The 43,873-nt window shown below is 37.0% G+C and carries 39 protein-coding genes, 1 pseudogene and 1 other annotated feature; of the genes and pseudogenes, 24 read left to right on the top strand and 16 right to left on the bottom strand.

The window, feature by feature from the left end; all coding sequences use genetic code 11:
• Positions 1–45 precede the first annotated feature (45 nt).
• From HMPREF2607_RS01180 to HMPREF2607_RS01170, 3 genes are all read right to left on the bottom strand, one after another.
• Positions 46–2,640: a YfhO family protein gene (locus HMPREF2607_RS01180; RefSeq protein WP_021144766.1), complete on the bottom strand. Its 2,595-nt coding sequence runs from the start codon at positions 2,638–2,640 to the stop codon at positions 46–48.
• Between the two features lie 49 nt (positions 2,641–2,689).
• Positions 2,690–4,312: an ABC-F family ATP-binding cassette domain-containing protein gene (locus HMPREF2607_RS01175; protein WP_014635203.1), complete on the bottom strand. Its 1,623-nt coding sequence runs from the start codon at positions 4,310–4,312 to the stop codon at positions 2,690–2,692.
• Positions 4,313–4,378: 66 nt separating this feature from the next.
• Positions 4,379–5,251, bottom strand: coding sequence for a YitT family protein (locus HMPREF2607_RS01170; RefSeq protein ID WP_013991342.1), 873 nt, complete (start codon positions 5,249–5,251; stop codon positions 4,379–4,381).
• A 144-nt stretch (positions 5,252–5,395) separates the two neighbouring features.
• Positions 5,396–5,635: a binding site (T-box leader), on the top strand.
• Positions 5,636–5,679: 44 nt separating this feature from the next.
• Here HMPREF2607_RS01170 and trpS point away from each other — a divergent pair.
• The gene (trpS, locus tag HMPREF2607_RS01165; protein ID WP_002883969.1) at positions 5,680–6,702 is read left to right on the top strand and encodes a tryptophan--tRNA ligase; all 1,023 of its coding nucleotides are present in this window, start codon (positions 5,680–5,682) and stop codon (positions 6,700–6,702) included.
• 178 nt (positions 6,703–6,880) lie between these two features.
• Entirely contained in the window at positions 6,881–8,362 is a 1,482-nt protein-coding gene (guaB, locus tag HMPREF2607_RS01160; RefSeq protein WP_021144763.1) for an IMP dehydrogenase, read from the top strand.
• Between the two features lie 181 nt (positions 8,363–8,543).
• Here the strand turns inward: guaB and recF are convergent, their stop codons facing one another.
• On the bottom strand, positions 8,544–9,644 hold the full coding sequence (gene recF / locus HMPREF2607_RS01155; RefSeq protein ID WP_070475429.1) for a DNA replication/repair protein RecF: 1,101 nt from the start codon (positions 9,642–9,644) through the stop codon (positions 8,544–8,546).
• Between the two features lie 2 nt (positions 9,645–9,646).
• Positions 9,647–10,024 (bottom strand): S4 domain-containing protein YaaA, encoded by a 378-nt coding sequence (yaaA, locus tag HMPREF2607_RS01150; protein ID WP_002892188.1) that lies wholly within the window; start codon positions 10,022–10,024, stop codon positions 9,647–9,649.
• Between the two features lie 77 nt (positions 10,025–10,101).
• On the opposite strand from yaaA, the gene yfmF reads away from it, so the two are divergent.
• The 18 genes from yfmF to rpsD all read left to right on the top strand — a co-directional run bounded on the left by yfmF (position 10,102) and on the right by rpsD (position 29,173).
• Positions 10,102–11,352 (top strand): EF-P 5-aminopentanol modification-associated protein YfmF, encoded by a 1,251-nt coding sequence (gene yfmF, locus HMPREF2607_RS01145; protein ID WP_070475428.1) that lies wholly within the window; start codon positions 10,102–10,104, stop codon positions 11,350–11,352.
• A gap of 1 nt (position 11,353) precedes the next feature.
• Complete coding sequence (gene yfmH, locus HMPREF2607_RS01140; protein ID WP_070475426.1) at positions 11,354–12,631, top strand: EF-P 5-aminopentanol modification-associated protein YfmH; 1,278 nt, start codon at positions 11,354–11,356, stop codon at positions 12,629–12,631.
• Positions 12,632–12,689: 58 nt separating this feature from the next.
• Positions 12,690–13,547, top strand: a complete 858-nt coding sequence (locus tag HMPREF2607_RS01135) for a helix-turn-helix domain-containing protein (protein ID WP_070475424.1) — start codon at positions 12,690–12,692, stop codon at positions 13,545–13,547.
• Positions 13,548–13,559: 12 nt separating this feature from the next.
• Positions 13,560–14,102, top strand: a complete 543-nt coding sequence (gene pgsA, locus HMPREF2607_RS01130; protein WP_070475423.1) for a CDP-diacylglycerol--glycerol-3-phosphate 3-phosphatidyltransferase — start codon at positions 13,560–13,562, stop codon at positions 14,100–14,102.
• A gap of 12 nt (positions 14,103–14,114) precedes the next feature.
• Positions 14,115–14,945, top strand: a complete 831-nt coding sequence (locus HMPREF2607_RS01125; protein WP_002892176.1) for an energy-coupling factor ABC transporter ATP-binding protein — start codon at positions 14,115–14,117, stop codon at positions 14,943–14,945.
• A complete protein-coding gene (locus tag HMPREF2607_RS01120; RefSeq protein WP_070475421.1) occupies positions 14,921–15,763 on the top strand; it encodes an energy-coupling factor transporter ATPase in 843 nt (280 codons plus the stop codon). Before HMPREF2607_RS01125 ends, HMPREF2607_RS01120 begins: the two co-directional genes overlap by 25 nt.
• A complete protein-coding gene (locus tag HMPREF2607_RS01115) occupies positions 15,756–16,550 on the top strand; it encodes an energy-coupling factor transporter transmembrane component T family protein (protein ID WP_048790840.1) in 795 nt (264 codons plus the stop codon). Before HMPREF2607_RS01120 ends, HMPREF2607_RS01115 begins: the two co-directional genes overlap by 8 nt.
• Positions 16,551–16,850: 300 nt before the next feature.
• On the top strand, positions 16,851–17,423 hold the full coding sequence (locus HMPREF2607_RS01110; RefSeq protein ID WP_021144752.1) for an aggregation-promoting factor: 573 nt from the start codon (positions 16,851–16,853) through the stop codon (positions 17,421–17,423).
• Between the two features lie 183 nt (positions 17,424–17,606).
• Entirely contained in the window at positions 17,607–18,305 is a 699-nt protein-coding gene (locus HMPREF2607_RS01105) for a transglycosylase SLT domain-containing protein (protein ID WP_021144751.1), read from the top strand.
• Positions 18,306–18,440: 135 nt separating this feature from the next.
• Entirely contained in the window at positions 18,441–20,150 is a 1,710-nt protein-coding gene (locus tag HMPREF2607_RS01100; protein WP_070475419.1) for a glycosyltransferase family protein, read from the top strand.
• Positions 20,151–20,294: 144 nt separating this feature from the next.
• Positions 20,295–21,416, top strand: coding sequence for a tRNA 2-thiouridine(34) synthase MnmA (gene mnmA, locus HMPREF2607_RS01095; protein ID WP_070475416.1), 1,122 nt, complete (start codon positions 20,295–20,297; stop codon positions 21,414–21,416).
• A 19-nt stretch (positions 21,417–21,435) separates the two neighbouring features.
• Positions 21,436–22,050, top strand: coding sequence for a MarC family protein (locus HMPREF2607_RS01090; protein ID WP_002887106.1), 615 nt, complete (start codon positions 21,436–21,438; stop codon positions 22,048–22,050).
• A gap of 177 nt (positions 22,051–22,227) precedes the next feature.
• Positions 22,228–24,129: a tRNA uridine-5-carboxymethylaminomethyl(34) synthesis enzyme MnmG gene (gene mnmG / locus HMPREF2607_RS01085; protein WP_070475414.1), complete on the top strand. Its 1,902-nt coding sequence runs from the start codon at positions 22,228–22,230 to the stop codon at positions 24,127–24,129.
• A 73-nt stretch (positions 24,130–24,202) separates the two neighbouring features.
• Complete coding sequence (locus tag HMPREF2607_RS01080; RefSeq protein ID WP_013991330.1) at positions 24,203–26,167, top strand: DHH family phosphoesterase; 1,965 nt, start codon at positions 24,203–24,205, stop codon at positions 26,165–26,167.
• A 1-nt stretch (position 26,168) separates the two neighbouring features.
• Positions 26,169–26,627, top strand: a complete 459-nt coding sequence (gene rplI, locus HMPREF2607_RS01075; protein ID WP_002885729.1) for a 50S ribosomal protein L9 — start codon at positions 26,169–26,171, stop codon at positions 26,625–26,627.
• A gap of 43 nt (positions 26,628–26,670) precedes the next feature.
• A complete protein-coding gene (dnaB, locus tag HMPREF2607_RS01070) occupies positions 26,671–28,032 on the top strand; it encodes a replicative DNA helicase (protein WP_002885809.1) in 1,362 nt (453 codons plus the stop codon).
• A 29-nt stretch (positions 28,033–28,061) separates the two neighbouring features.
• A complete protein-coding gene (locus HMPREF2607_RS01065) occupies positions 28,062–28,364 on the top strand; it encodes a Veg family protein (protein ID WP_002885699.1) in 303 nt (100 codons plus the stop codon).
• Positions 28,365–28,561: 197 nt separating this feature from the next.
• The gene (gene rpsD, locus HMPREF2607_RS01060) at positions 28,562–29,173 is read left to right on the top strand and encodes a 30S ribosomal protein S4 (protein WP_002885833.1); all 612 of its coding nucleotides are present in this window, start codon (positions 28,562–28,564) and stop codon (positions 29,171–29,173) included.
• A gap of 213 nt (positions 29,174–29,386) precedes the next feature.
• Here rpsD and HMPREF2607_RS01055 read toward each other — a convergent pair whose 3' ends face one another.
• Complete coding sequence (locus tag HMPREF2607_RS01055) at positions 29,387–29,575, bottom strand: hypothetical protein (RefSeq protein WP_014635190.1); 189 nt, start codon at positions 29,573–29,575, stop codon at positions 29,387–29,389.
• A gap of 115 nt (positions 29,576–29,690) precedes the next feature.
• On the opposite strand from HMPREF2607_RS01055, the gene HMPREF2607_RS01050 reads away from it, so the two are divergent.
• On the top strand, positions 29,691–30,053 hold the full coding sequence (locus HMPREF2607_RS01050) for a DUF1304 domain-containing protein (RefSeq protein WP_014635189.1): 363 nt from the start codon (positions 29,691–29,693) through the stop codon (positions 30,051–30,053).
• A gap of 76 nt (positions 30,054–30,129) precedes the next feature.
• Here HMPREF2607_RS01050 and HMPREF2607_RS01045 read toward each other — a convergent pair whose 3' ends face one another.
• On the bottom strand, positions 30,130–30,669 hold the full coding sequence (locus HMPREF2607_RS01045; protein ID WP_014635188.1) for a TetR/AcrR family transcriptional regulator: 540 nt from the start codon (positions 30,667–30,669) through the stop codon (positions 30,130–30,132).
• 128 nt (positions 30,670–30,797) lie between these two features.
• Between HMPREF2607_RS01045 and HMPREF2607_RS01040 the strand changes: the two genes are divergently transcribed.
• The gene (locus HMPREF2607_RS01040) at positions 30,798–33,167 is read left to right on the top strand and encodes a YhgE/Pip domain-containing protein (protein ID WP_070475412.1); all 2,370 of its coding nucleotides are present in this window, start codon (positions 30,798–30,800) and stop codon (positions 33,165–33,167) included.
• A gap of 37 nt (positions 33,168–33,204) precedes the next feature.
• Here HMPREF2607_RS01040 and HMPREF2607_RS01035 read toward each other — a convergent pair whose 3' ends face one another.
• From HMPREF2607_RS01035 to HMPREF2607_RS01025, 3 genes are read right to left on the bottom strand one after another with little or no spacing between them, the layout of a single operon-like run.
• Positions 33,205–34,050 (bottom strand): DUF4097 family beta strand repeat-containing protein, encoded by an 846-nt coding sequence (locus HMPREF2607_RS01035; protein ID WP_083278646.1) that lies wholly within the window; start codon positions 34,048–34,050, stop codon positions 33,205–33,207.
• On the bottom strand, positions 34,047–34,631 hold the full coding sequence (locus HMPREF2607_RS01030) for a DUF1700 domain-containing protein (RefSeq protein ID WP_014635185.1): 585 nt from the start codon (positions 34,629–34,631) through the stop codon (positions 34,047–34,049). Before HMPREF2607_RS01030 ends, HMPREF2607_RS01035 begins: the two co-directional genes overlap by 4 nt.
• The gene (locus tag HMPREF2607_RS01025) at positions 34,618–34,944 is read right to left on the bottom strand and encodes a PadR family transcriptional regulator (RefSeq protein WP_014632494.1); all 327 of its coding nucleotides are present in this window, start codon (positions 34,942–34,944) and stop codon (positions 34,618–34,620) included. Before HMPREF2607_RS01025 ends, HMPREF2607_RS01030 begins: the two co-directional genes overlap by 14 nt.
• 162 nt (positions 34,945–35,106) lie before the next feature.
• On the opposite strand from HMPREF2607_RS01025, the gene HMPREF2607_RS01020 reads away from it, so the two are divergent.
• Positions 35,107–35,715, top strand: a complete 609-nt coding sequence (locus HMPREF2607_RS01020) for an NUDIX hydrolase (RefSeq protein ID WP_070475408.1) — start codon at positions 35,107–35,109, stop codon at positions 35,713–35,715.
• A gap of 711 nt (positions 35,716–36,426) precedes the next feature.
• Here the strand turns inward: HMPREF2607_RS01020 and HMPREF2607_RS01010 are convergent.
• From HMPREF2607_RS01010 to HMPREF2607_RS10590, 3 genes are all read right to left on the bottom strand, one after another.
• A complete protein-coding gene (locus HMPREF2607_RS01010; protein WP_022496161.1) occupies positions 36,427–37,218 on the bottom strand; it encodes a hypothetical protein in 792 nt (263 codons plus the stop codon).
• Position 37,219: 1 nt separating this feature from the next.
• Complete coding sequence (locus tag HMPREF2607_RS10595) at positions 37,220–37,720, bottom strand: hypothetical protein (RefSeq protein ID WP_261674258.1); 501 nt, start codon at positions 37,718–37,720, stop codon at positions 37,220–37,222.
• 179 nt (positions 37,721–37,899) lie between these two features.
• The gene (locus HMPREF2607_RS10590; protein ID WP_261674257.1) at positions 37,900–38,151 is read right to left on the bottom strand and encodes a hypothetical protein; all 252 of its coding nucleotides are present in this window, start codon (positions 38,149–38,151) and stop codon (positions 37,900–37,902) included.
• 328 nt (positions 38,152–38,479) lie between these two features.
• On the opposite strand from HMPREF2607_RS10590, the pseudogene HMPREF2607_RS01000 reads away from it, so the two are divergent.
• A pseudogene (locus HMPREF2607_RS01000) lies at positions 38,480–38,671 on the top strand (DNA polymerase); the annotation flags it as partial.
• Between the two features lie 112 nt (positions 38,672–38,783).
• On the opposite strand, the gene HMPREF2607_RS00995 reads toward HMPREF2607_RS01000, so the two are convergent.
• The 3 genes from HMPREF2607_RS00995 to HMPREF2607_RS00985 form a co-directional block, all read right to left on the bottom strand.
• Positions 38,784–40,724 carry a hypothetical protein gene (locus HMPREF2607_RS00995; RefSeq protein ID WP_070475404.1) on the bottom strand — a complete coding sequence of 647 codons (1,941 nt, stop codon included), beginning with the start codon at positions 40,722–40,724 and terminating at the stop codon, positions 38,784–38,786.
• A complete protein-coding gene (locus HMPREF2607_RS00990; protein ID WP_037599185.1) occupies positions 40,721–42,946 on the bottom strand; it encodes a glycosyltransferase family 2 protein in 2,226 nt (741 codons plus the stop codon). Before HMPREF2607_RS00990 ends, HMPREF2607_RS00995 begins: the two co-directional genes overlap by 4 nt.
• Positions 42,936–43,873, bottom strand: a 938-nt coding sequence (locus HMPREF2607_RS00985) for a bifunctional glycosyltransferase family 2/GtrA family protein (protein ID WP_148130140.1), incomplete at its 5' end; no start/stop codon positions are given. The genes HMPREF2607_RS00990 and HMPREF2607_RS00985, both read right to left, overlap by 11 nt.

Raw genomic sequence — 43,873 nt, 5'->3', positions numbered from 1 at the left:
AATAGGTCTGGAACAATTGTTCCAGACCTATTTAATTTAAGATAATCAGCGTTTTTGAATAACGGTTATTTTTCTGATGAAATAAGCGTAGCAACAAAATATGATACTTGCCAATAGACTAATCACTAAACCTGTCTTAAGACCATAGGGAATGAAGGTTAGAACAACTTTACCTTTCCCACTAGGGACATCAACTTTCATGAACCCCTTTTGGGCTCGTTGAATCTTAACTTTTTTATGGTTTATAGTCGCTGTCCACCCCTTATCGTATGGAATGGTGAAGAATAGTGAGGCATTCGTTTTACTACTATAATCAACGAACACTTTATTATTTGACGTCGTAACCTTGCTATCACGTTCATTAATAGTATCCATAGCTATCTGATAGTTGTGAGTATCAAGGGCATAAAAACTAGGATTATCAAAAGATATTGCTTTATTGCCAGGAAAACTAAGTTTGATGGTAACCATTGATTCTGTTTCAAAGTAGCCAAGATCGAAGAAATCGAAGGTATTGTCAGTAACTTGATTCCTTGTCACACCATTTACAGTAATTGACAGAGAGTGGTTATTGTCATCGGACCAAGAAATATTAGGAACACTAACATAGAGTTGACTATGTGGTGGAGCGATGACTCGATAGGTGATTGTTACAAAATCTTTATTCGAGTTACTAACGTTTTTAGCCACGCGCTGATTCAAAGACTTAGCATCTTGATCAAAAAGTTGAGATGGAGCTCGTTTAAAATAGGTTAAGTTAAGTCCAGATAGAGCATTTAGCAAGCTAGTTTGATTGTCAAGCGTATTGACAGTGAAGTCAATATTCTTGTAAATGCCATCAGTTAAGATAGCAAGCTGACTTGCATTATTATTTTGATAAAGCCCCATTGTTTTCTCAGAAGTTACGTGATTAAAACCATACTTATTAAGGTCAAAGTTCGATAAATTATATTTTATTCCGAAGAGACTATCAGCGATAATGGTGTTATTTTGGTAACGTAGGTTTAAATTAGTCCCTTCAGATTTGAAGCCTAACCTATCGAGTGTTGAGCTTGAAGCAGTATTTCGAATGGATGAAAACTGAGAAATACCATTATAGTTAAATTTCATACTGTCGTTACCAGTTTGAGCCTCTAACCTTTCAGTACGGTAAAAAGTCTTATTCGCTTGCTTAGTATCTGAAACTAGTTTTGTAATGGCAGACATATTTCGTAGGTAGCCTTCACGAGTTGGGAATACCCACTCATTTCCCAGAGCTCCAACAACATAGTAAGTACTTAATGCAAGCTCAAAAATGCAGAACAAGAAGGTGAAACAGCGAAAAACACTCCCAGGAATTTGCTGTCTAAAATAGCTAATAAATAGAATGGCATAGGCTAGAAGAAATGCTAGGCTTAATAGCCAGGAGACTGATTCAATGAAGCTATAGTGAGATTGGAAAATCCAAGTTAGTAAGTAAGCGGTACTCAATCCTAAGAAAGATATGAGGAGTCTTTTAAAAGAAAAGTTTTTAATTCGGTTGAGTGTTTCTCCTGCCAAAAGAACAGTTAGGAGAGATAGGAGCCAAGAATAGCGATGGAGAAACATGTTGGGTGCATGCATTCCTTGCCAAAACAAATCAAGAGGCTGTAAGTAGAAGCTAGCGATAAAGAAAGCTACTAATAGGAGATAACCTATACGTAATGATAGCTTGACTTCCCTACTAATAAAGAAAAGTAGAAAAAGAATCAAAGGTAAGATTCCCACATAGATCATAGGTATTGACCCAAATTTAGTAGTATCGTAAACTCCAACGAGATTTTTCGCAAAGAAGTCAAAATAATAGGTGGACTCTGTCAACAAACTTGACGCACCTGTAAACTTTTCACCATGTGTGGTCAAGTCAAGTAGTGTAGGCAGTAACATGACAGCACTACTTAAACCAGCAAGTATAGAAACAATTCCAAAGTCTATGAAATGAAGAATCTTACTCTTCCATCCCTTGATAGTTATCAATTGTACTATGGTGTAAAGGGTTAGGAAAATAGCCATCATATAACCAAAATAGTAATTTTGGATAAAAAGACAGGTTAGGCTAAAAAAGTATAAGCCCCGTTTATTGAATCTTAGTAAGAGGTGTAAACCTAATATGATTAGAGGTGCTAGAATAAAGGCATCTAGCCAGGTATTAATTTCTAACTGACTGGTAGCGAAGCTCATCAAAGAAAATCCTGTAGAAAGACATAGGATGAAACTTCTTGACACTTTTGTAAAGAGCCGCTTAAAACTAAAAGCTCCTGATAACCCAATAAGCCCGAATTTAAGGAGTGTTATATAATAAAAAGCATCGGCCATTTGGTTGACAGTAAAGAAATAGTAAAGTGGAGACAAGAAGGAACCTAGGTAATAGCTTGTTAGAGCATAGAAATTAAGCCCTAGACCACTTGTAAAGGTGTAAAAGAGGCTCCCATTTCCATGAAGTATATTCCGAAGTCCAGTTGCAAAAATCACATACTGATGAAAACCATCACTTGTTAAAATAGTCCGCTCACTACCAGGATAGATTTTTTGGCTATACAGCACCCCTATCATGATTAGTACGGGCAAGAAAAAAGCAGCCAGATAAAATAATAAAGTCGTATGGTATTTTTTATTTGTCATAATGATACTAAGACAGGTTGGGATATCCCAACCTGCATCTTTTTATAGTTTAATCAGCCCATAGTGCTTTGACTTTAGCTTGCACTTCTTCATTTTCAAGGAACTCATCATAAGTTTCATCAATACGGTCAATAACCCCATTTTTAGAAACAACTACGATGTGGTTCGCTATTGTTTGAATAAATTCATGGTCATGACTGGCAAAGATAACAGACTCTTTGAAGTCACGGACGCCATCATTCAGACTGGAGATTGATTCCAAATCCAAGTGATTAGTAGGATCATCCAGAAGAAGGACGTTAGATTTCAAAAGCATGAGTTTAGAAAGCATGACACGTACCTTTTCTCCCCCTGAGAGAACACTAACAGATTTATTAACCTCATCCCCTGAGAAGAGCATACGCCCAAGGAATCCACGCAAGAAAGTATCATCATCTTCACCTTTTTCGGCAAATTGACGAAGCCATTCGAGAATTGATTCACCGGATGCAAAGTCTTTAGAATTGTCTTTTGGAAGGTAAGACCGGCTAGTAGTAACACCCCATTTGATTGTACCTTCGTAGTCAATATCACCGGCAAGAGCACGAATTAATGCAGTTGTTTGAATATCGTTTTGACCGATGATGGCAGTCTTATCTCCTGGTCGCAAGATGAAACTAATGTTGTCAAGAATAGTCTCACCATCCATCTTAACAGTGAGATTTTCAACTGTTAGAAGGTCATTACCGATTTCACGCTCTGCTTTGAAATTGATAAATGGGTATTTACGACTTGATGGGACGATTTCTTCTAGCTCAATTTTATCAAGCATTTTCTTACGAGAAGTCGCTTGTTTAGATTTTGAAGCGTTGGCAGAGAAACGAGCAACGAATTCTTGAAGTTCCTTAATTTTTTCTTCTGCTTTGGCATTACGGTCAGCCTGCAAGCGTGCAGCCAATTCTGAAGATTGTTTCCAGAAGTCATAGTTACCGACATAGAGTTTGATTTTACCAAAGTCAAGGTCGGCCATATGCGTACACACCTTATTCAAGAAGTGACGGTCATGGGATACGACAATGACCGTATTTTCAAAATCAATCAAGAAATCTTCAAGCCAAGAGATTGACTGGATATCAAGACCATTGGTAGGTTCGTCAAGAAGAAGTACATCTGGTTTACCAAAGAGTGCTTTTGCAAGGAGAACCTTGACCTTGTCACCATTAGCCAATTCACTCATGTTTTGATAGTGAAGGTCTTCTGGGATATTTAGATTCTGAAGCAATTGTGAGGCTTCGCTTTCAGCTTCCCAACCACCTAATTCAGCAAAGAGTCCCTCTAATTCAGCAGCACGGACACCATCTTCATCTGAAAAATCTTCTTTCATGTAGATGGCATCTTTTTCTTTCATGATATCGTAGAGGCGTTCATTACCCATGATAACAACATCGATAACGCGTTCTTCTTCATAGTCAAAGTGGTTCTGACGAAGGACAGAAAGACGTTCATCAGGACCAAGAGAGATGTGTCCTGTCGTTGGTTCGATATCACCAGCTAAAATTTTCAAAAAAGTGGATTTACCAGCACCATTAGCACCGATAAGACCATAAGTATTACCTGGCGTGAAGGCAATGTTAACATCATCAAAAAGTTTACGATCGCTAAAACGAAGCGATACATCTGATACAGTAAGCATATAATATCCTTTATTTTTATTCTTAACTACTATTTTACGAGAAATTAGACTTTATTTCAATTGATTTTACAAGGGATTGATAAAGTCATTTGGAACTCTTTGGTAATCTTTTTGGAGGCTAAATCCACGTCCCATAACTGTAGAAGCAGGAACAATGACGATAAAGGCAGTTTCATCTATTTTTTGGATTTCTTCTTGAACTTTTGGAACCTCATGAGTTGACAAGGTAGTCATAATCATATTTTGTGCATGTCCGGTATGTCCACCAAGAACTGGGATTTTTGTTGCTCCTCGATCAGCCACTCTAGTGATGTAGTTTAGGATTTGTTCACTATTTTGCGAAATGATTAGAAGATTTCGTGATGAATTGAGTCCGACCATCATTTTATCAATTGTAAGAGAAACAACTCCAAGTGAGAGAATGGAATACATAACAGTATCAGGAGGAAAGGCAATAGCACTGATTGCGACAATGATTCCATCGACAATAAGTAGTACCATTCCTAGTGGGAGTGGCGTATATTTGTTGAGAATTTGTGTGATAATTCCAGTTCCTCCAGTTGAGGAATTTCCATAGAAGACTATTCCTAGTCCTAGCCCTAATACAATCCCACCAAAAATAGCAGCCAACAAAGGTTGTTTGGTGAGTGTCGGTAAGCCCTCAGTTAATTTAATAAACATTGGGAAGACAAGAGACCCATAGAAGGTTTTTAGGAGAACTTCGCGGCCAAGAAAGAACCAACATAAAATTAACAAAGGGATGGTTGTTGCTAAGACGAAGTTAGCATTATTCCAGCCAAAAAGGGCATTTAAACTAATGGCTAGCCCTCCGACACCACCTGAAGCAATATTATTCTTAACTAAAAGTGAGTTATAGCCGACAGCAGCTATAAAAGAACCGATTGTAACTAAAAGTATGTCTATTATTCGACGTTTCATATATTATCTCCTAGATATGATATTCTTATTATCAAGTCTTTTTAAGTTTCCGTCAAGTAATGACTATTTTGGTTGAATATGAGGTTGTGTTTCACGTGAAACTGGAAACATAACCTTGACAAAAATAGATAAAACAATGTAGAATAATAGTCATCAGAAGAGTAATTCTTACCTTTTTTATAGAAAGCTGGTGGTAGCTGCAAACCAGTATGAAGGTGGAATGAATGGGCTGAAGAGAATTGACGATTAACGTGAACACATAAACGTTAGGTTTGGCACCCCTTATCGTGCAACTTCTTTGTTGAGAAGGTTTGAGATGATAGCTGCAGAAAGAGTTATCAACTGAGGTGGTACCGCGTATCAAAAGTGATTAACGCCCTCACGCATGTTTTTGCGTGGGGATTTTTTTGTATTAGAGAGGTAATTATATGACGAAACCTATTATTTTGACGGGAGACCGTCCAACAGGGAAACTTCATCTAGGACACTATGTTGGTAGTTTAAAAAATCGTGTCCTTTTACAAAACGAAGATAAATATAACATGTTTGTCTTCTTGGCTGATCAGCAAGCTCTTACGGATCACGCAAAAGAGTCAGAGATCATCAAAGAATCAATTGGGAATGTTGCTTTAGATTATCTCTCTGTAGGTTTGGATCCAGCGAAGTCAACTATTTTCATTCAAAGTCAGATTCCTGAGTTGGCTGAGTTGACTATGTATTACATGAACCTAGTTTCATTGGCACGTTTAGAGCGTAACCCAACGGTTAAGACGGAAATTGCTCAAAAAGGCTTCGGAGAATCGATTCCAACAGGATTTCTAGTTTATCCAATTTCTCAGGCAGCTGATATCACGGCCTTTAAAGCAAATTATGTTCCTGTAGGTAATGACCAAAAGCCAATGATTGAGCAGACACGTGAAATTGCACGTAGCTTCAATCATACTTATAATTGTGATATTTTGGTTGAGCCAGAGGGGATCTACCCTGAAAATGAAGCTGCAGGACGCCTTCCAGGTCTAGACGGTAATGCTAAGATGTCTAAATCCTTGGGTAATGGTATCTTCCTTTCAGATGATGAGGACACTGTTCGTAAAAAAGTCATGAGCATGTATACGGATCCAAATCATATTCGTGTGGAAGATCCAGGCCAAATTGAAGGTAATATGGTTTTCCATTATCTTGATATCTTTGGTCGCGAAGAGGATGCTACTACAATTGCTGAAATGAAAGAACATTATCAACGAGGTGGTTTAGGAGATGTGAAGACAAAACGTTATCTTCTAGAAATCTTAGAACGTGAGTTAGCTCCAATTCGTGAACGTCGTTTAGAGTATGCCAAGGATATGGGAGAAGTTTTCCGTATGCTTGAAAAAGGTAGTCAAGCAGCGCGTGAAGTTGCTGGACAAACATTGGCAGAAGTAAAAGAAGCAATGGGAATTAATTATTTCTAAGAAATAAAAAGTAGGGACTCAAGATAATCTGGAGCCCTATTTTTATTTGGAAAAAGGTTTTCTTAGAATCTTATGCGAAATCTGTTGACAAATCATTTTAGCATGATATGATATTATCAATTAAAAAATAGACTGGGGTTTCTGTACCTCCAAACTTTGAGAAAAGAGGACGATTATAATGTCAAATTGGGACACTAAATTCTTGAAAAAAGGTTACACTTTTGATGACGTATTGCTTATTCCTGCGGAAAGTCATGTTCTACCAAACAACGTCAACTTGAAGACGAAATTGGCTAAAAATTTGACATTAAATATCCCAATTATCACTGCAGCCATGGATACGGTCACAGATAGTAAGATGGCTATCTCAATTGCTCGTGCAGGTGGTTTGGGTGTCATTCACAAAAACATGTCTATTGCGGAACAAGCTGAAGAAGTTCGAAAAGTAAAGCGCTCTGAAAATGGTGTCATCATTGATCCATTCTTCCTAACGCCTGAAAATAAAGTTGCTGAAGCTGAAGAGTTGATGCAGCGTTACCGTATCTCAGGGGTTCCAATTGTTGAGACACTTGAAAATCGTAAATTGGTTGGTATTATCACAAACCGTGATATGCGTTTTATCTCTAATTACGATACTCCAATTTCAGAACACATGACTTCTGAGAAATTGGTCACTGCTCCAGTTGAAACAGATCTAGAAACGGCTGAAAGTATTCTTCATGAGCATCGTATTGAAAAGCTACCTCTAGTTGATGAAGAAGGTCGTTTGTCAGGACTTATTACTATTAAGGATATCGAAAAAGTTATCGAGTTTCCTAATGCAGCTAAGGATGAGTTCGGTCGTCTTTTGGTAGCAGGTGCTGTAGGTGTTACTTCTGATACCTTTGAACGTGCAGAAGCTCTCTTTGAAGCAGGCGCAGATGCTATTGTCATTGATACTGCACATGGTCATTCAGCAGGTGTTCTTCGTAAAATTGCTGAAATTCGTGCCCACTTCCCAGACCGTACTTTGATTGCAGGAAATATCGCAACAGCTGAAGGTGCGCGTGCACTTTATGAAGCAGGTGTCGATGTTGTTAAAGTAGGTATCGGACCAGGTTCTATTTGTACAACACGTGTGGTTGCGGGTGTAGGTGTTCCTCAAGTCACTGCTATTTACGATGCAGCTAGTGTTGCGCGTGAATACGGAAAAACAATCATTGCTGATGGCGGTATCAAATACTCAGGTGATATTGTAAAAGCTCTTGCAGCAGGTGGTAATGCTGTAATGCTTGGTTCTATGTTTGCTGGTACTGATGAAGCACCAGGTGAAACTGAGATTTTCCAAGGTCGTAAATACAAATCTTACCGTGGTATGGGATCAATTGCAGCGATGAAGAAAGGATCAAGCGATCGTTACTTCCAAGGTGCAGTTAATGAAGCGAATAAACTTGTTCCAGAAGGAATTGAAGGCCGTGTAGCTTATAAAGGTTCTGCTGCTGATATCGTATTCCAATTGATTGGCGGTATCCGTGCAGGTATGGGTTATACAGGTGCAGAAGATATCCAGGCTTTACATGACAAAGCTCAGTTTGTTGAAATGTCAGGTGCAGGACTTATTGAAAGTCACCCTCACGATGTTCAAATTACAAACGAGGCGCCCAACTACTCAGCTCATTAAAAAAACAAAAAAGTACTTACTTCAGGTAAGTACTTTTTCTTTACATTGGTTTTTACAGAGGTTTACAATATATTTACACAAACAAAATTGTTAACAAAGGGTTTGGGTGAGTTTTTGTTTACACTCTTTTTTACATCACCTGTCATATATGTAAAGCACAGAAAACAGAAAAACAAGTCGCTTAATCGACTTGTTTTTCACAAATAATACCATTCTTGACTAAGAAGGTCTTTAAATCGGGTGGTAGGTTACTCAGATGATCAAGTGAAGTTGTCGTCATGAAGGTTTGAACCTCTTCGTCAATACTTTCTAACAGTTTGAGTTGACGGTGATTGTCAAGCTCACTCATGACATCATCGAGGAGAAGAATTGGAAATTCACCTGTTACTTTTTTTATCAGAGCAATCTCAGCCATTTTTAAAGAAAGAATGAGACTACGTTGTTGCCCCTGACTGCCGAAAGATGCGTTCATGTCATTAATGTAAAATGTCAAATCATCCCTATGTGGACCAACACCAGTGTTCTTTTTGAAGATATCCCTTTTGTGATTTTGCTTTAACGTGGTTAAAAATGATTCACGAATAACTTTGTTATTCCCGAATGGTATATTAGATTCGTAGGAGATTTTAAGGCGCTCTATCTGATTTGAGAGATTACTATGATGTCTATCTGCCTCTTCCTCTAATTGCTTGATAAATTCTAGTCTATGTTCGATAACGCGTGCTCCAAAATCGGAAAGCTGTTCATCTAACACTGAGAGAAAATTAATGTCTACATTGTCAGTAGATTTGAGATAAGCATTACGTTGCTTGAGTACATGATTATAACTTGATAGGTCTGAAAGGTAAACAGGCTTAATCTGTCCTAAATCAATATCTATAAATTTACGTCTTAGGCTTGGAGATCCCTTTACAAGTTGTAAATCCTCAGGAGCAAAGAGTACCACTGTCATGTGACCGATATAATCGGATAATTTAGCTTGTTTGAGGTGGTTGACCTTTGTTATGCGGCCTTTATTAGATAAACTGATTTCCAGAGGTAGCTTTCCACTATGACGATGCACGATGCCGTTCAGTTTGAGAGTATATTGCTGAAATTGAATCAGTTCCTTATCTGAACGGGTCCGATGACTACGTGTCAATGCTAGAAAATAGATGGCCTCAAGAATATTTGTTTTCCCTTGAGCATTGCGACCAAGAAAAATATTGAGATGAGGTGAGAAGCTCACAGAGGCTTCAGTATAATTTCTAAAGTGTTGAATATCAATATTTTCGAGCCACATAGTTAGGTTCCTGGGAAACGAACGGGTTTTCGTTTAGTTTTATTGCCTTCTTTTGACGGATGTGCCTTTTGTTTCTTTTTATTATCCTGATTCATTTTTTTAACAATGGCAGCAACACGTGCTTTTTCAGCGACTTCTTTTTGATGCTCTTCAATTTCATTTGTTGTAGGAGCTATAATCGTTATTTCAAGTTCCTCAGACGGAATAGTAATAACATCCCCATAACGAAGTTTTTTTCCACGACGTTTTTCATCCTCACCATTGAATAAAACGGTATTGTTAGCTAAAAAACCTTTAATAGCTCCGCCACTATGAATGATACTTAATTCTTTTAAAAGTGCCTGCAGTGTGATGTATTCATCAAATAATTTATATTCCATAGTACCTCAACTTTCTCTTGAGATAAGATAGCATAAAAATGGTATAATTGGAAGCATAAACTTTTTAGAGGTTATCAATGAAAATTGCTGATGGTGTCTATGTACACTTCATTCCAACACAAAAATATAAAACTAATCGTATTGTTTTTCGAATGACAGGTTCTTTGAATAAACAAACAATTGCTAAACGAGCTCTGGTTTCACAAATGTTGGCTACAGCCAATCAGACGTATCCAACAGTACAGTCTTTTAAAGAGAGATTAGCTTCTCTTTATGGAACACAGTTGTCAACTAGAGTGTTAACTAAAGGGTTGACACATAGTGTTGACATAGAGTTGACGTACCTGAAAGATGCCTTTATCCCTACGAATAATGGATTATTTTGGGAAGTTCTAGGATTTTTGAAAGAGTGTCTTTACAAGCCACTGTCAAGAGTAGCTCAATACCAAAATAAAGTATTTGATATAGAGAAACAAAATTTAAAGACCTACCTTGATGTTGACACAGAGAATAATTACTATTACAGTGAAGTTAAGGGAAGAGAGCTTTATTTTGTAAATGAGGGCTTGAAAGTTCCCAAATATGGTCAAGCAGAACTTGTTGAAGTCGAGACTTCGTTTACAGCTTATCAAGAATTTCAAAGTATGTTGACAAGAGATCGTATTGATATCTTTATGGTTGGAGAATTTGATGATTATCAAGTACTCCAAGGTTTACATCGTTTTCCTTTGGAGGGACGTCAATTTGATTTACAGTTTAGCTATAGTCAACCTTGTGTCAATGTGGTGAAAGAAAAGATAGAACCTAGACAGAGTAGTCAATCTATTTTACAATTAGGGTACCAATTTTCATGTCAATATGGAGATAAAGATTACTTTGCTTTAATTGTATTCAATGCCATGTTTGGTGAATTTGCCCACTCTGCTTTATTTACAACGCTTCGAGAAAAGGAAGGATTGGCTTATTCAATTAGTAGTCAATTTGATGTCTTTACAGGTTTACTAGAAGTTTACGCTGGAATTGAAAAATCTAATAGAAATCAGGCTATGCGAGGAATTAGTAGAGAATTGAATTATATTAAATTAGGACGTTTTTCAAGTTCTCTCCTGAATCAAACCAAAAAAATCATACGAATGAATGCCCTACTCTCTGAAGATCATGCCTTAACATTGGTGGAACAACGTTTTAATAAGGTGATTTTTGGCGATAAAAGTCTTTCATTAGAGAATTGGTTAGATGAGATTGAGAAGGTTACTAAAAAAGATGTTTGCCGTGTAGCGCGTCAAGTTAAGCTACAGAGTTTGTTCTTTTTAGAAGGAGTGTCTTAGAATGGCTGCTTTGAAGAAACGTTATTATCAAAAAATTGATGAAGAAGTTTATTCAGCAATTTTAGATAATGGTATGTCTTTATCAATTATTAAGAAAAAAGGATTTTTAGAAAAAGCCGCCTTTTTGTCAACGAATTTTGGGGCGCTAGATAATCACTTTTATATTGATGGTGAGTTACAATCTTATCCTGCAGGTATTGCTCATTTTCTGGAACACAAGCTATTTGAGGATGAGCAGGGAAGGGATGTGACATTGGATTTTGTCAAGCTTGGAGCTGATGTCAATGCTTTTACAACCTTGGATAAGACAACATATTATTTCTCTACCCTTGATCACTTTGAGGAGTCTTTAGAACTTTTATTAAAGTTTACATCGAAGTTTACAAGTTCCGAAGATGCTGTCAACCATGAAAAAAGAATTATTGAACAAGAAATAAATATGTATCAGGATGATCCTGATTATAGAGTATATCTGGGTTGTTTACAAAGTTTGTATCCCAATACTATATTAGGGCAAGACATTGCTGGAAGTGTTGATAGCATTGAAAAAATTACTGTAAAGGATTTGAAAGATAATTTTGATTGCTTTTACAAACCAGCAAACTGTCATCTCGTTTTGGTAGGTGATTTTGATGTTGAAGATATTTACACTTTTGTCAATGAAAAACAAAGTGAGTTTACACTACCTGAGAGTATAGTTGAAAAAGAAAAGAACCCGATTGAGTCAGATATCCAAAAATTAGATAGTCTTCAAATGGAGATTTTCATCTCAAAGCTAGCCATTGGTTTTAAGAGTGTTCCTTTTACTGATAATCGTATGAGAGAAAACATAATGGTACAGTTATTGTTTAATTTACTGTTTGGCTGGACGTCTCCTTATTATCAAAATTGGTATGCTGAAGGAAAAATAGATGAGTCTGTGTCAATTGAATACGAAGTATCTAATCGATATTCATTTGTCATTATGACTATGGACACTGCAGAACCTATCCGTATGTCAAGTTTAATTCGTCAAGTGATGACGTCGGCAGATAAAAAAAGACTGTTGACGGATGAGGCATTGGATTTGCAAAAGAAAGCTTTGTATGGTGAATTTTTACGTAGTCTAGATAATATCCAGAATTTAGGAAGTCAGTATTTAGCTTATTTTGAGAATGATAAAACATACTTTGATTTTGGTCAGGAACTGATGAGCATTACTTCCAAGGATTTGAAGGATTTTTTGAATCATTATCTCTCAAATATAGAGATTACCGATTTTGTTGTCTTCCCTAAATAAGTGATTATTTGCTATAATAGAGACACGAAAACAAAGAAGAATATTAGAAAGGGGAAAAATGAAGTTACACTCTCTAGGTGAGCAATTACGTGCAGCACGTATAAAGAAAGAATTAAGTTTATATGATGTAGAAAAAATTTCTGGAGTCGAAGCTCAGTTTCTTCTGGCTATGGAAATGGATCAACTTAAAGCTTTGCCAGAGGACATTCAGCAAGAAGCGCTTGAAAAGTATGCCACTTCGGTTGGTTTAGATGGAAAGCGTCTGTTTGAGGAGCAGAGACAGAACGAGCAAAAACTAAAAAAAGAAAAGAAACCAGTTGAACGTAAGGAAGAAAGCTTAGCTACCAAAGCTCCTATGTCACGCTTTTTAAAGCATAAACGTGAAGAAAAAAGAAAGTCTAACTATCTACCTTTACTAATTCTTAGTGCGGTTTCGTTGCTTATCATTTGTTCAGTAGGTTATATTATTATTAGACATCTTTCTAATCAACCTCAGGTGATAAAACCGAATATTATCTCTACAGTTAATCATCTATCAACGGCTAGTAAGGCTAAATCGTCACGAAGCATTTCTGAGGTTACCGTTTCGGGGGCAAATGTAACAACGACAACTCAAGGAAATCAGCTAATGGTTGATTTCTCCAATGTAAATTCTTCAGTAGTTTTAGATGTAGAGTTATCAGAAAATAATGATGACACCTGGTTTTCAGTAGATAATTCAGAGACTTCAGAGAGTTACCTCCTTTCAAAAACGAAAAATTCAAAATACTCTTTAGATTTTTCTGATAAAACGAAACCCACTCAAATTATTATTGCTCAATCTTCAAAAGTAACTCTAAAGGTAAATGGGGAGTCACTTGATTTATCGCAATTAGATAAAAATACACCTAGCTACCTAACATTAAGAATCCAATAGAATCGAGAAGAAATGTTTAAAAAAGAAAATTTACCTAACTTATTGACACTTGCTAGAATTATTTTGATTCCTATCTTTTTATTGATGACATCACTTGCGTCAAGTAATATCATGCATATTGCTGCGGCGGTTGTCTTTGCTGTTGCCAGTATTACAGATTATTTGGATGGCTATTTGGCACGAAAATGGCATGTTGTTACTAATTTCGGGAAATTTGCAGATCCATTAGCGGATAAAATGTTGGTAATGTCAGCTTTTATTATGCTAGTAGGTATTAATCAAGCGCCATCCTGGGTAGTTTCAGTTATTATCTGTCGTGAGCTTGCAGTCACAGGTCTTCGTCTTTTATTAGTGGAAAACGGAGGTACAGTTCTCGCTGCAGCTATGCCTGGTAAGATTAAGACAGTGACTCAGATGTTATCTATCATTCTATTATTGTGTCATTTGCATTTTATTGGAACAATTATGCTTTATATCGCTTTGTTCTTTACAATTTACTCAGGCTATGATTATTTCAAAGGTGCAGGTTTCTTATTTAAGGATACTTTCAAGTAGTACGATAAACAAATGATTGAAATAAAAAATTTAAAGTTTAAATATCATCAAGATCAACCATCCTATATTCTTGATGATGTATCGTTTCACGTGAAACGTGGGGAGTGGCTATCCATTGTAGGGCATAATGGTTCTGGAAAATCCACGACAGCACGTCTTATTGACGGACTATTAGTGGCAGAGTCTGGGCAGATTATCGTTGATGGTCAAGAATTAACAGAAGAGAATGTCTGGGATATTCGTGATAAGATTGGCATGGTCTTTCAAAATCCAGATAATCAATTTGTTGGGGCAACTGTTGAAGACGATGTTGCTTTTGGTCTTGAAAATAAAGGTGTTCCCTATGAAGAAATGGCTTCAAGAGTTCAAGAGGCTCTGGAATTTGTAGGAATGTCAGAATTTAAGGATAGAGAGCCAGCTAGATTATCTGGAGGTCAAAAACAACGTGTGGCTATCGCAGGTATTGTAGCTATGAGACCATCAATTTTGATTTTGGATGAGGCAACTAGCATGCTGGACCCAGAAGGTCGCCAGGAATTGATTCAATCTATTAAAGCTATCCGTAAAGAATACGGAATGACTGTTTTATCAATTACTCATGATCTCGATGAGGTCGCTTTGAGCGACCGTGTTTTGGTTTTGAAAAAAGGTAAAGTGGAGTCTGTTTCAAGTCCTCGTGAACTATTTAGTAGAGGCACAGAGTTGGTTGACTTAGGTTTGGATATCCCTTTTAGTGCATTATTAACTCAAAAGCTAAGAAATAAAGGTCTGATAGAGTGTGAAGACTATCTGACAGAAAAGGAATTGGTAGAACAATTATGGGAATCTCTCTCGAAAATGTAAGTTATATCTATCAAGCGGGTACTCCTTTTGAGGGGCGTGCCCTTTTTGAATTGACAACGACGATAAAAGATGGTTCATATACAGCCTTTATTGGACATACAGGAAGTGGTAAATCTACTATTATGCAGCTCTTGAATGGCCTTTATTTACCCACTAGTGGTCAGGTTCAAGTTGATGATACGATCATAACCAGTCAATCAAAGAACAAGGACATAAAACCAATTCGTAAGAAAGTAGGTTTAGTTTTTCAATTTCCAGAAAGTCAGTTATTTGCAGAGACTGTTTTAGAAGATGTTGCCTTTGGACCTCAAAATTTCGGAGTTTCTAAGGAAGAAGCAGAACAACGTGCTATTGAAAGTCTAAAATTAGTTGGACTCCCGGAAGAATTTCATGGACAGAATCCTTTTGATTTATCAGGAGGGCAAATGCGACGTGTTGCCATTGCAGGGATTCTAGCTATGCAACCAGATATTCTGGTGCTGGATGAACCGACTGCAGGTCTAGATCCACAGGGCCGGAAGGAATTGATGTCTCTCTTTAAGGAGTTACATCTTTCTGGAATGACGATTGTTTTAGTTACTCACTTGATGGATGATGTTGCCGATTATGCAACAGCTGTGAATGTTATGGAAAAAGGGCAACTAGTGTTGACGGGAGCTCCTAAAGATGTTTTTCAAAAGGTTACTTTTCTTAAAGAAAAGCAATTAGGTGTTCCTAAAATTACAGAGTTTGCACTACAGCTACAAGAAAAAGGTTATCGATTTGAAACTCTCCCTATTACAATCGAGGAATTCGTAGAGGTGTTGTCGCATGGATAAGTTAATTATTGGACGTTATATTGTTGGGGACTCTTTTATACACCGATTAGATCCTAGAAGTAAATTATTAGCCATGTTGATTTATATTGTTATTATCTTTTGGGCTAATAATCCTTTAACTTATGCTGTAATAACTTTATTTACACTTTTCTTGGTTTTCTTGTCTAAAATAAAACTTGGTTTCTTTTTAGGTGGAATTAAACCAATGATTTGGATTATTTTATTTTCTACCCTATTTCAAGTTTTCTTCAATACAAAAGGGAGTGTGCTTTGGTCTATCGGCTTTTTAAAGATTACGGAAGTCGGTTTAAATCAAGGTTGGATGATATTTCTTAGATTTATCCTCATTATTAGTTTTTCTACCCTACTTACTCTAACGACAACACCTTTAAGTTTATCTGATGCAGTTGAATCACTTTTAAAACCACTTACTGTTTTCAAAGTGCCAGCACATGAAATTGGTTTAATGCTATCTTTGAGTCTACGTTTTGTACCAACTTTGATGGATGATACGACTCGTATTATGAATGCTCAAAAGGCGCGTGGTGTTGACTTTGGTGAAGGAAATATTATTCAGAAAGTACGGTCAATAATACCTATTTTAATTCCTTTGTTTGCATCAAGCTTTAAACGAGCAGATGCTCTGGCGATTGCTATGGAAGCACGAGGCTATCAAGGTGGTGAAGGACGAATAAAATATCGTCGACTTTCATGGAATGGTCGAGATACCTTATCAATTATTGCTATTTTATCTTTAGGATTAATGCTTTTTTATCTTAAGAGTTAATTCGTTGAGATAAATAAAAACTAGGTCTTAAGACCTAGAAGTTTTAGATGGACGCCCACGTAGGCGTTCTTTTTTCGTCTAATCCCAACCTACTTGTAATATTTTTAATATCCCTAACAAGGGGATGTTATATTTCCAAGGTATCATAGATACATGGTTATAGTTCTTCAGCTTAATCTGGATTGAAAAATCCCTATATAGAATAAGCCAGTTGATTTACCCATTAGTCATAAACAATAAAATAACTTAAAATCTTTGACTAATATGGATTGGACTATAAATAGATAAAGGAGCATCATCATGCAAAAAAAGAATACATCTAACACTAAAAAATTAGGTCTTTTTGGACTTGTTACAGTAGCGACACTTGGAGCAACAGCTTTAGCTAATGCAGAAACTTACACGGTTCAAAAAGGCGATACTCTTTCAGCTATTGCTAAGAAGAATGGTACGACCGTAGATGAAATCGTTTCAAAAAACGGTATTCAAGACGCCAATAAGATTTCTATTGGTCAAAACTTAACAATTAATGAAACAACTGAAGAGACTACAGAACCTTCAGCTACAACAGAAGCAGCTGTTGAATCAACACAATCAACAGAGTCTACACAAAGTGAAGATACTCAAGCAACCAATACAAATCTTTCTTCTTCAGAGGCAGCTGCCAAAGAAGAAATCGCTCAACGTGAGTCAAGCGGTAGCTATACAGCTCAAAATGGGCAATATTATGGACGTTACCAATTAGCATCATCATATTTGAACGGAGACTTATCTCCTGAAAATCAAGAGAAGGTAGCAGATAATTATGTCGCAAGCCGTTATGGTTCATGGACAGCAGCTCTTGCTTTCTGGAATGCTAATGGTTGGTACTAAATCATTATTACTGACTTATGAGGAAAACTAGTCAAACCTCATACAAATAAGGGAAAAATGCCAGATTTTTGGCATTTTTTTATTAAAATGATAAATCATTGTAACATTAGACATAATACAAATAATCGGCAGTAATATTACTAAGTTATGATGAATGTAACTAGAATTAACTAGGAGGGATTTATGTTTAAAAAAAGTTATAAGGGACGCCGTATCAAATTAGCAGCGAAGAAATCATTGGCGGTACCAGTGGCAATTGTAACAAGTTTTATTGTCATTTTGGCAGTATCACTGTCTACACTAATTAATAAAGGGTTGGTTAATGCATTTTCAGATTCTGTTACCCCAGCACCTTCAACAGCATCAACAACGTCAGAATCGACAGCAGATTTAGTTAAATCAACAGAAATTAGCTCAAGTAAAGAGAATAAAGCTAATAAAGAAAAGGTTGAAGAAAGTAAGCCTCAGTCAGAAACAACAGGAGAATCGGTAGAAGCAGCTGAAAAGTCTCAGTCAGATACTGCTACTACAAGCGCTGCTTCAACAAATACTGATACTACGTCGACTCAAAATACTGGAACAGCTCCTTCGGTTGCTGCAACTGGTAGCGGGTCAGTTGTTCTCTCAAATGGGAACACTGCAGGAGAAGTTGGTTCTTATGCGGCGGCACAGATGGCAGCAGCTACTGGTGTTCCTCAGTCAACTTGGGAGTCTATTATTGCGCGTGAGTCAAATGGTGATCATACTGCAGCAAATGGTTCAGGTGCATCAGGTCTTTTTCAAACAATGCCTGGATGGGGCTCTACTGCAACAGTTGAGGATCAAATTCAATCAGCCTTGAATGCCTATAATGCACAAGGTTTGTCAGCTTGGAATTACTAATATTAAATATTAATAGAAGTTGGGAGCATACTCTCAGCTTTTTAATTTGGATGTAGGAAATCTGTTTTATAGAGCTTTTGTTATTACTAGGTAGGGCATGGCCTTTTTGTTATAATAGGAATGAAAGGTATAGCAATGAAACAAATTTTTAAATTAAGAGAAAAGTTGTGGGTTTCTCTTATTATTATAGCTTTTGCTGTGTTATTGGTTACACCACAACTATTTACAAGAAAAGTCATTTTAGGTTCAGATTCCATCTTTCACTATAACAGGTTCTATGAAGCTGCTATGCAACTAAAAAATGGTAACCTTTCTTACTTTTTATCTTTATATGGATTCCAACAGTCAGGCCGCATTGTCAATGCTCTTTACGGTCCTTTTTTTGCCTATTTACAAGGAGGGCTTATTTTAATAAGTGGCACTTGGTTTCGTTATCAGATTGTGTCAAGGGTATTACTACATATACTAGCCGAGTCCTCAATGTATGCCTTGCTCAAGCAGTGTAAAGTTAAGACAACAATTTCCTTGTCACTAGGTTTACTCTATGCGACAACATTCTCTATCCAATACTGGACGATGCGACAGGGTTTCTCTAGTTGGGGAGCAGCTTTACTACCTTTTTGTTTTATTCCAGCAATTCACTATGTCTTTTATCAAAAAGTAGAACCAATTAGACTTGCCTTATCTATGGCATTGATTTTTCAGGTTCACGTACTCAGTGCTTTGATATTAGTGATGATGTATCTTCCTTTTTATCTTTACACTTTTGTAAAGTCTCCTATAGCTAAGAAAAAGGAAACCTTCGTACAAGTCCTTATAGCAGTCATTCTGTTCCTCTTACTGACTGTCAATGTCTGGTTAGTACTCCTATATTTGAGAGGGACTAATCATCTCCTAGATCCATTTATAAATAGAGAAATTGGTAAGAATGGGATAGATGGGACAGCAAGATACTGGCTATATACCCCAATTTCATTAATGGTGTTACTCATTTTACAGTTTCTTTACGCTGTTTTGAATTGGAAGAAATTTGCTAGATGGAAAAAAATACTGCATTTTATTTATTTTGTCTTTTTCTTCTTGTCGACAGGTCTTTTTCCGTGGCAGTATCTAGTAGAAAATGGAAATACATTTGCTGAACTGATCCAATTTCCATTTAGGTTCTTTGTTCCTGCTACCATTTTACTTTTAGCAATTACGGGGTTAACGGTCACGCGATTTGTAAACTGGCGAAAAAGTATTGCTGTTTTACTCTTTGCCTTTGCGGGTGTTGGTCTCATTCAGAATATGATGGATACTACCGATCGTGTAAAAACTGCGGCACAAGATGGTGAACTTATTTCCATTGTTAAACATACTTACGTTGAAGGAGATTATCAGACGATAAGTCTTACCATGAATGACAGTGACTTGTCACAGTTTTTAAATTTAGTTGTCAAACCCACACCAGATTACGTACCTATTTATGGGACAATAGGTAAGCAGAACACTTATGATCTTTATTACGAAAATATCGTTACGAATCAGAAGGCAGAAAAGCTACTAGAAGATGGTTATCTTGTATTAACTTGGCAAGCTGCTGAAGGGGAGGAACTGAATCTACCGATAGTTGTCTATAAAGATTCTATCTTGACACTAAATGGTAAAGAACTAAACAAGGATGACTATGACTTGTCAACGATTGGTACACCGACCGTTTCCTCACAAGAAGGACAAAATAAACTTGTATTAAGTTATAAGGAGCCAGGATGGCTATTTGTAGCGTTATTGATTCCAATAATAGTCTTAGGAGTAATAGGTTTACAGTGGCTTTACACGAAAATAAGTATCAAAAAGGTTGCCTAGTGGTAACCTTTTTGCATTATTCTTTAATCATGATATAATTAAGCTTGCGTGCTTTTACGCTTCAAAATCGACCTTCAAATCGATATTTGAATAACTAGACCCTTCAAGTCTATGTTAATTTTTATTTGATGGGAGGAGTTATCTATGACTGATAATTCAAAAACACGTGTTGTTGTCGGTATGAGTGGTGGCGTTGATTCATCAGTAACAGCCTTACTTTTAAAAGAGCAAGGTTATGATGTAATCGGTGTTTTCATGAAAAACTGGGATGACACAGATGAATTTGGTGTGTGTACAGCAACCGAAGATTATAAAGATGTAGCAGCAGTAGCTGATCAGATTGGTATCCCCTATTACTCTGTCAACTTTGAAAAAGAGTACTGGGATCGTGTATTTGAGTATTTCTTAGCAGAGTACCGTGCAGGCCGTACCCCTAATCCAGACGTTATGTGTAATAAGGAAATCAAGTTTAAGGCTTTCTTAGATTATGCGATGACATTGGGAGCGGATTATGTGGCTACAGGACATTACGCTCAAGTTGTTCGCAATGAAGACGGCATTGTCCATATGTTGCGTGGTGCAGATAACAATAAAGATCAAACCTACTTCCTTAGTCAACTTTCGCAAGAGCAGTTGCAGAAAACGATGTTTCCTTTAGGACATCTACAAAAACCAGAAGTTCGTGAGATTGCTGAACGTGCAGGTCTTGCAACAGCCAAGAAAAAAGATTCAACAGGAATATGTTTTATTGGTGAGAAAAACTTTAAAGAGTTTCTTAGTCAATACTTACCAGCTCAAAAAGGTCGTATGATGACTGTCGATGGTCGTGATATGGGTGAACACAATGGACTCATGTATTATACCATTGGTCAACGTGGTGGTATGGGTATTGGTGGCCAAAAAGGTGGAGATAATGCTCCTTGGTTTGTAGTAGGAAAAGATCTTTCTAAAAATATTCTTTACGTAGGTCAAGGTTTCCACCATGAGTCGTTGATGTCAACTTCTCTTGACGCTTCAATGATTCACTTTACTCGAGATATGCCAGAAGAATTTGAAATGGAATGTACAGCAAAATTCCGTTATCGTCAACCTGATAGTAAAGTTACTGTAAAGGTTAAAGGTGATAAAGCAGAGGTTATTTTTGCTGAACCTCAGCGTGCTATTACACCTGGTCAAGCCGTTGTTTTCTATGATGGTCAGGAATGTTTAGGCGGCGGTATTATTGACCAGGCGTATAAAGACGGAAAAGTTTGTCAGTATATCTAACTGGAGTTGAGTAAAAACGATGAGTTCACAATTTTTTTATGCATTTATGGCATTTTTCGCTATAATGAACCCAATTTCAAATCTTCCTGCTTACATGGCTTTAGTAGCAGATGATAGTCAAAAAATTTCACGAAAAATTGCTTTTAGGAGTCTTTTGATTGCCTTTGTTATTATAACTGTTTTTATCTTTTCAGGAGATTTCATTTTTAAAGTATTTGGAATTACAATTGTTTCTTTCAGAATTGCTGGCGGAATATTAGTGGCTGTTATCGGTTATCATATGATTAATGGTAATCATTCACCCAGCTATAAAGGAATGGAGCAGCAAGCAGTAAATTCAGATCCAATGTCTATTGCTATTTCTCCTCTTGCAATGCCACTTTTTGCAGGACCAGGTACAATTACAACTGCTTTAAGTCTGGCTAATGGAGGTTTGCAGAATCAACTGATAACCGTAGTTGCTTTTGCCCTACTATGTGTCATCACTTATCTCCTGTTAAGAAGTGCAAAACAAATTGCAGGCTTCTTGGGTGAAAATTTAATGAAAATTATCACGAAAATGATGGGACTTTTACTATTCTCCATAGGTATACAGATGATTATCGTCAGTGTGCAGACCTTGCTCAAACAGTGATTTGCATTGACAAAATGATTTGATTTGATAAAATAATTTTAACAATAGTCATGATGGTCAAAGCTCATGAGAATTGTGCGTTTTTGCGTACAGTTTTCTGGAGTTTTGGCTATTTTTGTAGGAAAAAACAAAGAAAGGATGGGCAGCTGATTGTAAATCACTGCATAAATCTAAAAAATGTCTTACGAGTTTGATGAAAATTTTGATGTAATTGTTGTTGGTGCTGGTCACGCTGGTGTGGAAGCTAGCTTAGCTGCAGCCCGCATGGGATGTAAGGTTTTATTAGCGACTATTAACCTAGAGATGTTGGCTTTTATGCCATGTAATCCTTCTATTGGGGGATCTGCCAAGGGGATTGTTGTCCGTGAGATTGATGCCCTTGGTGGAGAGATGGGTAAAAATATTGATAAAACTTATATTCAGATGAAAATGTTGAATACCGGTAAGGGACCTGCTGTCAGAGCTTTACGTGCACAAGCCGATAAAGCCTTGTATGCTATGACAATGAAGCATACAGTTGAGCGTCAGGAAAACCTGACTCTACGTCAGTCCATGGTTGATGAAATTCTTGTTGAAGATGGTAAGGTAGTTGGTGTAAGAACAGCCACAAATCAAAAATATGGAGCTAAAGCGGTTGTTGTCACAACAGGAACAGCTTTGCGTGGTGAAATTATCCTAGGTGAGCTCAAATATTCTTCAGGTCCTAATAATAGTCTTGCATCTGTTACATTGGCAGATAACTTGAGGGATCTTGGCCTTGAAATAGGAAGATTTAAAACAGGTACCCCTCCTCGTGTCAAGGCATCATCAATTAATTATGAAGAAACTGAAATTCAACCAGGTGACGAAAAGCCGAATCATTTTTCATTCTTGTCAAAGGATGAAGATTATCTTCAGGATCAAATTCCTTGTTGGCTAACTTATACGAATCAAGAGAGCCACGATATTATCAATAATAATTTACACCGTGCCCCAATGTTTTCAGGTATTGTCAAGGGGGTAGGACCTCGCTATTGTCCATCAATCGAAGATAAAATTGTCCGATTTGCTGACAAGAATCGCCATCAACTTTTCCTTGAACCTGAAGGAAGAGAGACTGAGGAAGTCTATGTGCAAGGCCTATCAACTAGTCTGCCAGAAGATGTTCAAAAAGAGTTGATTCACTCAATTAAAGGTCTCGAAAAGGCAGAGATGATGCGAACTGGTTATGCGATTGAATATGATATCGTGCTCCCTCATCAACTACGTGCAACACTTGAAACGAAGTTGATTTCAGGTCTCTTTACAGCAGGACAGACCAACGGAACTTCTGGATACGAGGAGGCAGCAGGTCAAGGTCTAGTTGCTGGTATCAATGCGGCTCTTAAAGTTCAAGGTAAACCTGAGCTTATTCTCAAACGTAGTGATGCCTATATTGGTGTAATGATTGACGATCTTGTCACGAAAGGAACTTTGGAGCCATATCGTTTATTGACATCACGCGCAGAGTATCGTCTCATATTACGTCATGATAATGCTGACATGCGCTTGACACCTATTGGTCGAGAAGTTGGTTTGGTTGACGATGAACGTTGGCGTATCTTTGAAATTAAGAAAAATCAGTTTGACAGCGAATTGACACGTTTGTCAAAAGAAAAGTTAAAACCTATTAAAGAAACGAATGAAAAAATTCAAGCTCTAGGCTTTAAGCCATTGACAGATGCCATGACAGCTAAAGAGTTTATGCGTAGACCAGAGATTGATTACGCCACAGCTACTCAGTTTGTAGGTCCAGCTGCAGAAGATTTGGACGCGAAGATAGTAGAGTTGCTTGAGACCGAAATCAAGTATGAAGGTTATATTAATAAAGCTTTGGATCAAGTAGCTAAGATGAAGCGTATGGAAGAAAAGAGGATTCCAAAAAATATTGATTGGGATGCTATTGATTCCATCGCTACCGAAGCTCGTCAAAAATTTAAGAAAATCAATCCTGAGACCTTTGGTCAAGCGAGTCGTATTTCAGGGGTCAACCCAGCAGATATCTCAATTCTGATGGTTTATCTTGAAGGTAATAATAAGGCCCGCAGGAAAGTAGACTAACGGTGCTAACACGTTTAAAAGCCTTTTAATTAAGGCTTTTTTATGTTATAATTATTAGATTAAGAGGTTTTATATGAAAAGATTTCACTTTGCAACGATTCATCTTGTAATGATTGGGCTAATTCTTTTTGGAATTGCTACTATTTTTGTTCGCGTACTAAAATCGGAGTCTGCACTCATTTTTGCGCTTTTTATTATTATGGTAGTAGTAGTTGCCTTATTGCATTACCAAAAGACAACATATGAGTCCTTAGAAATAGAGCAATTAGATGAACTGAATCAGGATGTTGAAGATTCTTTGAAGACCCTTCTCGGAAAGATGCCTGTTGGGGTTATTACTTTTGATGAGAACGATCATATTGAATGGTTCAACCCCTATGCGAAGCTAGTACTTTCGGATGAAAATGGAAATTTCAATAAGCAGTTGATTGCGGATTTTATTTCCCAGAAACGAAAGGGGTCACCTTCGAATGTGATAACCGTTGGTGATAATAAATATGCCGCTTTTGTGGATTTTGACAATAAGTTGACATATTTTATTGACAATGTTTATGATCAAGATGAAAATGCTGATCCAAATATGACTCGTCCTGTTATCGGGATTATTTCAGTTGATAACTACGACGATGTGACAGGAAGTTTACCTGATGCCGATGTTTCAAAAATCAACACATTTGTGGCAGGGTTTATTTCTGAGTTTGCTAAGGCCAAGCATATTCATTATCGACGTATTGAAGGTGATCGTTTTTACTTCTTCACCAACTACAGTGTTTTGACAGAATTCATGGATCAAAAGTTTTCTGTCTTGGATGACTTCCGTCAGCAGGCTCAGGAGCGTGGTTTACCACTGACTTTGAGCATGGGAATTTCATTTGGTACGCTTAAGCATGATCAAATCGGTCAGGTTGCCTTGCAGAATCTGAATATCGCACTAGTTCGCGGTGGAGATCAAGCTGTTGTCAAGGAAAACGATGATCACAAGGAACTTCTTTATTTTGGAGGAGGTTCTGTTTCAACAGTAAAACGTTCTCGTACAAGAACAAGGGCTATGATGACTGCAATCTCTGATAAGTTGAAAACAGTCGAAAAAGTGTTTGTTGTCGGACATAAGAATCTCGATATGGATGCTCTAGGAGCAACGGTCGGTATGGCTCATTTTGCCAGTCAAATTGTTCGAAAAAGCTATGCTGTTTACGATGATACGGCTATGAATGCAGATATTGAGCGTGCAGTCGAACGGCTAAAAGAAGATGGTCAGTCACCTCTTATTACACTTTCAGAGGCCGAAGAGTTAGTCAACCAACATTCGTTGTTAATTATGGTTGACCATTCTAAAATCAATTTAACCTTATCTAAGGATTTTTATGATCGATTTAATGAAGTTATTGTTGTAGACCATCACCGTCGAGATGATGATTTTCCTGAAAATGCTGTTTTGACCTTTATTGAAAGTGGGGCGAGCTCAGCCTGTGAATTGGTTACGGAGTTATTGCAATTCCAAGGTGCCCCAGAACGTTTAAGTAAAATCCAAGCCTCTATCCTTATGGCAGGTATCATGTTGGATACTAAAAATTTCTCAACTCGTGTGACTAGTCGAACCTTTGATGTCGCTTCTTATCTGCGTAGTTTAGGAAGTGATAGTGGAGAAATCCAAACGATTTCTGCCACTGATTTTGAAGAGTATCGACGTATCAATGAGCTAATTCTAGCAGGTGAACGTATTACAGATGATATCATTGTTGCCTCAGGTGATAATCCTAAATGTTATAATAATGTTGTGATTTCTAAGGCAGCAGATACGATGCTTGCCATGGCAGGTATCGAAGCAACTTTTGTTGTCGCTAGGACAAGTGATTCTACTGTGAATATATCTGCTCGAAGCCATAAAACGATTAATGTACAACGTATTATGGAGAAAATGGGTGGTGGAGGCCATTTCAACTTAGCGGCCTGCCAATTGCGAGACTGTAGTGTTGCTCAAGCAAAAAATAAATTGATTGAAACTATTATGGGAGAATTGGCTCCCAAGGAGGACTAAAATGAAAGTTATTTTCTTACAAGACGTTAAAGGTAAAGGTAAAAAAGGCGAAATTAAAGAAGTACCATCAGGTTACGCTCAAAACTTCTTGATTAAAAAGAATCTTGCCAAGGAAGCGACAAACCAAGCTATCGGTGAGTTGAAAGGTAAGCAAAAATCTGAAGAAAAACATGCAGCAGAGTTGTTGGCTGAAGCGAAGCAAGTTAAAGAGCAACTTGAAAAAGAAGAAAATCGTCTTCAATTTACTGAGAAGGTCGGACCAGACGGACGTACTTTTGGTTCAATTACAGCCAAAAAGATTGCAGAAGGACTTCAAAAACAATTTGGTATTAAAGTTGATAAACGCCATATTGAACTTGAACATCCTATTCGTGCGATTGGTCTAATTGAGGTTCCTGTAAAGCTTCATAAAGAAGTGAGTGCACAAATTAAACTTAACATCAAAAATAGTGCTGAGTAATTCGTTGACACTATAAGTAAATCTTGTAAAGGAGGGAATAATTGTGGCAGAAGCTCAAGAATTACGAGTGCAACCTCATGATTTAGTAGCGGAACAGTCTGTTCTAGGGGCTATTTTCATTAACCCGGAAAAGTTGATTACAGTTCGAGAGTTTATCGAAGCAGACGACTTTTACAAGTATTCCCATCGTGTCATTTTTAAAGCAATGGTAACGCTGTCGGATCGAAATGATGCCATTGATGCCACGACAGTACGCACCATTCTAGATGACCAAGATGACCTCCAAAACATAGGGGGTATTTCTTATCTTGTAGATTTGGTCAATAGTGTCCCAACATCCGCAAATGCTGAGTACTATGCTAAGATTGTGGCTGAGAAAGCCATGCTTCGCCGTATTATAAATAGATTGACAGAGACTGTCAACCAAGCATATGAGGGCGCTACTGAATCTGATGAAATTATTGCGAATGCTGAGAAAGCCTTAGTTGATGTCTCAGAGCATAGCAATCGTAGTGGTTTCCGCAAAATATCAGAAGTTCTTGATGTCAATTTTAATACTTTGGAGATGCGTTCACAGCAAACATCAGATGTTACTGGGTTACCGACAGGTTTCCGTGACCTTGACAAGATTACAACAGGTTTACACCCTGATCAATTAATTATTTTAGCAGCTCGTCCCGCAGTTGGTAAAACGGCCTTTGTGTTGAACATTGCTCAGAATGTTGGCACCAAGCAAAATAAAGCTGTTGCAGTCTTTTCTCTAGAGATGGGTGCAGAAAGCTTGGTTGATCGTATGTTGGCAGCTGAAGGGATGATTGATTCCCATGCTTTACGTACAGGTCAATTGACAGAGCAAGATTGGAATAATGTGATGATTGCTCAAGGGGCATTGGCTGAGGCACCTATTTATATAGATGATACCCCTGGTATAAAGATTACTGAGATTCGTGCACGGTCCCGTAAATTGTCACAAGAAGTAGAGGGTGGTCTCGGTCTCATTGTGATTGACTATTTGCAGTTGATTACAGGGACGCGACCAGAAAATCGCCAACAAGAGGTTTCAGATATTTCAAGACAGTTAAAAATTCTGGCCAAGGAGCTTAAAGTTCCTGTAATTGCCTTGAGTCAGTTATCTCGTGGGGTTGAACAACGTCAGGATAAACGTCCAGTCTTGTCTGATATTCGTGAGTCAGGATCTATCGAGCAGGATGCCGATATTGTAGCCTTCTTATATCGTGATGATTACTACCGAAAAGAGGGTGAAGAACCAGAGAATGCGATTGAAGATAATACCATCGAAGTTATCCTAGAAAAAAACCGTGCTGGTGCGCGTGGAACAGTCAAGTTACTATTCCAAAAAGAATACAATAAATTTTCATCGATTGCTCAGTTTGAGGAATCATAATTTTCAGATTTAAGGAGATATATATACATATGAGTGATGCATTTGCAGATGTTGCTAAGATGAAAAACATCAAGGAAGCTATTAAGTCACATGAAGGTCAGCTAGTAGAATTGACCCTAGAGAATGGGCGTAAACGTGAAAAGAATAAAATTGGTCGATTGACAGAAGTTTATCCATCATTGTTTATTGTTGAATATCAAGACTTCAGTTCCCAAGCAGGAGCTATTAATAATAGTTATGTTGAATCTTACACATATTCAGATATTTTGACTGAGAAGACTCTCATTCGTTATTTGAGTCCTGAGGAACAAGCTGAAATCGAAAATAAATAAGAAAAAGCCTTTACTTGGGCTTTTTTTCGTGGTAGAATATTAAAGTATGTGAAATAATAGCAGGATAAAATGAAGCTCGTCAACAGGAAGTCGGCTAGAAAAGTAACCTTTGCTGTTTGGGCGAAGTCTTTCTGAACGAATCAGGTTTATCTAAAACGTTATTTCCTAAAAATATTTTTTATAGGAGGACATTATTAATGTCACGTTATACAGGTCCATCATGGAAACAATCACGTCGCCTTGGTTTCTCACTTACAGGCACAGGTAAAGAATTGGCACGTCGTAACTACGTACCAGGTCAACACGGTCCAAACAACCGTTCAAAACTTTCAGAGTACGGTTTGCAATTGGCTGAGAAACAAAAACTTCGTTTCTCATACGGTTTGGGTGAAAAACAATTCCGTAACTTGTTCGTACAAGCTACTAAAGTTAAAGGTGGAACACTTGGTTTCAACTTTATGGTTCTTTTGGAACGTCGTCTTGACAACGTTGTTTACCGTCTCGGTCTTGCAACTACTCGTCGTCAAGCACGTCAATTCGTAAACCACGGTCACATCCTTGTTGACGGTAAACGTGTTGATATTCCATCATACCGCGTTGAAGTTGGTCAAGTAATCTCAGTTCGTGAAAAATCAGCTAAAGTTCCTGCTATCCTTGAAGCAGTAGAAGCTACTATCGGACGTCCAGCATTTGTATCATTCGATGCTGAAAAACTTGAAGGTTCATTGACACGTCTTCCAGAACGTGATGAAATCAACCCAGAAATCAACGAAGCACTTGTCGTTGAATTCTACAACAAAATGCTTTAATTTTAAAATTTATTTTGCAAAAAGCCCGTTGTTATGGGCTTTTTTGTTTATCTTAAATCGTTGATTTTTGGGTTTGCTTAGATATTTGCTAGATTGATTCCATGGCCATCTCATAGAATGAGACGGCTTTTTTGTTTTCTAATAAAAAAAGTCCCTAGTCTAATACAAGTGACTAGGGGGGGAATATGATAATAGATGATTTTCAGGTATAAATTATTTATTATCCAATCCTCCTTCAAAATCTGCTGAAACATTTGAAACGTAGTTGGTGAAATAGGCTTCAAAATCTTTTTTTAGTTGGTCGTACTCCTCTTCGGAGTAATCTTTATCCTCTATATAAGCCTGAAATCTGGGAATTCCCAGATCTCTTTGGAGACGTTGGATTACTTCTGTCTTTGTCATAAGAACCTCTCTTTCATTCTTTATTTTACCATATTTCGAATTGTATGAAGCATGCATGTTGTTTTAAAGGTTTACTTTTGATATACTGTCAAAGTTACTTAAGAAGGAGGCCACTATGTCTATTATTACACTAATTTTAGCTGGGATTGTTGCTTTGGAGCATCTCTATATCATGTATTTGGAAACTTTTGCGACACATTCAGATACGACTAGTCGTGTTTTCAATATGAGCAAAGAAGAACTTCAACGTGATTCTGTTACAAACTTATTTAAAAATCAAGGAATTTACAATGGTTTGATTGCTGTATTCCTCTTGTATGGGATTTTTACAAATAGTCAGCTACTTGTAACTGTTTTTGTACTCAATGTTTTCTTTGCTGCTATTTATGGTGCTATAACTGCCAATAAGAAAATTATTTTAACGCAAGGCGGACCCGCAATTTTGACCTTGCTTTCACTTATCATTTCCTTATTTTAAGGATTTTATTGTAAAAGAAAAAAGCTGCTTTAACTATTGAAATGGTTTGCAGCTTTTTTATGCTTTTGAAGTGATTTTATTGTGGAATAAATCGTAGAAGAAAGTCTGTCATTTCTTGAGGTGATTCTTTTTTACCTTTATTTATCCAGGCTTGACCAGCGCCAAAAATAGCATGCGCAAAATAAATACTGGCATAGTCTTTCTCGAATCCTTTGAGAGCTCTTTCTTCAGCAGTGGGATTAATGAAGTCCTCAGCTATCATACGCTGAAGTTTATGTATCAGAAAATCTTGAATTTCTTTTGATCCATTGGTAGACAATAGAGCTGATAGGAGCTTTTCACGAGTGAGAAATTCAAAGATTTCGAGAAAGGCTCCCTCTTTCTTTCCTTCATATTTATCGAAGATATACTCTAGCTTGTGGAAAAGCTCTTTCTGATAACTATCAATCATTTCATACTTATCTTTGTAGTGGGTATAAAAACTCGAACGGCTAATCCCAGCTGTTTGAACCAGACGAATGGTAGTAATATCATTGAAATCTTGGTCTTCAAGACATATTACTAAAGCATCTAAAAGAGCTTTTTTTGTTTGCGCGCGTCTTTGATCTTTTGACATACAAATCTCCTTTTATACACTTTTAGACTATGTGTCCAAAAATCGATTGTTTAACATTGATTTTCAGGTAAATGAGTTTATAATTGATTATATCATAAAAATAAACACAATGTCTAAAAAGGAGAAATATGTTAGCAGAATTAAAGGCTCTTCTTAAAAGTCCAAAGCTCTGGATAACAATTATTGGTGTCTCATTGATACCTGCTTTATATAATTTAATCTTTTTGTCTTCTATGTGGAATCCTTACGGTAATGTCAAACACTTACCAGTGGCAGTAGTGAACAAAGATAAGAGTGCTAGTTTCCAGAATAAGACTCTGAATATTGGTCATGATATGGTAGACAATATGTCTAAAAACAAAAATCTAGACTATCACTTTGTGACTGAAAATGAAGCCCAAAAAGGGATTGAGGATGGTGATTACTATATGGTAATCACTTTTCCAGAAAACCTCTCAAGTAATGCAGCAAGTCTTTTGACAAATGATCCCAAGAAACTGGAAATTTCTTATCAAACAACAGCAGGACATAGCTTCGTTTCTTCAAAAATGAGCGATTCTGCCATGTCTAAGTTGAAGGATACTGTTTCTAAAAATATTACATCAACTTATGTTGGAGCTGTCTTTAGGAGTATGTCTCAACTTCAGGGTGGTATGGGAACTGCAGCGAATGGGGCTAGTCAATTATATGCAGGTGCAGGCGCACTTCAGTCTGGGAGTCAGACCTTATCAAATGGCTTAGGAACTCTTGCTGGATCTACACAAACATTGGCTACAGGTGTTGATACCTTGAGTTCAGGCGCGTCTGCCTATACTTCAGGTGTGGCAACTTTGTCAGGCGCTTTGTCACAGTTAAATGCGAACTCTGAGGCTGTTAATTCTGCTGCAGGTCAATTTGTATCAGGAGCAGAGGCCATGAATACCTTAGTTACAGGTGCAGATTCGTTGTCAACAGCGCTCAGTCAAATGGCTACAGCAACAAGTTTATCTGAAGAACAGCAAGCACAGTTGTCAACCCTGTCAACTAATTTAACTGATTTAAATACAGCAATTCAAAATCTTAATACAGCGGTAAGTAACACATCATTACCAAGTGGAACATCAACAACATCAGTAGATACAAGTTCAATAGCGACTTATCTTTCAAATATTTCTTCTGCAGCTAGCTCTATAGCAACAGCTAGTGCAACTGATAAAGCAAATGATTTGGCTGCGGTACAAGGAACAGCTGCTTATCAAAGCTTGACGGCAGATCAACAAGCAGAGATTACATCGGCAATTAGTAATTCAGGCTCTACAGCTAGTAGTTATGCTTCAACTATTGCATCTGATGTGTCAAGTATGTCAACTGCTTTATCTAGCTTGACAGGTACGACAACAACTAGTAGCGGAGATTCAAGTAGTTTGGCTTCTCTACAAACGTCTATTTCAGGCATTGCAAGTTCAGCGAATGCTCTTCTCCCTGTAGCTTCATCAACGGTATCATCAATGCAAGCTAATATTGCTAATGTCAATTCAGTACTTGTCAATCAATTATCACCAGGAGCAACTCAAGTGGCATCAGGTGTGTCAACCGCTCAAAGTACTCTAGCAACAGGTGCAAGCGCACTTTCAAATGGTTTGTCAACTTATACTGGTGCTGTGTCAACGATTGCCAGTGGTGCTCAAACTCTAGATGCTAACAGTAGTAGTTTAATGACTGGTTTTGCTACTCTTCAGAGTGGTACAAGTGCTCTCAATACAGGAGCTCAACAATTAGCAACTGGAGGAAATACCTTAACAAATGGATTGACAAGTCTGTCAACCAACCTTTCTACATTATCTGATTCATTAAACAAGGCTAATCAGCAACTATCTCTTGTTTCTGTAAATTCAGACAATGCAAAAATGGTTAGTGCTCCGCTTAAAGAGAAGAAAACTGATAAGGATAAGGTTGACACTAATGGTGTGGGGATGGCTCCGTATATGATTTCTGTTTCTCTTATGGTTGTTGCTCTTTCAACTAATGTTATCTTTGCTAAGAGCTTGACGGGAAGGAACTTTACGAGCCGTTTTGATTGGGCTAAGAATAAGTTCTTTATCAATGGTATCATTACGACTATGGCTGCAATTGCCCTTTATATTGCCATTCGATTTGTGGGAGTTGAACCAAATCATCCATTAGCTACATTTGGTATGATTCTCCTTGCAGCATGGACTTTAATGGCGCTCGTTACAGCTCTTGTGGGTTGGGATGATAGATATGGTGCATTTGCTTCTATGATTATGCTCCTTTTGCAGCTAGGTTCTAGTGCAGGGACTTATCCAATTGAACTTAGTCCTAAGTTCTTTAAGGTCGTCCAACCATTCTTACCAATGTCCTACTCCGTATCAGGTCTTCGTCAAACTATTTCAATGACAGGACAAATCTCAAATCAAGTACGTATGTTATTCATTTTCTTACTTATTTTTGTAGTTGTAGGTATTATTATTTATAGACCAAAGTCTGAAAATGAATAAACTAAAGGCCAGCTCTAATGTGAGCTGGCTTTTTATGTTATTCAACAGTTATATCACCGAGGTCTGAGGTAATGGTTAGTGTGTTATCCTTTGAGATCTTAAGGTTATTTGTGATGTCTACCTCTCCTGAATGACTATCGGCTTGAACATTGAGCGTGTAATCTTTAAGAGCTATTTCAATATCACCAGATGTAACATCAAGTTTATTGTGACCATTGAAAATTAGGTTATCTCCAGAGTAATCTCCCATTGCAATAGATAAATCTGAGTTAGTAAAAAGTGTATGATCACTATCAACACTACCAACATCAAGATTAGCTTTTAGGTTGCTGACAATCATTTTAGTAAAAGTTAGGTCCCCTACATTTAGATTGATGTCTGCTTGTTTGATGGTGCTATTACTTAAATCTAGATTTCCAGTTGCTAAATCAACCTTTAAAAAATCAATCGTTTGTTTTTTAGGGAGTGTAATGACAATGGTTTTATTTCTGACTTCCTTGTTGAGAGTAGAAAGCCTTACTAAATCTTTTAATCCGAAAAAGTTAATATGTTTGTTAGAAGTCGAATCTAATTCAGAGTTGTTATCATTGATAGTCAATTGACCATCCTTTACAGATGTGTCAATTGGATTTTTTGTTTTTTGGTAGTAAGAAAGCGTTGCTTTGTCAACTTCACCATTTTTTATAAGCACATTGTAGCTACTACTTTTAATATCAATTTTATTGAAGTCCTTAACTTCTTTCTTGACATAATCTTGCTCACTTATAGTTTTATTTTGTAAATCTGTTAAGCCACCTTGGCTATAACCCCAAGCTACTAATCCTCCTCCTAAAAATAGAGAGATAAGAGACACTCCGAGGACAATCTTTTTCCAAGTTTTCATGATTTTCTTCCTTTCTTGATGAGCCATTTAATCAATAGGGTAATTAGCTTTACAATAAGTTTACAGATTTCAAATGAAATCAAAAGCAGTAAGAGTGCTCCTCCAAACATCAATAGACCTAGACCCACTCCAAACAGTGTTGAAGCTAGTGAAACATTTAAGAGAGAGAAGCTTGTAAAGAAAGTGTAAATACCACTAATGAGTAAGGCAAAAGTAAGAGCTAAGGCAGTCACTATAACTGCAAAAATAACCACAAGAAGTGTCAATAGCATAGCTAGGAAGAATAGTAGAATTGGTAAGGCGACTGGACTGGCTAAAACAGCTAGAATCGCAATCCAGAGGATAGTTGTTTTATTACGTAAGCTACTCTTTTCCTCAATAATCTTTTCGTCTAGAAGACGACTAATGACTTCATGTGCTGCTTCCTTAGGTGTACCCAATTCTGCAATAACCTGAGCTTCATTTTCAGGTCCAGCCTCTTCAAAATATTCCATGAAATATTCGAGAGCCTCTTCATAGTCCTTTTGTGGTAATTTTCGTAGATATTTTGTTAATTTGGCTATATATTCAGTCCTTGTCATGTCTTAATCTCCCTTCTACAATACCATCGAGGGTTTCTTTATAGGTTAACCATTCTTCATTAAGAAATTGAAGATGATTTTTTCCCTCTTGGGTAATACTGTAATATTTACGTTTACGCCCTTGATATGCTTGGCTATAAGTGGTCATATAGCCTGCTTTTTCAAGCTTTTTTAGAATAGGATAAAGTGTTGACTCCTTGATATTAGCCACAAGCTTAATGGTTTGACTAATTTCATAGCCATAAGAGTCTTCTCTATCTATAATAGCTAGTATTAGGAACTCTATCAGGATTGACGATGTTGGAAAATACATAATGTGCTCCTTTGCTTTTAGGATATGTATAAAAATTATATATAATTATTTTACACATTGAGTGTATCTCTTTTAGAAAGATATGTCAATATTTTATATATAAAAAATTTATATAATAGGGATAACTTATTTTTTATGATAATATGAAGTCAAGGAGTTCTTATGACTATTAAAGATAAACTAGCTCATTACGAGCCAAAGCCACTAGGGGAGAAAGGACGCTATGCAGTGCTTTTACCCTTGATATATGATGTAAAAACTGATAAGTATCAAATCCTTTACCAAGTACGAAGTGAGCATATTTCTCAACCGGGTGAGGTCTCTTTTCCAGGTGGGCGTGTCGAAGACGGTGAGACTTTTCAAGAAGCTGCTATACGAGAAACTTGTGAGGAACTAAACTTATTTCCTGATCAAATTGACATTTGGGGAGAGATTGATTATCTGATTCATCAGGGGAGAACCATCCATTGCTTTGTTGGAAAGATAAATATAGAAAATTGGGAGGATATTCATCCAAATGAAGAGGTGAAACGGTTGTTTACAGTCTATGTTGACACGTTGTTGACAGAGAATCCGATTTATTATAAAGTGACTTCTACCTTGAGTGATGCGAAAGATTTCCCATTTTTCCTGGTAAAAAATAGAGAAAAATACAATTTTGGGTACAGTGAACGTCATATTCCTTTTTACAGAAACTTGACAGAAAATATATGGGGGATGACAGCTATGTTTACACATAGATTTACAGATATTCTGAAAGATTTAGAGTAAAAATAAAAGATCAACGGTAATATGTTGATCTTTTTACTATTAATTAAATTGTTTATTTGCTACAAAAGGAGTGAAATTTATTTCTGAGACATGGGTCTTGAGTATTCCTAAAATGATTTTCAAAATTAATATCGAAGCTTTTAGCTAGGTGGTCAACTTCAGAGTAGACAATGACTTTTTTGTTTCGTTTGTGTCATTCCTATGCTAAAAGGGGAGTACTATGTGGATAGATGCTGTTAAGCTTTGGTGTTATTCTGCCTAAGATTGATGATTCTATTGATTTTTCTGAGGGAGTTACCTATGTTGAAGAGAAGGTAAAGCATATAACTATAAATTGTAAAGCTCCAAAAATCTGGGACAATACTGAGACTATAGACAAATAGGACTGTTGCACTAACAAAAATTAGACAGCTACATATTATTGAAAGTAGAGGATACCCTTTTGAAAATAATAGGCTTTCTATGATTAAGGCAAAAGCAGGTAGCAACAGAGTTAGAATGATAATAATAAAGATGAAGCGTTGTGTATCATCTAGCATCAAGTTACCCAATGATTTACCTAGGTAAAAACGAGAATCACTCCCCCCAGGGTAAATCAATTCTCTTGTCAAGGGACTAACTAGGATTAGGGTGTCAAATAGTGAGAAAGCCGCCCATCTCCAAATAGGGAAAGCCCATTCTTCCTCAGATAATTCTCTCTGAGTTCTTTCTTCAGTTAATTCGAATTTGATTGTCATCAATATGTACCTCTTTTGGAAAGTCGTTATTTTGATTTAAGATATACCATCCATCTGGTAGTTCAGAGTTTTTAAGTACCTGTTCTAATTGAGAATGTAAGTCAATTTCTTTAGTCGTGGAACCAGAAGGAAAACTCAATTGGACAGTAAGTTGTTTGTTTTGTAGAGCATCTTTAAGTGAAAAATCATAATAGCCACCTAGCGCTTTAGAATGTCCCCTCTCATAAGTATAGAGTGTCGTGTATGGTACAGGTTCTATCTGAACAATAATATTTTTTAAATCTTTCTCGGATCTTAGAGCTTTAGAGATATCATTGATAAATTTTTGATTTCTAGGGTTGATTTTAATAGACTTTTTAACAAAGTCGTCCCCATATTCTCTTTCATCAGGTAAAATCTTATATTCACTATTTTGGCGATTAAAATCTGAGTCGCTTTCTGTTGGACTGGCAATGTAAGGATAGAGTAAATCTTGAATATGGAGAGGAAGTTGAGTCTTTACATGTTCTTTTTTGTTATTAATGGTCTCTTGATAATCAATATGGAAAATCAGATAATGTTTAACCTCATCTTCTTTATTCATACGATAAGTAATTTTATCTGCCCATCCGATACCAGTTATTTGCACCTTTCCTTGAAATCCACGAGTTTTATAAAACCCTTTAATATTTTCTTGAGCATTGTAATAGAAAAAGATAGCAATCATGGTCAATAATAAAATCAAGGGCATAGTAATTTTAAGGTATTTGAAGCTATTTTTTACCATATTAGTTATGACTCTCCTTAACTAGTAGGTTGTAATCTTTTTGACTTTTAACTTGCTCAGGGTGTCCAGTCGTTGTATCAGTACTTGTAAAATACCAATAGATATCCTCCTTATCTGATGTTAACTCTTTTTGGAGTTTAATGGCATCATCCAAATTAAGTGAATCAGTTGTTACGATAATTAGGCTGAATCTTTTTTTGAGCGATTGGTCACTGTATTCGTTATCGTCTTGATCTTTGTAATCAGCAAAATTTCTTTCTTTGGTCCAGATAAGGGGCATGGAGTTGATAGTGAGGGGATCCTCTTTATGACCTACAGAAAAATTATCCTTTAAAAGGAGATAGCGATAAGGTTTAGCAAATCCGTAGTATTGATTGACTTTTGCTGGTTTGGTTTTAGTTGTCTTATGGGTACGTAAATTGACATAGAATACTTTTTCGTTGTCATAGGATGAAAATTTCACAAACTCATCCCTACCATCGGAGTACATGGTATTATCCATAGAACCGGGATCATCGTATCCTAGTTTCTTAGCAAGGTCTAGTACATCAATAGTGTGTCCTTTTCCAGTATCTTTACCAAGCTGATAATAGTGGATAATATCATAATTTTTAGAGTCCTTCTTGTGTTTAGATGCTTTATACCTAGATTCTTGGAAGGCTAGATAGGTGCGACCGACGGCTAATTGACTTCTCTCCAGTGCTTTTCATTTCCAAACTTAACACCTAAAACGTTAAAGTTTCCAATTTTGACGTTTTGAAAGGATGTTACAGTAACTTTTTTGTTAGTATAGTCGTAAAGTCTATCGTCTAAGGAATAAGCGGCTTGAAGTCTATAACCATAGCGAACGAATGTACCTGTAAGTAGAATGGTTATAAAAATAAGGAGATAAACATGCCACATACGCCATCTAAATGTTTCTAATTTTGTCATAGGAGATCCTCTTTGAGTAATAGAAAAACCATGAAAATCTTATTTTCATGGTTTTTAATTCAATTATTTTACTTCAGTAAGAATCAGAGAAGTTAGTACCGTCTGAAATTAAATATTATCTTGATCAAAATTATGAGATTTTAGTTGAAATAGAAGAGGTTGATTACTTCGATACGGACTTTAGCAGAGCATCTCATCGACTTTCTTTGGCTGAAATAACTGAAATTGTTAAATATCAAAGTATAGGACAATGTTTGAAGCAACTACCAGAAGGCATAGGAGAAGGAGAAAGGGAATATTGGGAAAACAACTATAAAAGAGATAGATAATGGGCTATTTTGATTATTTACGAGAACCAAAATCTGATATTGCTTTTGTGGATATGAAATCTTTCTATATTAGTGTCGAGTGTGTGGAACGTGGATTGCATCCTATGAGGACCTCGTTTTGTGTGATCAGTAGAGCAGATGATTTAAACGGACTTTTCTTAACTTCCTCTCCAATGTTCAAGAAAGTCTTTTGAGCACCACAAGAGGCGAAGTCACAAACTCCGCCTCCTTCTACATATTTTTTGTTGTAATAGCATATTTTATTTGAAATATCAAGACTTATGCTTGATAAAGCTAGAAAACTTACCCTTTTCCAGCAAGAATATCTGATACTTTATACAATCCTGGGGAATATGTCCGACCAAATAGTTTTTTCGTCAAGGCATTAAACGTATAATGGTCATCTAAAATCAAGACTTCGTCATACGTTTTTAAGAGTGCAATAAAGTCATCGTCTGTTAAATTGGAATCATCTCTAGTATCGATATTTTTATTGCTGAGGTAATAACTTGTTGCGCTGTCGCTGTATGATGCCATTAAATCTAAAAATTTTTGGTCAACCGACACAAAATTTTCTCTGGCATCAACATTGACATCCCACAGATAATAACGACTAGCATATTGGGCAAAATAATTATCTACATTCTCCTTATCTGCTGTTACAACCAAAATTCTATCCGTTGACGAATTACTCTGACTTCCAGTAAACTGACGAATTTCTTTTGCGACCTCGTTTGTTTCCTGATTGTTATTGTAAACAATGCTATTATTTTCTGACAAGAACATTCCAATGGCATAAACTGTCAAAACAAGGCTCGCGTATTGGTACAAGCGTTTATTAAATAAGCTCTTGTAAGACCTAGCATTACGTTTACTAATGATTTTTTCATACAGACCCTTGTCCATTACCCATGCTAAAGCCATGGTCAAACAACCAAAAGCAAAGATAACGATGCTCGAAGCATAGCGCTCAAATCCTGCTAATTCTAACGCTTCATCAGTCGGCATTGCTGTCAGATACATGAGTAAAATGCCAATATAGTAAGTCACAATCGAAATATCAACAAATCCCCAAGTCAACAAGACAAATTTCTTATATTTCAAACGAATGCCAATCACAATAAAGGCAATCATCATAATCAGATTGATTATCAAAATTCCATTGCTTGCCAAACTGTCAAACGTAAACACCGATTTGACAAAAAGAGTGATAATTTTTTGTGGGACGCCTGACAGATTTCCAGTCAATACCTGACCAAGTTCTGACATGGACACCGCATGCTTGGCACTTGAGGCATTTGGGAAATTATCCGTCACATGCTTTTGCCAAATAACAAAAGGAAGACAGCTGACTAGCAAGGTCATTATGAGCAGCACTAGTGCTTTTAAACGTGCTCTTTTACGAACAAGTAAACGCACAATACAAACCACATAAACTACTAAAACGAGAGCGACAAAGAAAAGTCCATCTACTTTGACGATACTTAATAATCCAAGAATTACCGCCGTATTTAGCGACAAAAACCAGAAACGATTACGATAGACAAAACAACCTGCTATGGCTGCCAAGGCCAAGGCCGGAAGCAGAAAATCAACCAGCAAATTATTTAATCGAATAGCAACGTTGAACGTATTAAAAACAGCAAACGAAGCAAAAATCATGCTAACCATTAAGACACGTCGATCATCACGAAGTGCCGCAAACATGGCATAAAGACTGGAAGCAATCAAGAAGAATTGCCCGACCAACATACTACCTTCTGAAAAGCCTACGATGGTCGTGAAAAAATAAATGAAAAGTGAACTTCCAACAGGATAGGTATAATAACTAATAATCGTATCCTGCTGTGTTGGCAAAGCATTATTGATATGGAAAAATTTTACAATCGTTGCCCAATGCGTAAAATTATCATAATGTAAAAGCGGTGAATGCCAGAGCGTTATTCCAAACAAAAGCAAATAAGCCATCATTCCAAGCGAAATATAATCAAGTCTCCTAAAGCGATATTTCTTTTTCCATACCGCCCAAAGATAGTAAAGACTCAAAAGACAGCCCAAAACAGAAATGGCATACACGGTCTGCAACATAAAGCCTAACAAACTACCAAGGTACAATACCAATGTAATGACTGAAAATGTAAACACCCATGTCAGACGGCGATTCATCTTCACAGTATTACGGAAAAAGGCATTGTACCCCATGGTAATCACAAAGAACAACAGTAATCTAGCAATACTAATCATACTCTCCCTCTCCATTCATTTGCTAAGGCTTTAAAAGCAGGTAAGCTATCCAAATCCGCTAAATTGGTAACTCGATAAAGCGACTCGTCTCTATCAGTATCATAGGACACAAAAGTCAACTGAATTGGCAAATCTTTGTAGGTAAATGCGACATTCGGTTCTTTTTTAGGATTTGTCAATTTTCCAGAAAATGTCATGTAATAATAATCTGTCTTTCTAAGCTGGCATTTTTTTCCAGCAACCTGAACCTCTTCATTGACACGAACTTTCGGAAAAGCTACTTGGTCATAGGCTGAAACAGGACGTTCATTATTTTGGAAACGTTGACTAAAGTTCTCAAATAAATCATCCCATGTTGTCATCCAAGGGTCTTTTTTCTTCGGAAGATTGTGATTAATGCGGTCATAAATGTACTGATAAAATTCGCGCTTATCAGCTTCAGGAACTTCTGAAAATTGAACGCCGTAGCGCCAACCATTATCAATCGCAAAAACACGAACAACATGACCTTTTACCCTCGCATGGTAATCACGTGATTGCAAATTAAGCGTCAGTTCTTTTTCTTTCGGCAAATACAATGGTAAATCCGTATAGAATGAAATCCCCGTTTCTGAAATATCATAGACTCTCACTTGGTAAGAATCATCATCAACCTCAATAACCATAGCTTCATCAACAGTAAAACGCTCACTTGAGCGATAAATCGGACGACCAAGCGCACAGAAAATCGCAAAGGTCAAATTGATGATATGATAAATCAACCAAAAACTGATAATACTTCCATAAAAAAGCTCTGAACCAAATTTTCCATAGTTAAAAGTCACCAAACCATAAACGGCTAATCCCCATAAAACAAGATAAGGAAGCGCATAAAGGTACAACGTCCACGACGTATAATTTCCCTTACGTGTCACCTTAAATTTTTTATTGCTAATGCCAAAGGACTCCAACATCATGGGAATAAACAAATACGGAGCAAAAATCGTTTCCACAATTTCTCCCCAAACCTGTGTTTGGTATTGTTTTGAGACTTCTCGCATTGACAAGCGTGTCAAGGCGAAACTTGGCAACCAGAATAGGAACAGTAGCCAGATATTTGACACCACCACACGCACATGGAAAACCGTATATAAAATCGGTGCCAAGATATACAATAACCGTCTAAAGAAAGACCACCAATAAAGATAGCCATTAATATAAACAATTCTTTGCCCCATTGTCAATTTGGGATTAAAGAAGATATTCATATTGTAGCTACTGCGAATAACGCCACGTCCCCAGCGCACGCGCTGTTTGATGACACTCTTCAAATCTGTCGGCGTTAACCCGCTAGCCATTGGACTTTTCGTCGAATAATTTACATAACCAGCCGCATTTATCCGAACACCTAGCTCGAAATCCTCCGTAATGGTATCTGTCGGAAAACCACCAACATCTTCAATCGCCTTGCGGAAAATAAGCGTATTAGACCCCGTATAAAGCGCTGCACCGTGCGAATTATTGAAAACATTAATTTCTTTGGAAAAGAAATCTTGTTCGTTTGGTAAGGTTGATTCTGAAAACAAGTTAAATTGGAAAATATCAGCATTGTAAAAACTTTGTGGCGTTTGAATCAAACCAATTTTTGACTTATCATAATCGTCACCATTTTCATAAGCCTCAACTTGTTCAACAAAATAAGGCACAGTTTCCAACAGGAATTCACGATAAGGAATCATATCCGCATCAAATGTCGCCACCAAAGGTGATGACGTCTGACGTAAAGCATTATTGTAGTTTCCTGATTTGGCATCTTTATTATCCGCCAAACCAAAATAACCAACACCAAGCTCATCAGCCAATTTGGCAACTTCTAGACGATTGGTATCATCACAGACGTAGATATGCACCTTAGACTTATCAGGATATTCCATAAAAGTGCAGGCATTAATCGTCTTATAAAGCAACTCTGGATCCTCATTATGCGTTGCAATCAAAACATCCACATCTGGGTAACGCTCCTTAGCAATCTCAGGCTTTTCAAGCTTAAAGTCCTTTTGCTTATTCCAAATGAGAATGTAGCCTGTAATGGCTGAAACTACCTCACTTCCCCACAATAAAATCCCAAAGATCAGCGCAAACCATGAATCATGCCACGGAATAGTCGCCACCAAACGCCAAGTTAAATAAAAGGCAGTCGTTACAAATGCAACGAAATAGAGTATCCTCTTACTAGTCTTCATTCTCACCTCCACTAAAAATCAAATGTTTTTGCACAAAATAACTGACAATGAAAAGTGTACCGTCAACTAAAATCTTCACCAATGAAATTGGCAGCGTCGTCAAGGCATTTCCTAGAACTGTTACCAATAAACTTGACAAAACAATCTGTACTACCACCAAAGTGAAGTATTTTATCGCACTATTTGATTGACCTCGTTTAAAGACCACCTTATGATTCAAGGTGAAATTAACAACAGATGATATCGCACGCGCTAAAATCGAAGCTAACGTCACCGCACTAAAACTCAATCCATTAAACAAAGAAATTAAAATCGTAAAAGCAACAATATCAACCAAGAAGGAAAACAATGCTGAAAAAATGTACTTGAAGAAAACCTTGTAAATTCTAATCGAGTCACGAATCGCATCAAAATGCGACGACTGATTTTCATCCAAATAAATCGTTGCAATGCCAACTTCACAAATCAGAATATTGTCCTCTTTTGCCTCAAGTAACATATTCATCTCAAATTCATACCGTTCACCCTCCACGGTTAAGAGTTTTGGCAACCATGACATAGGAATCACACGAAGCCCCGTTTGCGTATCAGAAACGTTCATACCTGTCATAGCCCCCAAGACGTCTCTTGTCAATAAATTTCCAAATTTACTACGTAAAGGAACAGATTTTTCAAATGTTCTAACACCCAGCACCAAACTATCAGGATGTTGCAAAAATTCATCCAAACATTTCATCATGTCTTCGTAGGTATGTTGACCATCAGAATCAATCGTCACAATTCCTTTGGCATTAGGAAAATTGTCCAAAATATATGAAATAGCCGTTTTTAAAGCACGACCTTTTCCTTTATTATCAGCGTGTCTTTGCAAATGACAAGCATAGTTACTCTGCGCTATTGCAAATAACGGTGCAAAATCAGCTCCAC

The sequence above is a fragment of the Streptococcus sp. HMSC078H03 genome, assembly GCF_001808655.1.
Classification (GTDB): Bacteria; Bacillota; Bacilli; order Lactobacillales; family Streptococcaceae; genus Streptococcus; species Streptococcus salivarius_G.
Note: the sequence above shows the minus strand (reverse complement) of the source record. Positions and strands in the feature narration are given on the sequence as shown.

What these genes read in the sequence shown, in the direction of transcription:
- HMPREF2607_RS00995 (WP_070475404.1), bottom strand. Translation starts at nt 40,724, where the DNA reads ATGATTAGTATTGCTAGATTACTGTTGTTCTTTGTGATTACCATGGGG.
- mnmG (WP_070475414.1), top strand. Translation starts at nt 22,228, where the DNA reads ATGTCTTACGAGTTTGATGAAAATTTTGATGTAATTGTTGTTGGTGCT.
- HMPREF2607_RS01175 (WP_014635203.1), bottom strand. Translation starts at nt 4,312, where the DNA reads ATGCTTACTGTATCAGATGTATCGCTTCGTTTTAGCGATCGTAAACTT.
- yfmH (WP_070475426.1), top strand. Translation starts at nt 11,354, where the DNA reads ATGGCTGCTTTGAAGAAACGTTATTATCAAAAAATTGATGAAGAAGTT.
- HMPREF2607_RS01135 (WP_070475424.1), top strand. Translation starts at nt 12,690, where the DNA reads ATGAAGTTACACTCTCTAGGTGAGCAATTACGTGCAGCACGTATAAAG.
- HMPREF2607_RS01020 (WP_070475408.1), top strand. Translation starts at nt 35,107, where the DNA reads ATGACTATTAAAGATAAACTAGCTCATTACGAGCCAAAGCCACTAGGG.
- rpsD (WP_002885833.1), top strand. Translation starts at nt 28,562, where the DNA reads ATGTCACGTTATACAGGTCCATCATGGAAACAATCACGTCGCCTTGGT.
- HMPREF2607_RS01010 (WP_022496161.1), bottom strand. Translation starts at nt 37,218, where the DNA reads ATGGTAAAAAATAGCTTCAAATACCTTAAAATTACTATGCCCTTGATT.
- HMPREF2607_RS00990 (WP_037599185.1), bottom strand. Translation starts at nt 42,946, where the DNA reads ATGAAGACTAGTAAGAGGATACTCTATTTCGTTGCATTTGTAACGACT.
- HMPREF2607_RS01040 (WP_070475412.1), top strand. Translation starts at nt 30,798, where the DNA reads ATGTTAGCAGAATTAAAGGCTCTTCTTAAAAGTCCAAAGCTCTGGATA.
- HMPREF2607_RS01055 (WP_014635190.1), bottom strand. Translation starts at nt 29,575, where the DNA reads ATGACAAAGACAGAAGTAATCCAACGTCTCCAAAGAGATCTGGGAATT.
- HMPREF2607_RS10595 (WP_261674258.1), bottom strand. Translation starts at nt 37,720, where the DNA reads ATGGATAATACCATGTACTCCGATGGTAGGGATGAGTTTGTGAAATTT.
- HMPREF2607_RS01170 (WP_013991342.1), bottom strand. Translation starts at nt 5,251, where the DNA reads ATGAAACGTCGAATAATAGACATACTTTTAGTTACAATCGGTTCTTTT.
- HMPREF2607_RS01045 (WP_014635188.1), bottom strand. Translation starts at nt 30,669, where the DNA reads ATGTCAAAAGATCAAAGACGCGCGCAAACAAAAAAAGCTCTTTTAGAT.
- HMPREF2607_RS01090 (WP_002887106.1), top strand. Translation starts at nt 21,436, where the DNA reads ATGAGTTCACAATTTTTTTATGCATTTATGGCATTTTTCGCTATAATG.
- mnmA (WP_070475416.1), top strand. Translation starts at nt 20,295, where the DNA reads ATGACTGATAATTCAAAAACACGTGTTGTTGTCGGTATGAGTGGTGGC.
- HMPREF2607_RS01105 (WP_021144751.1), top strand. Translation starts at nt 17,607, where the DNA reads ATGTTTAAAAAAAGTTATAAGGGACGCCGTATCAAATTAGCAGCGAAG.
- recF (WP_070475429.1), bottom strand. Translation starts at nt 9,644, where the DNA reads ATGTGGCTCGAAAATATTGATATTCAACACTTTAGAAATTATACTGAA.
- HMPREF2607_RS01180 (WP_021144766.1), bottom strand. Translation starts at nt 2,640, where the DNA reads ATGACAAATAAAAAATACCATACGACTTTATTATTTTATCTGGCTGCT.
- HMPREF2607_RS10590 (WP_261674257.1), bottom strand. Translation starts at nt 38,151, where the DNA reads ATGACAAAATTAGAAACATTTAGATGGCGTATGTGGCATGTTTATCTC.
- trpS (WP_002883969.1), top strand. Translation starts at nt 5,680, where the DNA reads ATGACGAAACCTATTATTTTGACGGGAGACCGTCCAACAGGGAAACTT.
- HMPREF2607_RS01025 (WP_014632494.1), bottom strand. Translation starts at nt 34,944, where the DNA reads ATGTATTTTCCAACATCGTCAATCCTGATAGAGTTCCTAATACTAGCT.
- HMPREF2607_RS01100 (WP_070475419.1), top strand. Translation starts at nt 18,441, where the DNA reads ATGAAACAAATTTTTAAATTAAGAGAAAAGTTGTGGGTTTCTCTTATT.
- HMPREF2607_RS01050 (WP_014635189.1), top strand. Translation starts at nt 29,691, where the DNA reads ATGTCTATTATTACACTAATTTTAGCTGGGATTGTTGCTTTGGAGCAT.
- HMPREF2607_RS01125 (WP_002892176.1), top strand. Translation starts at nt 14,115, where the DNA reads ATGATTGAAATAAAAAATTTAAAGTTTAAATATCATCAAGATCAACCA.
- HMPREF2607_RS01080 (WP_013991330.1), top strand. Translation starts at nt 24,203, where the DNA reads ATGAAAAGATTTCACTTTGCAACGATTCATCTTGTAATGATTGGGCTA.
- HMPREF2607_RS01035 (WP_083278646.1), bottom strand. Translation starts at nt 34,050, where the DNA reads ATGAAAACTTGGAAAAAGATTGTCCTCGGAGTGTCTCTTATCTCTCTA.
- HMPREF2607_RS01120 (WP_070475421.1), top strand. Translation starts at nt 14,921, where the DNA reads ATGGGAATCTCTCTCGAAAATGTAAGTTATATCTATCAAGCGGGTACT.
- HMPREF2607_RS01110 (WP_021144752.1), top strand. Translation starts at nt 16,851, where the DNA reads ATGCAAAAAAAGAATACATCTAACACTAAAAAATTAGGTCTTTTTGGA.
- rplI (WP_002885729.1), top strand. Translation starts at nt 26,169, where the DNA reads ATGAAAGTTATTTTCTTACAAGACGTTAAAGGTAAAGGTAAAAAAGGC.
- guaB (WP_021144763.1), top strand. Translation starts at nt 6,881, where the DNA reads ATGTCAAATTGGGACACTAAATTCTTGAAAAAAGGTTACACTTTTGAT.
- HMPREF2607_RS01115 (WP_048790840.1), top strand. Translation starts at nt 15,756, where the DNA reads ATGGATAAGTTAATTATTGGACGTTATATTGTTGGGGACTCTTTTATA.
- yfmF (WP_070475428.1), top strand. Translation starts at nt 10,102, where the DNA reads ATGAAAATTGCTGATGGTGTCTATGTACACTTCATTCCAACACAAAAA.
- yaaA (WP_002892188.1), bottom strand. Translation starts at nt 10,024, where the DNA reads ATGGAATATAAATTATTTGATGAATACATCACACTGCAGGCACTTTTA.
- HMPREF2607_RS01065 (WP_002885699.1), top strand. Translation starts at nt 28,062, where the DNA reads ATGAGTGATGCATTTGCAGATGTTGCTAAGATGAAAAACATCAAGGAA.
- pgsA (WP_070475423.1), top strand. Translation starts at nt 13,560, where the DNA reads ATGTTTAAAAAAGAAAATTTACCTAACTTATTGACACTTGCTAGAATT.
- HMPREF2607_RS01030 (WP_014635185.1), bottom strand. Translation starts at nt 34,631, where the DNA reads ATGACAAGGACTGAATATATAGCCAAATTAACAAAATATCTACGAAAA.